The organism is Pseudomonas sp. TMW22091 (genome assembly GCF_022496705.1).
GTDB classification, from domain to species: domain Bacteria; phylum Pseudomonadota; class Gammaproteobacteria; order Pseudomonadales; family Pseudomonadaceae; genus Aquipseudomonas; species Aquipseudomonas saxonica.
The window spans coordinates 403,349-459,868 of sequence record NZ_SCFI01000001.1; the positions used below are offsets into that span (position 1 = coordinate 403,349).

General features: G+C 57.0%; 54 protein-coding genes, 1 other RNA gene and 1 riboswitch (2 of these 56 only partly in view). Of the genes, 16 read left to right on the plus strand and 39 right to left on the minus strand.

Going from position 1 to position 56,520, the window contains the following annotated elements:
- From murG to rsmI, 12 genes are all read right to left on the minus strand, one after another.
- On the minus strand, window positions 1-379 hold the 5' portion of the coding sequence (murG, locus tag EQV93_RS01835; protein WP_240890783.1) for an undecaprenyldiphospho-muramoylpentapeptide beta-N-acetylglucosaminyltransferase. 692 nt of this gene lie to the left of the window's left edge; only the first 379 of its 1,071 coding nucleotides appear in the window; the start codon lies at window positions 377-379; the stop codon falls past the left edge of the window.
- Window positions 369-1,583, minus strand: a complete 1,215-nt coding sequence (gene ftsW, locus EQV93_RS01840; protein WP_146384221.1) for a putative lipid II flippase FtsW — start codon at window positions 1,581-1,583, stop codon at window positions 369-371. The genes murG and ftsW overlap by 11 nt, the downstream gene beginning before the upstream one ends.
- Window positions 1,580-2,926, minus strand: a complete 1,347-nt coding sequence (gene murD / locus EQV93_RS01845; protein WP_122785724.1) for a UDP-N-acetylmuramoyl-L-alanine--D-glutamate ligase — start codon at window positions 2,924-2,926, stop codon at window positions 1,580-1,582. The genes ftsW and murD overlap by 4 nt, the downstream gene beginning before the upstream one ends.
- A 5-nt stretch (window positions 2,927-2,931) precedes the next feature.
- Window positions 2,932-4,014 carry a phospho-N-acetylmuramoyl-pentapeptide-transferase gene (gene mraY / locus EQV93_RS01850; RefSeq protein WP_122785725.1) on the minus strand — a complete coding sequence of 361 codons (1,083 nt, stop codon included), beginning with the start codon at window positions 4,012-4,014 and terminating at the stop codon, window positions 2,932-2,934.
- On the minus strand, window positions 4,014-5,381 hold the full coding sequence (locus EQV93_RS01855) for a UDP-N-acetylmuramoyl-tripeptide--D-alanyl-D-alanine ligase (protein WP_240890784.1): 1,368 nt from the start codon (window positions 5,379-5,381) through the stop codon (window positions 4,014-4,016). Before EQV93_RS01855 ends, mraY begins: the two co-directional genes overlap by 1 nt.
- Window positions 5,374-6,837, minus strand: a complete 1,464-nt coding sequence (locus EQV93_RS01860) for a UDP-N-acetylmuramoyl-L-alanyl-D-glutamate--2,6-diaminopimelate ligase (protein WP_240890785.1) — start codon at window positions 6,835-6,837, stop codon at window positions 5,374-5,376. Before EQV93_RS01860 ends, EQV93_RS01855 begins: the two co-directional genes overlap by 8 nt.
- Window positions 6,837-8,585: a peptidoglycan D,D-transpeptidase FtsI family protein gene (locus EQV93_RS01865; RefSeq protein ID WP_146384228.1), complete on the minus strand. Its 1,749-nt coding sequence runs from the start codon at window positions 8,583-8,585 to the stop codon at window positions 6,837-6,839. Before EQV93_RS01865 ends, EQV93_RS01860 begins: the two co-directional genes overlap by 1 nt.
- The gene (gene ftsL / locus EQV93_RS01870; RefSeq protein WP_122785729.1) at window positions 8,582-8,875 is read right to left on the minus strand and encodes a cell division protein FtsL; all 294 of its coding nucleotides are present in this window, start codon (window positions 8,873-8,875) and stop codon (window positions 8,582-8,584) included. Before ftsL ends, EQV93_RS01865 begins: the two co-directional genes overlap by 4 nt.
- A complete protein-coding gene (rsmH, locus tag EQV93_RS01875) occupies window positions 8,872-9,819 on the minus strand; it encodes a 16S rRNA (cytosine(1402)-N(4))-methyltransferase RsmH (protein WP_167654229.1) in 948 nt (315 codons plus the stop codon). The genes ftsL and rsmH overlap by 4 nt, the downstream gene beginning before the upstream one ends.
- Window positions 9,816-10,271 (minus strand): division/cell wall cluster transcriptional repressor MraZ, encoded by a 456-nt coding sequence (gene mraZ, locus EQV93_RS01880; protein WP_048359172.1) that lies wholly within the window; start codon window positions 10,269-10,271, stop codon window positions 9,816-9,818. The genes rsmH and mraZ overlap by 4 nt, the downstream gene beginning before the upstream one ends.
- A gap of 355 nt (window positions 10,272-10,626) precedes the next feature.
- An RNA gene (gene rnpB / locus EQV93_RS01885) (RNase P RNA component class A) lies at window positions 10,627-10,980 on the minus strand.
- A 137-nt stretch (window positions 10,981-11,117) separates the two neighbouring features.
- Window positions 11,118-11,972: a 16S rRNA (cytidine(1402)-2'-O)-methyltransferase gene (gene rsmI / locus EQV93_RS01890; protein WP_240890786.1), complete on the minus strand. Its 855-nt coding sequence runs from the start codon at window positions 11,970-11,972 to the stop codon at window positions 11,118-11,120.
- 235 nt (window positions 11,973-12,207) lie between these two features.
- On the opposite strand from rsmI, the gene EQV93_RS01895 reads away from it, so the two are divergent.
- The 4 genes from EQV93_RS01895 (at window position 12,208) to EQV93_RS01910 (ending at window position 15,630) form a co-directional block, all read left to right on the plus strand.
- Window positions 12,208-13,959 carry a penicillin-binding protein activator gene (locus tag EQV93_RS01895; protein WP_146384230.1) on the plus strand — a complete coding sequence of 584 codons (1,752 nt, stop codon included), beginning with the start codon at window positions 12,208-12,210 and terminating at the stop codon, window positions 13,957-13,959.
- On the plus strand, window positions 13,959-14,321 hold the full coding sequence (locus EQV93_RS01900; RefSeq protein WP_146425596.1) for a YraN family protein: 363 nt from the start codon (window positions 13,959-13,961) through the stop codon (window positions 14,319-14,321). The genes EQV93_RS01895 and EQV93_RS01900 overlap by 1 nt, the downstream gene beginning before the upstream one ends.
- A 137-nt stretch (window positions 14,322-14,458) precedes the next feature.
- Complete coding sequence (locus EQV93_RS01905; protein WP_122785733.1) at window positions 14,459-15,052, plus strand: phosphoheptose isomerase; 594 nt, start codon at window positions 14,459-14,461, stop codon at window positions 15,050-15,052.
- Window positions 15,049-15,630, plus strand: coding sequence for a BON domain-containing protein (locus EQV93_RS01910; protein WP_122785734.1), 582 nt, complete (start codon window positions 15,049-15,051; stop codon window positions 15,628-15,630). The genes EQV93_RS01905 and EQV93_RS01910 overlap by 4 nt, the downstream gene beginning before the upstream one ends.
- A 48-nt stretch (window positions 15,631-15,678) precedes the next feature.
- On the opposite strand, the gene EQV93_RS01915 is transcribed toward EQV93_RS01910, so the two are convergent.
- The 7 genes from EQV93_RS01915 to rplM all read right to left on the minus strand — a co-directional run bounded on the left by EQV93_RS01915 (window position 15,679) and on the right by rplM (window position 20,586).
- Window positions 15,679-16,092 (minus strand): ClpXP protease specificity-enhancing factor, encoded by a 414-nt coding sequence (locus tag EQV93_RS01915; protein WP_122785735.1) that lies wholly within the window; start codon window positions 16,090-16,092, stop codon window positions 15,679-15,681.
- A 16-nt stretch (window positions 16,093-16,108) separates the two neighbouring features.
- A complete protein-coding gene (locus EQV93_RS01920; RefSeq protein WP_146425592.1) occupies window positions 16,109-16,726 on the minus strand; it encodes a glutathione S-transferase N-terminal domain-containing protein in 618 nt (205 codons plus the stop codon).
- Between the two features lie 182 nt (window positions 16,727-16,908).
- Window positions 16,909-17,688, minus strand: a complete 780-nt coding sequence (locus EQV93_RS01925; protein ID WP_240890787.1) for a cytochrome c1 — start codon at window positions 17,686-17,688, stop codon at window positions 16,909-16,911.
- Window positions 17,688-18,899: a cytochrome b gene (locus EQV93_RS01930; RefSeq protein WP_122785738.1), complete on the minus strand. Its 1,212-nt coding sequence runs from the start codon at window positions 18,897-18,899 to the stop codon at window positions 17,688-17,690. The genes EQV93_RS01925 and EQV93_RS01930 overlap by 1 nt, the downstream gene beginning before the upstream one ends.
- A complete protein-coding gene (gene petA / locus EQV93_RS01935) occupies window positions 18,899-19,498 on the minus strand; it encodes a ubiquinol-cytochrome c reductase iron-sulfur subunit (RefSeq protein ID WP_122785739.1) in 600 nt (199 codons plus the stop codon). Before petA ends, EQV93_RS01930 begins: the two co-directional genes overlap by 1 nt.
- 252 nt (window positions 19,499-19,750) lie before the next feature.
- On the minus strand, window positions 19,751-20,143 hold the full coding sequence (gene rpsI, locus EQV93_RS01940; protein WP_003216038.1) for a 30S ribosomal protein S9: 393 nt from the start codon (window positions 20,141-20,143) through the stop codon (window positions 19,751-19,753).
- Window positions 20,144-20,157: 14 nt separating this feature from the next.
- Window positions 20,158-20,586: a 50S ribosomal protein L13 gene (rplM, locus tag EQV93_RS01945; RefSeq protein ID WP_007917032.1), complete on the minus strand. Its 429-nt coding sequence runs from the start codon at window positions 20,584-20,586 to the stop codon at window positions 20,158-20,160.
- 246 nt (window positions 20,587-20,832) lie between these two features.
- Here rplM and EQV93_RS01950 point away from each other — a divergent pair, with 246 nt between their 5' ends.
- Complete coding sequence (locus EQV93_RS01950) at window positions 20,833-21,873, plus strand: NADP(H)-dependent aldo-keto reductase (protein WP_122785740.1); 1,041 nt, start codon at window positions 20,833-20,835, stop codon at window positions 21,871-21,873.
- A gap of 341 nt (window positions 21,874-22,214) precedes the next feature.
- Window positions 22,215-23,111 carry a GlxA family transcriptional regulator gene (locus tag EQV93_RS01955; protein WP_199750919.1) on the plus strand — a complete coding sequence of 299 codons (897 nt, stop codon included), beginning with the start codon at window positions 22,215-22,217 and terminating at the stop codon, window positions 23,109-23,111.
- 58 nt (window positions 23,112-23,169) lie between these two features.
- Here the strand turns inward: EQV93_RS01955 and zapE are convergent, their stop codons facing one another.
- The 3 genes from zapE to EQV93_RS01970 form a co-directional block, all read right to left on the minus strand.
- Window positions 23,170-24,264: a cell division protein ZapE gene (gene zapE, locus EQV93_RS01960; RefSeq protein ID WP_122785741.1), complete on the minus strand. Its 1,095-nt coding sequence runs from the start codon at window positions 24,262-24,264 to the stop codon at window positions 23,170-23,172.
- Between the two features lie 91 nt (window positions 24,265-24,355).
- A complete protein-coding gene (locus EQV93_RS01965; protein ID WP_240890788.1) occupies window positions 24,356-25,711 on the minus strand; it encodes a tryptophan--tRNA ligase in 1,356 nt (451 codons plus the stop codon).
- 24 nt (window positions 25,712-25,735) lie between these two features.
- Window positions 25,736-26,365, minus strand: coding sequence for an alpha/beta hydrolase (locus EQV93_RS01970; RefSeq protein ID WP_240890893.1), 630 nt, complete (start codon window positions 26,363-26,365; stop codon window positions 25,736-25,738).
- Between the two features lie 145 nt (window positions 26,366-26,510).
- Between EQV93_RS01970 and EQV93_RS01975 the strand changes: the two genes are divergently transcribed.
- Window positions 26,511-26,945, plus strand: a complete 435-nt coding sequence (locus EQV93_RS01975) for a YhcB family protein (protein WP_122785744.1) — start codon at window positions 26,511-26,513, stop codon at window positions 26,943-26,945.
- Between the two features lie 216 nt (window positions 26,946-27,161).
- Here EQV93_RS01975 and EQV93_RS01980 read toward each other — a convergent pair whose 3' ends face one another.
- Both EQV93_RS01980 and deoC read right to left on the minus strand, forming a co-directional pair.
- Window positions 27,162-27,878: an OmpA family protein gene (locus tag EQV93_RS01980; protein ID WP_146384238.1), complete on the minus strand. Its 717-nt coding sequence runs from the start codon at window positions 27,876-27,878 to the stop codon at window positions 27,162-27,164.
- 182 nt (window positions 27,879-28,060) lie between these two features.
- Window positions 28,061-28,744 (minus strand): deoxyribose-phosphate aldolase, encoded by a 684-nt coding sequence (gene deoC / locus EQV93_RS01985; RefSeq protein WP_146425582.1) that lies wholly within the window; start codon window positions 28,742-28,744, stop codon window positions 28,061-28,063.
- A 119-nt stretch (window positions 28,745-28,863) separates the two neighbouring features.
- Here deoC and deoR point away from each other — a divergent pair, with 119 nt between their 5' ends.
- Complete coding sequence (deoR, locus tag EQV93_RS01990) at window positions 28,864-29,634, plus strand: DNA-binding transcriptional repressor DeoR (RefSeq protein WP_240890789.1); 771 nt, start codon at window positions 28,864-28,866, stop codon at window positions 29,632-29,634.
- Here the strand turns inward: deoR and EQV93_RS01995 are convergent.
- The 5 genes from EQV93_RS01995 to EQV93_RS02015 all read right to left on the minus strand — a co-directional run bounded on the left by EQV93_RS01995 (window position 29,631) and on the right by EQV93_RS02015 (window position 34,941).
- On the minus strand, window positions 29,631-30,719 hold the full coding sequence (locus EQV93_RS01995; RefSeq protein WP_240890790.1) for an aldose 1-epimerase family protein: 1,089 nt from the start codon (window positions 30,717-30,719) through the stop codon (window positions 29,631-29,633). The genes deoR and EQV93_RS01995 overlap by 4 nt on opposite strands.
- Window positions 30,716-32,047 carry an L-fucose:H+ symporter permease gene (gene fucP / locus EQV93_RS02000; protein WP_122785748.1) on the minus strand — a complete coding sequence of 444 codons (1,332 nt, stop codon included), beginning with the start codon at window positions 32,045-32,047 and terminating at the stop codon, window positions 30,716-30,718. The genes EQV93_RS01995 and fucP overlap by 4 nt, the downstream gene beginning before the upstream one ends.
- Window positions 32,048-32,113: 66 nt before the next feature.
- Complete coding sequence (gene rbsK, locus EQV93_RS02005) at window positions 32,114-33,034, minus strand: ribokinase (RefSeq protein WP_122785749.1); 921 nt, start codon at window positions 33,032-33,034, stop codon at window positions 32,114-32,116.
- A gap of 307 nt (window positions 33,035-33,341) precedes the next feature.
- Window positions 33,342-34,091: a PDC sensor domain-containing protein gene (locus EQV93_RS02010; RefSeq protein ID WP_122785750.1), complete on the minus strand. Its 750-nt coding sequence runs from the start codon at window positions 34,089-34,091 to the stop codon at window positions 33,342-33,344.
- Window positions 34,092-34,185: 94 nt separating this feature from the next.
- Complete coding sequence (locus EQV93_RS02015) at window positions 34,186-34,941, minus strand: FadR/GntR family transcriptional regulator (RefSeq protein ID WP_122785751.1); 756 nt, start codon at window positions 34,939-34,941, stop codon at window positions 34,186-34,188.
- 245 nt (window positions 34,942-35,186) lie between these two features.
- Between EQV93_RS02015 and EQV93_RS02020 the strand changes: the two genes are divergently transcribed.
- The 5 genes from EQV93_RS02020 to EQV93_RS02040 all read left to right on the plus strand — a co-directional run bounded on the left by EQV93_RS02020 (window position 35,187) and on the right by EQV93_RS02040 (window position 40,732).
- Window positions 35,187-36,611, plus strand: coding sequence for a gamma-aminobutyraldehyde dehydrogenase (locus tag EQV93_RS02020; protein ID WP_240890791.1), 1,425 nt, complete (start codon window positions 35,187-35,189; stop codon window positions 36,609-36,611).
- 223 nt (window positions 36,612-36,834) lie between these two features.
- Complete coding sequence (locus EQV93_RS02025) at window positions 36,835-37,440, plus strand: dimethylamine monooxygenase subunit DmmA family protein (RefSeq protein WP_122785753.1); 606 nt, start codon at window positions 36,835-36,837, stop codon at window positions 37,438-37,440.
- Entirely contained in the window at window positions 37,437-38,405 is a 969-nt protein-coding gene (locus tag EQV93_RS02030; RefSeq protein WP_122785754.1) for a PDR/VanB family oxidoreductase, read from the plus strand. The genes EQV93_RS02025 and EQV93_RS02030 overlap by 4 nt, the downstream gene beginning before the upstream one ends.
- A 15-nt stretch (window positions 38,406-38,420) precedes the next feature.
- Window positions 38,421-39,458 (plus strand): heme-dependent oxidative N-demethylase family protein, encoded by a 1,038-nt coding sequence (locus EQV93_RS02035; RefSeq protein ID WP_122785755.1) that lies wholly within the window; start codon window positions 38,421-38,423, stop codon window positions 39,456-39,458.
- Between the two features lie 59 nt (window positions 39,459-39,517).
- Window positions 39,518-40,732 (plus strand): MFS transporter, encoded by a 1,215-nt coding sequence (locus EQV93_RS02040; protein WP_240890792.1) that lies wholly within the window; start codon window positions 39,518-39,520, stop codon window positions 40,730-40,732.
- On the opposite strand, the gene EQV93_RS02045 is transcribed toward EQV93_RS02040, so the two are convergent.
- From EQV93_RS02045 to EQV93_RS02075, 7 genes are all read right to left on the minus strand, one after another.
- Entirely contained in the window at window positions 40,729-42,495 is a 1,767-nt protein-coding gene (locus EQV93_RS02045) for a DUF1302 domain-containing protein (protein ID WP_240890793.1), read from the minus strand. The genes EQV93_RS02040 and EQV93_RS02045 overlap by 4 nt on opposite strands.
- A gap of 104 nt (window positions 42,496-42,599) precedes the next feature.
- Window positions 42,600-43,559 carry a DUF6708 domain-containing protein gene (locus EQV93_RS02050; RefSeq protein ID WP_240890794.1) on the minus strand — a complete coding sequence of 320 codons (960 nt, stop codon included), beginning with the start codon at window positions 43,557-43,559 and terminating at the stop codon, window positions 42,600-42,602.
- The gene (locus EQV93_RS02055; RefSeq protein ID WP_240890795.1) at window positions 43,556-44,515 is read right to left on the minus strand and encodes a DUF6708 domain-containing protein; all 960 of its coding nucleotides are present in this window, start codon (window positions 44,513-44,515) and stop codon (window positions 43,556-43,558) included. Before EQV93_RS02055 ends, EQV93_RS02050 begins: the two co-directional genes overlap by 4 nt.
- Window positions 44,512-47,847, minus strand: coding sequence for a toxin VasX (locus EQV93_RS02060; protein ID WP_240890796.1), 3,336 nt, complete (start codon window positions 47,845-47,847; stop codon window positions 44,512-44,514). The genes EQV93_RS02055 and EQV93_RS02060 overlap by 4 nt, the downstream gene beginning before the upstream one ends.
- Entirely contained in the window at window positions 47,844-48,692 is an 849-nt protein-coding gene (locus tag EQV93_RS02065; RefSeq protein WP_240890797.1) for a DUF4123 domain-containing protein, read from the minus strand. Before EQV93_RS02065 ends, EQV93_RS02060 begins: the two co-directional genes overlap by 4 nt.
- Window positions 48,689-50,710, minus strand: a complete 2,022-nt coding sequence (gene tssI, locus EQV93_RS02070) for a type VI secretion system tip protein TssI/VgrG (protein WP_240890798.1) — start codon at window positions 50,708-50,710, stop codon at window positions 48,689-48,691. The genes EQV93_RS02065 and tssI overlap by 4 nt, the downstream gene beginning before the upstream one ends.
- Window positions 50,711-50,828: 118 nt before the next feature.
- A complete protein-coding gene (locus tag EQV93_RS02075) occupies window positions 50,829-51,458 on the minus strand; it encodes a LysE family translocator (protein ID WP_122785762.1) in 630 nt (209 codons plus the stop codon).
- Window positions 51,459-51,538: 80 nt separating this feature from the next.
- On the opposite strand from EQV93_RS02075, the gene EQV93_RS02080 reads away from it, so the two are divergent.
- The 3 genes from EQV93_RS02080 (at window position 51,539) to EQV93_RS02090 (ending at window position 54,381) form a co-directional block, all read left to right on the plus strand.
- Entirely contained in the window at window positions 51,539-52,504 is a 966-nt protein-coding gene (locus EQV93_RS02080) for a 2-hydroxyacid dehydrogenase (RefSeq protein ID WP_240890799.1), read from the plus strand.
- Window positions 52,505-52,535: 31 nt separating this feature from the next.
- Entirely contained in the window at window positions 52,536-53,534 is a 999-nt protein-coding gene (locus tag EQV93_RS02085) for a class I SAM-dependent methyltransferase (protein ID WP_122785764.1), read from the plus strand.
- 49 nt (window positions 53,535-53,583) lie between these two features.
- A riboswitch (yybP-ykoY riboswitch) is annotated at window positions 53,584-53,705 on the plus strand.
- Between the two features lie 91 nt (window positions 53,706-53,796).
- Entirely contained in the window at window positions 53,797-54,381 is a 585-nt protein-coding gene (locus EQV93_RS02090) for a TMEM165/GDT1 family protein (protein ID WP_122785876.1), read from the plus strand.
- A gap of 378 nt (window positions 54,382-54,759) precedes the next feature.
- Here EQV93_RS02090 and EQV93_RS02095 read toward each other — a convergent pair whose 3' ends face one another.
- The 3 genes from EQV93_RS02095 to EQV93_RS02105 all read right to left on the minus strand — a co-directional run.
- Complete coding sequence (locus EQV93_RS02095; protein ID WP_122785765.1) at window positions 54,760-55,581, minus strand: M48 family metallopeptidase; 822 nt, start codon at window positions 55,579-55,581, stop codon at window positions 54,760-54,762.
- A 136-nt stretch (window positions 55,582-55,717) separates the two neighbouring features.
- The gene (locus tag EQV93_RS02100; protein ID WP_146425555.1) at window positions 55,718-56,344 is read right to left on the minus strand and encodes an SOS response-associated peptidase; all 627 of its coding nucleotides are present in this window, start codon (window positions 56,342-56,344) and stop codon (window positions 55,718-55,720) included.
- Between the two features lie 46 nt (window positions 56,345-56,390).
- Window positions 56,391-56,520, minus strand: partial view of a putative signal transducing protein gene (locus EQV93_RS02105; RefSeq protein ID WP_122785877.1) — the final stretch only. 131 nt of this gene lie beyond the right edge of the window; the window shows 130 of its 261 coding nt (coding positions 132-261); its start codon lies beyond the right edge, outside the window — the gene reads right to left on this strand; the stop codon is at window positions 56,391-56,393.

A 56,520-nucleotide genomic window follows, 5' to 3' on the forward strand; every position in this document is an offset into this window, starting at 1 on the left:
CGACCGCGTTCTGCTCGTGAATGATCACGGGCACACCGCAGGTTTTCGCCGCCAGGCCGCCTGGGCCTGTGACGTAGCCCCCAAAGCCCAGCACGCAAACGGGCTGAAGTTCACGCATGATCTTGCGCGCCTGAAACAAGGCCTTGAGCAGCACAAACGGTGCTTTGAGCAGCGACAGTTTGCTTTTGCCCCGCAGGCCCGCCACGTTAATCAGGTGCAGTTTGAAGCCCGCGGGCTCAACCAGTTCGTTCTCGATACCACGCGGCGTGCCCAGCCAATGCACGGTATAGCCACGCGCCTGGAATTCACGTGCGCACGCCAGCGCCGGGAATACGTGCCCGCCAGTGCCGCCCGCCATGATCAGCACATTAGCGCCCATGGGTCGGCTCCTCTGCGAAATCGCTTTCTTTGAAATCGGCTTCTTCACTGCCTAAATGGGTACGACTTTCCCACTCAATACGCAGCAACAAGCCCATGCACACACAGCAAATCACCAACGAGCTGCCGCCATAACTGAGAAATGGCAAGGTCAGACCTTTGGTTGGCAGCAGGCCGACGTTCACCCCGATATTGATCAGGAACTGGCCGATCCACAGAAAGGACAGGCCATACGCCATATAGGCGGCGAAGTATTGCTTGGCACGTTCAGCCCACAGGCCGATGTACATGCCACGCACACACACAAATACAAAGAGCGCCACGGTCAGCAACGAACCGACCACACCCAGCTCTTCAGCCAGCACCGAAAATACAAAGTCGGTGTGCGCTTCAGGCAGGTAGAACTGCTTCTGTACGCTATTGCCCAGACCTACACCGAACCACTCGCCACGGCCAAATGCGATCAAGGCCTGAGTCAGCTGGTACCCGGAACCGAACTGGTCGGACCATGGGTCAGTAAAGGTAATCAAGCGCGCCATCCGGTAAGGCTGGGCCTGTACCAGTACGAATACCGCACCGACCGCGAGCGCCACCATCAGGGCAAAACGGAACAAACCGACGCCGCCCAAAAACAGCATGGCGGCCGCAGCGCCCATCATTACAACCGTTGCACCAAAGTCCGGCTCCATCAGCAACAGGCCAGCCATCGGCAGCAACACGATGAACGGCTTGAAGAACCCCATCCAGCTTTCGCGAACTTCTTTTTGCTGACGCACCAGATAACCGGCGAGGTAGATCACCACGAACACCTTGGCGATTTCCGAAGGTTGCACGTTGAAGAAGCTGAAACCGATCCAGCGCATTGAGCCGTTAACCTCACGGCCAATACCCGGCAGCAACACCATCACCAGCAAGCCAAACGCACCGAGCAGCAACATCCAGCCCATACGTTGCCAGGTCGCAATTGGCACCATCATGGTCAGCACACAAGCGCCCAGACCGAGCACGATATAAAACAGGTGGCGGATCATGTGGTACAGCGTGTTGCCTGACTGCAAAGCGGCCACTTCGGACGATGCCGAAGTAATCATCACCAAGCCCAGACCAAGCAACGCCAGGCAACCGGCGAGCAACGGGAAGTCGAGGTCGATGCCACGACCTGTGATCAAGGGTGATGGATAAGGTTTGATAATGCCGAAGATCATGCCAAGGCCTCCACTGCGCGAGCGAACAGCTGGCCGCGCTCTTCGTAGTTCTTGAACATGTCAAAGCTGGCACAGGCCGGAGACAGCAATACGGCGTCGCCCGGTTGTGCCAACTCGCGGCTTTGCGCAATGGCGTCATCCAGCGAAGCTGCCCGTACTTGCGGCACTTCCTCGCCCAAGGCTGCAGCGATCAAATCCGCATCACGGCCAATCAACACCACGGCGCGACAATGCTTGGCCACGGAGTCACGCAGGCCGCTGAAGTCAGCGCCCTTGCCATCACCGCCAGCGATCAGCACCAGCTTGCCGTCCATGTCGGCACCCAGACCGTCGATCGCGGCCAGTGCAGCGCCCACGTTGGTGGCTTTGGAATCGTTGTAGTAGCTCACGCCATCGAGTTCGCGCACCCATTGGCAGCGGTGCTCAAGCCCGGTGAAGCTGCGCAGGCTGCTCAACATGGCATCGAACGGCAAGCCTACGGCATGCCCCAGCGCCAGAGCGGCCAACGCATTGGCCTGATTATGAGCGCCACGCACTTTCAGCTCGCGCACCGGCATCAGGTTTTGAAATTCAAAGGCGAGGTATTTTTCGCCGTTTTCTTCACGCAGGCCAAACGCCTTGAAGTCAGGCGCGCTCAGACCAAAGGTCCAGCACGGAAGACCTTCACCCATCAGCGGACGGGTCAAGGCATCCTGGCGATTGACCACAACCTGTTTGGCACCGCGGAAAATCCGGTGCTTGGCCAGATGGTAAGCCGGCAGACCGCTGTAACGGTCCATGTGGTCTTCGCTGACATTCAGCACGGTAGCCACTTCGGCGCCCAGTTGGTTGGTGGTTTCCAGCTGAAAGCTCGACAGCTCCATCACGTACAGCTCGACGTCATCGTTGAGCAGATCAAGTGCCGGTGTACCGAGGTTGCCGCCGACCGCCACACGCTTACCGGCAGCCGCCGCCATTTCGCCAACCAGCGTGGTCACGGTGCTCTTGGCGTTGGAACCACTGATTGCCACGATGGGCGCTTTCGCGTTACGCGCGAACAGATCGATGTCACCCGACAGCTTTACCCCGCGGGCAGCAGCCGCTTGCAGCGCAGGTGTCGCCAAGGCCAGGCCGGGGCTCACGTAGAGCTCATCGGCACGGCACAGGAAATCGACATCCAGTTCGCCACAACGCACTTCCACTTGCGGGTAGTCACGGCGCAACGTGGCCAGCTCCGGTGGTGTTTCCCGCGTATCAGCCACAGCAAACGACACGCCCTGCTGCGCTAGAAAGCGCACCAGAGACATGCCGCTCTTGCCGAGGCCGACGACAATGCGGAAGTGGTCAGAAGCAATCAGAGACACAGGTTCTACCTCAGCTTCAGAGTGGCAAGGCCAATCAGCACAAGAATCACGGTGATAATCCAGAAACGGACAATCACTCGCGGCTCAGGCCAGCCCTTGAGTTCAAAGTGGTGATGAATCGGTGCCATGCGAAACACCCGCTTGCCGGTCAACTTGAAGGACGCGACTTGTATCACCACCGACAGGGTTTCCATCACGAACACTCCGCCCATGATGAACAGCACGATTTCCTGACGCACGATCACGGCAATGGTGCCCAGCGCAGCACCCAGTGCCAGCGCGCCAACGTCGCCCATGAAGACTTGTGCCGGGTAGGTGTTGAACCACAGAAAACCAAGGCCGGCACCAATCAGCGCACCACAGAAGACAATCAGTTCGCCTGCGCCCGGCACGTATGGAATGAGCAGATAATCAGCGAATTTCACGTTACCCGACAGGTAGCAGAAGATGCCCAAGGCACCGCCCACCATTACCGTTGGCATGATCGCCAGGCCGTCGAGGCCATCAGTCAGGTTGACGGCGTTGCTCGACCCCACGATCACGAAGTAGGTCAGCACCACAAAACCAATGCCCAGCGGAATGCTGGCATCTTTAAGGATCGGCAGAATAAGGGTGGTTTCAACAGCGCTAGGGGCTGTGGCGTATAGAAAGATCGCTGCACCCAGACCGAAAACCGACTGCCAGAAATACTTCCAGCGGCTCGGGAGGCCGCGGGAGTTTTTCTCGATCACTTTGCGATAATCGTCTACCCAACCAATGGCACCGAACAGCAGGGTCACAATCATCACGACCCAGACATAGCGGTTGCTCAGATCAGCCCACAACAAGGTGCTGACTGTGATCGCCGACAGGATAAGCGCACCCCCCATGGTGGGCGTGCCGGACTTGGACAAGTGCGACTGCGGGCCGTCATTACGAACCGACTGGCCAATCTGGCGGTTTTGCAGGGTGCGGATCATCCACGGCCCTAGGCACAACGACAAGGTCAACGCGGTCAACACTCCAAGAATCCCGCGCAAGGACAAGTACTGGAAGACCGCGAAGCCTTTATAGAACTGTTGCAGATACTCCGCTAGCAGCAGCAGCATTAGTGTTTCTCCCCGCTGGAACCGCACAAAGCCGCAACGACGTTTTCCATCGCTGCACTGCGCGAGCCCTTGATCAAAATAGTGGTGTTGGTTTGGTGCTCAGCGCGAAGCGCCATGATCAGGTCAGCCTGATTGGCGAAATGACGAGCCTGTGGTCCAAATTCAGAGACGGCATGAGCCATCATCGGTCCCACCGCATAGAGCGCTGAAACCTTGTCGGCGGCATAAGCGCCTACTTCACGATGTCCTTGCTCCGCCCACTCACCCAGCTCGCCAATATCTCCGAGCACCAGGACGGTGCGACCGGAAAAGGCGGCGAGTATATCAATGGCGGCGCACATTGAGGTGGGGTTTGCGTTGTAAGTGTCATCAATAATTCGCAAGCCAGCAGCGGTCAATTGTGCCACCGCACGTCCTTTGACCGGTTGTACCGCTTCAAGGCCGGTTCTGATGCCAAACAGCGATACGCCCAACGCATGGGCGGCAGCCGCAGCGGCCAATGCATTGGCCACGTTATGAGTGCCCAGCAGGTTAAGTTGAACCTGCTCGACACCCGTCGGGCTGTACAGCTTGAAACCTGGGCAGCCCCGTGCATCACGGGTCAAATCGCTCGCATGGAAATCGGCTTTAGAGTTGCTCAATGCAAAGGTGAGTACCGTGCGGCCTGCCGCCCGGTTCTTCCAGATATCAAAAGCCTTGTCATCCAGATTCAGAACGGCGACGCCAGCGGCGCCCAGCCCTTCAATGATCTCGCCTTTGGCTTCAACGATTTTATCCGGCCCGCCGAATTCGCCGACATGAGCTGTCCCCGCATTGTTAAGCACAGCAACATGTGGTCGGGTCATGGCGACGGTGTAGGCAATTTCCCCAAGACGCGACGCACCCAACTCAATCACGGCAGCAGTATGCTCGTGAGTCAGTTCAAGCAGCGTGAGCGGTACGCCCAGATCGTTATTCAAATTCCCTTTGGTCGCCAGCACCGGCCCGCGAGTACGCAGGATGCAGGCCAGCATTTCTTTGACCGTGGTTTTACCGCTGGAGCCAGTAATCGCTGCAACAGACTTGTCATAACCGGCGCGATTAAGCGCGCCCAGTTGACCCAGTGCTGCGCGGGTATCTTTGACCACCAGCTGCGGCAACGTCGACTCAGGCACTTCTCGCTCAACCAATGCCGCAACAGCGCCCTTGGCGGCGACTTCATTCAGATAGTTGTGGCCGTCGAAACGCGGGCCGGTCAGTGCGATAAACAGCTGGCCTTTGGTAATGGCCCGACTGTCGATGCTGACGCCGTTGAAGTAGCTATCCGCTGCGACTAAACGCCCGCCAAGGGCGTCGGCTACTTCGCTCAACAACAGAGGCTTAAGCATGCGCGGCCTCCCAAGCATCGAGCGCCTTTTGAGCTTCGACCAGATCAGAGAAGTCGTGGCGTACGCCGTTAATTTCCTGATAGTCCTCATGACCTTTGCCGGCCAACACAATCACATCTTCGGCGCGAGCGTTGCTAATAATGCGGGCAATGGCCTCGCCGCGACCGGCGACAAAAGTGACGTTACCGGGGGCAGCAAAGCCCGCTCGAATATCATCAAATATTTGAGCGGGTGCTTCTGTGCGCGGATTGTCATCGGTAACCAACACGCCGTCAGCCAAGCGTTCTACCACCTCGGCCATTAATGGGCGCTTGCCGCGATCACGATCGCCACCGCACCCGAACAGGCACAACAACTGACCTTTGGCGTGGGGACGCATGGCCAGCAGCACTTTTTCCAGTGCATCCGGGGTATGGGCGTAGTCGACCACCACCAGCGGTTTATTACCGCCACCCAATCGCTGCATACGCCCCACCGGGCCTTCGAGCTTGGGCAGTATTTTAAGAATATCGTCCAGCGGGTATTCGAGCCCCAGCAAGGCACCTACCGCTGCCAGTACGTTGCTCAGATTGAAGCGCCCCAACAAGGCGCTGCGCAGGTGATGCTCACCTTGCGGGGTCACCAGCGTGGCACGTACGCCCTCGTCATCGAAGGTCGCTTCGCGGCAATACAAGTAGGCACTGCTGTCTTCAAGGCTGTAGCTGATCAGGCGCGAGTCGTGCTTTTCAGCAGCCAGTTGGCGACCAAAGTCATCGTCCAGATTCAGTACGCGGCAACGCAGATCAGCCCACGCGAACAGTTTGGCCTTGGCGGCGGCGTAGGCCTCCATAGTGCCGTGGTAATCCAGATGATCGCGGGACAGGTTGGTCAACACCGCCACATCGAACGCCAGCGCACTGACGCGACCTTGGTCGAGCCCGTGGGAAGAGACTTCCATCGCAACCGCTTTGGCCCCGGCCTTTTTCAAATCGGCCAGCATGGCTTGCACGCTAATCGGATCGGGCGTGGTATGGCGACCACTGTGCAGCGCGCCATAAAAGCCGGTGCCCAGAGTCCCGACGATGCCGCAGTGCTGACCGAGCAAATCCAGGGCTTGCGCAACCAGTTGGGTCACGCTGGTTTTGCCGTTGGTGCCGGTCACACCGACCAGATCCAGATGATGGCTCGGCTCACCGTAGAAACGCCCGGCAATGTCCGACAACTGCGCGGCCAACCCCTTGACCGGAATCAACGGAACGGCGGTGATCGGCAATACATCGGCACCGTCCACTTCATAAGCCACAGCGGCCGCGCCACGTTTTAGCGCGTCGCCAATATGCTCGCGCCCATCAAGCTTGCCACCAGGCACCGCGAGAAATAAATCTCCGGCGCGCACGTTGCGGCTATCGAGTGTCAGCTCACGAATCAACAGATCGTGGCCAGCATGAGGGAAAATCTTGTTCAGGCTCAGGGACATTAGCCGCGCCCTCCTTTGGCTGTGGCAGCAGCGGCTGCAGCTTGTTGCTCGGCGGCTGTAGGCAGGTTGTCGGGGGTCACGTTCATCAGGCGCAGTGTCCCCGACATGACTTTGCTGAAGACCGGGGCCGAGACCAGGCCACCGAAGTAACCGGCCTTGCTCGGTTCATCAATCACGACAACGATCGCGTAACGCGGATCGCTCATCGGACCAAACCCGGCAAACAGGGAACGATAAGAGTTCACCGCGTAGCCTTTAACGCCGCCCGAGGACGTTTTACGTGCAGTACCCGACTTGCCGCCGACATGGTAAGCCGGCACCTTGGCACGCCAGACACCCCGTGGGTTTTCAATCACTTCCTGCAACATGCCCTGAAGGGTTTTGGCCACTTTTTCAGGCATGACTTGCGCGGCCTCTGCAGGCTTGTCCTTGTCTGCTTTAAGCAAGGTCAGTGGCGCCAGCTTGCCGTTGTTGGCCAATGCCGAGAAAGCGTGCACCAACTGGATAGCCGTTACCGAAACGCCATAGCCATAAGACAGGGTCGCGGTTTCAGCCTTGCGCCACTCGCGGTAGTTCGGCAGATTGCCAACGCGCTCACCGGGGAAACCCAAGCCGGTGTCTTGACCCAGACCCATTTTTGCCATCTGCCTGAAGATCGCTTCACCACCAATATCGAAGGCGACTTTACTCATGCCGACGTTACTGGAGTTGATCAGGATGCCGGTCAGGTCGAGAACCGGCCCTTCGGTGCGCGATACGTCACGAATGGTGTACTTGCCCAATTGCAACGTCCCTGGATACACCTCGACTTTATCCGTCGGTTTCCAGCGGCCGGTTTCCAGCGCAGCACTCATCGAAATAGGTTTAACGGTCGAACCGGGCTCAAACACGTCGATCATGGCGCGGTTGCGCATCATCGCCGGCTGCAGGTTACGGCGGTTGTTCGGGTTGTAAGTCGGCTGATTGACCATGGCCAGAATCTCGCCGGTCTTCACATCCATGATGACCAGGCTGCCCGCCTTAGCACCGTTCTCGACCAGCGCATTGCGCAGTTCGCGGTTAGCCAGATATTGCAGGCGCAGGTCAATGGACAACGCCAAGGTCTTCCCTGCCTTGGCGTTTTTGGTCACCTGAACGTCTTTGATCAAGCGCCCTCGTCGGTCCTTGATCACTTGTCGTTTACCCGGAACACCGGCCAGCCACTCGTCATAAGCCAGCTCGACGCCCTCACGACCTTTATCGTCGATATCGGTAAAGCCAACCATATGCGCGGTGACTTCACCGGCCGGATAGAAACGCCGAAACTCCTCGATGCCATAAACGCCCGGCACTTTGAGGTCGAGCACAACTTGGCCCTGCTCCGGCGTCAGCCCCCGCACCAGATAGATGAACTCTTTGTTGGCTTGTTGCTCAAGACGCGCCGTCAAAACTTTGGGGTCTTGCCCCAACGCGTGCGCCAATGCTGGCCAGCGGTCTTTGGCCGCTTGCATTTCTTTGGCGTTGGCCCACAACGTGGTCACGGGCGTGCTCACCGCCAAAGGCTCGCCATTGCGGTCAGTAATCAGACCACGATGCGCGGGAATCGGGATGTGACGCATGCTGCGAGCATCGCCCTGTCCTTTAAGGAAGTCATGGTCGATGACCTGCAAGTAGACAATTTGGCAGGCAATAGCCCCTACCAGCAGTGCCAGCAATGCCAGCACTACGCGAAAACGCCACGGGTAGAGTGCGCCTTCGAGTTTAATCATGGCGCCACCATCCGCACTTCCGCTGCGCCCGGAATGTGCATTTTCAGTTGTTCGCTGGCCAATGTTTCGATGCGGCTATGGGCTGTCCAGGTACTTTGTTCAAGGATCAGGCGTCCCCACTCGGCTTGCGCTTTGTCGCGCACGCTCAGTTCTCCGTACAGGGTGTTGAGCAACTGCCGGTTCCAGTGAGCACTGTAAGAAACGCCTACGGCCGAGACGAGCACGCCAATAAATAGCAGCAACATGAAAAAGCTTCCGCCGGGAAGTGGCTTGGCGAAGAGCTTGTTCAACGAAGCTTCTCCGCGACGCGCATAACAGCGCTGCGCGAACGCGGATTGGCCTTGAGCTCTGCTTCAGAAGCCGTTTGTGCCTTGCCGTGGATCTTGATTTTGGGAACAAAGGCAACGTGCTGTACGGGCAAGCCGCGCGGCAAATTATCGGGCTCGCCTTTGACCAGTTTGCGCATGAACAGCTTAACGATGCGGTCTTCAAGAGAATGGAAGCTGATCACAACCAGACGGCCGCCAACTTCGAGCGCCTCCAGCGCTGCTTCGAGGCCAGCCTCCAGATCGCCCAGTTCGTTGTTGACGTGAATACGCAGCCCTTGAAAAGTTCGGGTTGCCGGGTGTTTGCCCTTCTCCCAGGCCGGATTGGCCACTTTTAGCACTTCAGCAAGATCACCCGTGCGCTCGAACGGTTTGATTTCGCGGCGCTCAACGACTGCGCGAGCCATGCGGCCCGAGAAACGCTCTTCGCCATACTCTTTGAATACGCGAGTGATTTCTTCATGGGAAGCCGTGTTCACAAACTCGGCGGCGCTGATCCCTTGACTCGGGTCCATACGCATATCCAAAGGGCCGTCATTCATAAAGCTGAAGCCGCGCTCAGGATCGTCAAGCTGCGGCGAAGACACGCCAAGATCAAGCAGTACACCGCTCACCTTACCCGCCAAACCGCGCGCAGCGACCTCGGAGCCCATCTCGGCAAAACTGCGTTGCACAATGACAAAGCGGCCGTCTTCGGCCGCTAGCGCTTGCCCGGTGGCAATCGCTTGTGGATCTTTATCAAACCCGAGGAGACGCCCCTGCGGGCCAAGCTTCTGGAGTATCAAGCGGCTATGTCCGCCGCGACCGAAGGTGCCATCCAGATAGCATCCATCAGGACGTACGGCGAGAGCCTCTACGGCTTCGTCGAGCAGTACGGTGATGTGGTTGAAGTCGCTATCTATAGTCACAGAATTAAATCACGCAGTTCTTCAGGCATGGCGCCCGGTTGTTGAATGGCTGCAAGGTCAGCGGCAGAAACAGCTTCCCAGGCATCCTCGTCCCACAGTTGAAACTTGTTCAGCTGGCCCACCAACATCGCGCGTTTATCCAACTTGGCATATTCACGCAACCGCGGTGGCACCAAAAAACGACCGCTGCCATCGAGCTCTAGGTCGACGGCGTTACCAATCAAAAGGCGCTGCAAACGACGGTTTTCTTCACGTAACGAAGGCAACGCACGAAGCTTGGTTTCAATCAATTCCCACTCATCGAGCGGGTAAACGCACAAGCAAGGATCGACCGCATCGATGGTCACGATCAGTTGCCCGGAACTTCTCGAAATCAGCTCGTCACGGTACCGGCTCGGCATTGCGAGACGACCCTTGGCATCGAGACTGATTGCGTTAGCTCCACGAAACACGAGCGTCACTCCAATTCTTATCGTTTTACGTCTGAAAAACCCACTTTATGCCACTTTTCGCCACTTGCGCACACTATAGGAATGCGCCCACCACACCGTCAAGGAGATGCCCATAGGAAAATCCTTACAGAACGGAGTTTTAACGGGGTAAATAGACGTACAGCATTTAGCGAAGGGATTTTTTGACAACCGATACACAGCAAACTCGGGGCTCTAACCTTCAAACTTAAAGCAGTTTGTTAAGAGTAAGAACTTTTTGGCATTACATAGCCGAGTTTGCTTGCGAATGTTTCGAAGGGATATGACTCGATATTACAATCAGCGATCTGCTTGCGATGCAAACAGAGAGAAAAAGGTGGAGAGTCGATCTGTAAGCCGGGTTCTGTCGTGAACAGTCATTCGTCTACGATGGCCATCACTGGACATCTTTAGCAACCTACCCGGTCCCAGCGCGGGCCACGCCTTGGGACCCTATTTGGTCTTGCTCCAAGTGGGGTTTACCTAGCCACGAACTGTTGCCAGTCGTGCGGTGCGCTCTTACCGCACCTTTTCACCCTTACCGGCACCGAAGTGCTTAGGCGGTTATTTTCTGTGGCACTTTCCGTAGGCTCACGCCTCCCAGGCATTACCTGGCACTTCGCCCTATGGAGCCCGGACTTTCCTCCCCCCCCTAATTTTCATAGAGGGCAGCGACTGTCCAATCGACTCTCCGGCGCAAAGGTTAACTGTACAGAGCGTATAGAACAAGCGCTAAAGCCACTTAGCCACTACATTCATATGTCGCAAAACCTTTTGCCGGCAGAATAAGAAGCCAAAAAATATCAAAGCGCCACTACTCAGCCGCACTTAATCGGCTTTTTGTTTTTCCAGCGCCACTTGATACAACACGTTTTTGCGTTCGCCCGTGATTTCCGCGGCTAGGGCTGCTGCACGCTTGAGTGGCATTTCCTTGAGAAGCAGATCAAGAATTCGCATCGCTTCACTGCTGACCACTTCACCTGTTTCAGGTGCAGTCCAGCCCGCCACCAGCACTACGCACTCCCCGCGCTGCTGATTGCTGTCGCCTTCTACGAAAGCACGCAGCTCAGCCAACGGCAAACCTTTAAGCGTCTCGAACGTTTTGGTCAGCTCGCGGGCCAGCAACGCTGGGCGCTCAGAGCCGAAGACCAGTTCAAGATCTTGCAGGCACTCCAGAATACGGTGAGGCGCTTCATAGAAAATCAGCGTGCGCGGCTCTTCTTTCAACAATTCCAGCCGCGAACGACGCCCTACGGCCTTGGCCGGCAAAAAGCCCTCGAAGATAAAACGGTCTGAAGGCAGACCTGCCGCAGACAACGCTGCAATCAGGGCACACGCGCCCGGCACCGGCACCACCTTGACGCCTGCCGCCCGTGCCTGACGCACCAAGTGGTAACCGGGATCAGAAATCAGTGGCGTTCCCGCATCGGAGATCAGGGCTACGTCTTCCCCGGCCAGCAACCGCTGAATGAACCGACTGCCTTCTTCACGCTCGTTATGTTCGTGGCAAGCGCCCAACGGCGTGGAAATACCGAAATGCTGCATTAAACGCAGGGAGTGACGCGTGTCTTCGGCCGCAATCAACGACACCTCGCGCAACACTTTGAGCGCACGCGCACTGATGTCGTCCAGGTTACCGATGGGCGTGGCCACCACATAAAGCGAGCCGACAACGGAATTCATTGCACCTGGAGCAGTCAAAACGCACACCTCATGAGAGTTAAAGGCGCCATTGTAACGCGTAGACCCCTCTTGAAAGCACCCTTCAGAATGGCCGTTAACCGCTGAACCCGAAAACTTCAGCGGCCACAGGTCGTATATGTGATCTAAATTTAAGCTTTAACGAACCTAACATCGCGCCCCGGCCAGCGCTTGGGTACACTTCCCCCCTCATTTGATCGAGTATCAGGAACACTACATGACCGTCTGCCTGCGGCTGTTCACTGCCCTCTGCCTTGCTGCCTTGTTGGCGGCTTGCGCCAGCTCGCCCTCGTCCAGCCTTGGCGAACTCCCACGGACCCCGGATGCCAGCCTTGAACAGCTGCTGCAACAGGCGTCTGCCAGCAAGGATCCGCAAAAGGCTGCGCTGCTGCGCCTGTCTGCGGCCGACCTCGCCATGCGCCAGCAAAACAATGAGCGCGCCGCCCAGATCCTGGCTCAAGTACCAGTGGATCAACTAAAACCCGCCCAGCAGGTTTTTGCCAGCACGCTGGCCGCTGAGCTGGCCATGAACCGCAACGACCCTAAAGCTGCGCTGACCGCTCTGAGCCACCCGAGCATCGCGCGAATTGACGAGATGCCAGCTGATCTGCAAGTGCGCACACACACGGTTCATGCCCGCGCACTCGAAGCCGATGACCAAACGCTCGCTGCTGCGCGTGAACGCGTGGCCATGAGCGCAAATCTGACGGGCGATGCTGCCAACAGCAACAATGACGCTATCTGGGCGCTGGTTGCCGCGTTGCCGGTTGAGCAATTACAGGCTCAAGGCAATGACGTGCTAGGCGGCTGGGCATCATTGGCGCTGGCCGTGAAGCGTGCCGGCACCGTGCAGGAGCAACAAACTGCCATTGACCAATGGCGTGCTCAGAACCCTGCTCACCCTGCTGCTATCCAACTGCCGACCCCCTTGGTCAAACTCAAGGAGCTGGCCAGCCAGCCACTGACCAAAATTGGGCTGCTGCTGCCACAAGAAGGCCAATTGGCTTCGGTCAGCAAAGCGCTACGTGACGGCTTCGTGGCCGCTCATTACCAGGCTCAACAGGCCGGTCAAAACCCGCCGAGCATCCAGTTTTATGACAGCTCACGCCTGACTTCGCTGGACGATTTTTATCGCCAGGCCCAAGCCGACGGCGTGCAACTGGTCGTCGGCCCACTGGAAAAAACACTGGTCAAGCAACTCAATGCTCGCTCGCAATTGCCCATTACCACACTGGCTCTGAACTACAGCGAAGGTACCCAAGGCCCGGCTCAGCTGTTTCAGTTCGGCCTGGCCGCTGAAGACGAAGCCCGCGAAGTGGCTCGTCGCGCACGTGCCGATGGCTTGACCCGCGCTGGCGCCATGGTGCCTAAAGGCGAATGGGGCGAGCGCGTGCTTAACGCCTTCCGTCAGGAATGGATTGCCCACGGCGGCAGCGTTGTAGGTATTGAATACATCGATCAACCCGTTGCATTGGCACAGCAAGTCGGCGATTTAGTTCAGCAACGCAAAAACTCGAACGAGCCCATGCAGTTCCTGTTTTTGGCGGCCACTCCTCAGCAAGCCCAGCAGATCAAGCCGACCCTGAACTATCAATATGCCAGCGACCTGCCTGTGTATGCCACGTCCCACGTTTTCAGCGCGAGTGGCAATCAGGACCAGTACAACGACATGAACGGCGTACGTTTTTGTGAAACGCCTTGGCTGCTTGAACCTGGCAATCCACTGCGCCAGCAAGTCGCCGCGCAGTGGCCTCAAGCATCTGGCAGCCTGGGACGCCTTTATGCAATGGGCGTTGACGCTTACATACTGACCTCGCGCCTGGGCCAACTCAAGGCACTGCCTGATAGCCGGATTGACGGCTTGTCCGGCAGCCTCGGCATGAGCCCGACCCAGCACGTTGAGCGCCAGTTGCCATGGGCCGAGTTCGTTAATGGCCAAGTCCAACGCCTGCCCGACACCCCGAACTGATGCCTGAGCGCTCCAGCCAAAACACAGGCAAAGATGCCGAGCGCCTGGCGCTGCGGCATCTTGAGCAACATGGCTTGCGGTTGCTGGCGCAAAACTGGCTGTGCAAACGCGGCGAGCTGGATCTGGTCATGCTTGACGGCGATACAGTAGTATTCGTCGAAGTTCGTTACCGGCAACACGCACAATGGGGTGGCGCACTGGCCAGTATTGACACACGCAAGCGCCAAAAACTGATTCTTGCCGCCCAGTACTTCTTGCAACGCGAGGCACGCTGGGCCAATCACCCATGTCGATTCGATGTAGTCGCCATGGACAGCGCCACACCTCACTTGAACTGGCTACGGAACGCCTTTGACAGCTAATGCGCTATCAGGCCTATCCAGCACCCTTTTTAAAACGATTATTGCTTTGCTTTGCGGGCTGCACATTCTTGTGCCGGGAAGTCACTCAGGAACACCTGAATCACGCCCGACCAGCCGCCCTACTTAAGGTCACATAGATGGACATGCAATCCCGGATCCGCCAGCTTTTTCAAGCCAGCATCGACACCAAGCAGCAAGCGATGGAAGTGCTTGCCCCCCACATTGAGCTCGCCAGCCAAGTGATGGTCAACGCACTGCTCAATGAAGGCAAAATGTTGTCGTGCGGCAATGGCGGGTCCGCCGGCGACGCCCAACACTTCTCATCCGAGCTGCTCAACCGTTTCGAACGCGAGCGCCCGAGCCTGCCGGCCATTGCCCTGACCACTGACAGCTCGACGATCACCTCGATCGCCAATGACTACAGCTTTAACGAGGTGTTCTCCAAACAGATTCGCGCCCTCGGCCAGCCTGGCGACGTCCTGCTGGCCATTTCCACCAGCGGTAACTCGGCCAATATCATTCAGGCAATCCAGGCGGCCCATGACCGAGAAATGATCGTGGTTGCCATGACCGGCCGAGACGGCGGCGGCATGGCCTCACTACTGCTACCCGAGGACGTGGAAATTCGCGTCCCGTCCCTGGTCACTGCACGCATCCAAGAAGTCCATCTGCTGGCGATCCACTGTTTGTGTGATCTGATCGACAGCCAATTGTTCGGGAGTGAAGAATGACTTTCAATCGCCTTGGCCTCGTCGCCCTGACCCTGTGTCTGGGCCTGACCGCAGGCTGCAGCTCGGTACTGACCGCCACCCGCGACACACCGATCGAAGATGATCGTGGTACGCGTACTTTCGGCAGCAAAATCGACGATTCCCTGATCGAAACCAAAGTGGCCGTGAATGTGGCCAAAGCCAACCCTGATCTGGACACCGCGTCCCATATCGTTGTTACCAGCTACAACGGCATCGTATTGCTGGCTGGACAAACACCGCGCGCAGAACTCAAAGCCCAGGCTGAACAGGCCGCTGCTGCCGTTCAACGCGTAAAGAAGGTCAACAACGAACTGCAAGTGATGGCACCGTCATCCCTTCTGGCACGTAACAATGACGCGTGGCTGACCACCAAAATCAAAACCCAGATGCTGACCGACAGTGAAATCCCGGGCTCGCGGATCAAAATTGTCACCGAGAACGGCATCGTCTACATGCTGGGCCTTGTCACCAAACAAGAAGCCACTCGCGCCACCAATCTGGTGCAAGGCGTGTCTGGCGTGCAAAAAATCGTAAAGCTGTTTGAGTACATCGACTGACCTGAACGTCAGGCATAAAAAAGGCGACCCTCAAGGTCGCCTTTTTTATTACTTGACCACTTTCAGGCTTGGCCGACCCGAAGGTCTCGGCGGCTCAGTACCTGGTGGCGGCCCATCATCATGCGGCTCAACCTCATCATCACCACTCAGGTGCTCTTCAAGGTCAAACACCATCCCCTCGCCGTTCTCACGAGCGTAAATGCCCATGATGGCCGGGATAGGAACGTACAGCGTATGCGGCACACCACCGAAACGCCCTTCAAAGCTTACTGCTTCGTTGTCCATGTGCAAATCGCGCACGGCGGTTGGCGAAACATTCAGGACAATCTGCCCGTCACTGGCGAAACCCGCAGGCACTTGCACCTCCGGGTAGTCAGAGTTAACCAGCATGTGCGGCGTGCAATCGTTATCAACGATCCACTCATAGAGCGCACGCACCAGGTAAGGTCTGCTTGAATTCATCGAGGGCTCCTAAGCCTTAGCGCATGTCGCGTTCGACACCAGACAAACTAGCCTGGAAAGCCTCACGCGCAAACTGGCGCTCCATATAGTCGAGCAGCGGCTTGGCTGGCCGCGGCAATTCAATACCCAAAACAGGCAGGCGCCAGAGTATCGGCAATAGACAGCAGTCGACCAGACTTTGCTCATCACTGAGGAAAAAAGGTTTGTCGGCAAATAATGCAGAAACGCCTGTCAGGCTTTCGCGCAACTCTTTACGGGCCTGCACCCGTGCCGGCTCTTTGGTCTTGGCGTCGAGAATCAGGTCCACCAGTACACACCAGTCACGCTGGATACGGTGGATCAGCAGACGACTGTTGGCACGCGCTACCGGATACACCGGCAACAACGGCGGATGCGGATAACGCTCATCCAGATATTCCATGACTACAGTCGACTCCCACAACGCCAGGTCACGATCGACCAACGTTGGCAGGCTGCCGTAAGGGTTCACTTCGATCAGCTTCGGCGGTTGACGACCCGCCTCCACACTGATGATCTCGGCGCTGACGCCTTTCTCTGCGAGCACAATGCGCACCCGGTGAGAATAGTGGTCTGCTGGGTCGGAGTAACAGGCCAACCGATTGGTCACGCCCATGGCGGTCCTCCTCGCTTGTAGAAATTATCAGGAGCGGAAAAACGAACACGCCCAAGGAACGTCTCCGATAACTGCAAAATCCGGAGGGGCAAGGTATTCACCTTGCCCCTCACACATCTTGCCGGGTTACCTTTAAGAGACACCTCGGGCGCACACGATTAACAGCATTGCGTGTAAATCTTTTAGTGCACATCTTTCCAGTATTCGCGCTTGAGCAGGTAAGCGAATACGAACAGGAAGGCCAGATAGAGCAGAACGTAGGTCCCGATGCGCTGATGCTCCAGCTTTACCGGGTTGGCCGAGTAGGCCAGGAAGGTCACAAGGTTCTTGATCTTCTCATCGAACTGCTCTTCAGTCAGCGCGCCGGTTTTAGGCAACACTGTCAGCTGGTCGCACGCTTCATGTGTCAAAGGCGTGCCAGTGAGCGGATCATACTGCTTCTTGCCATCTTCTACGATCTGTACTTGCTTGCAGCCGATAACCTGACGACCTTGCAACGGCGCCAGAACGTTAGGCATGCCCACATTTGGGAAGACTTTGTTGTTCACTCCCCATGGGCGTGACGGATCTTCATAGAACGCACGCAGGTAGCTGTACAACCAATCCGTGCCGCGCACACGCGCCACCAGCGTGAGGTCGGGAGGGGCGGCACCAAACCAGGCCTTGGCATCCTCAGGCTGCATACCAATGTTCATATGGTCACCAATCTTGGCTCCCGTAAACACCAGATTGTCGAGCATGACGTCATGGGGGATTCCCAAGTCATCGGCCACCCGCTCATAGCGCTGGAACTTGGCACTGTGACAACCCATGCAGTAGTTGGCGAACGTACGCGCGCCATCCTGCAAGGCTGCCTTGTCAGACACATCAATGTCGACCTTGTCGAGTTGCACACCTTGTTCAGAGGCAAAGGAGACTACCGGCAAGGCCACGAGCATCAATACAGCCAATAGCTTTTTCATCAGCCAGTCACCCTTTGCGGAACAGGTTTGGTCTTCTCAAGCCGGGTGTAGAACGGCATCAGAATGAAGTAGGCGAAGTACAGGAACGTACACACCTGCGACAGCAGCGTGCGGCCCGGAGTCGGAGCCATGACACCCAGCACACCGAGAATCACGAACGAGATGCAAAATACCCACAACCAGATTTTGCTCAGCCAGCCTTTGTAGCGCATCGATTTAACCGGGCTACGGTCAAGCCAGGGCAACACGAACAACAGCGCAATTGCAGCGCCCATGGCGATCACGCCAAACAGCTTGTCCGGGATTGCCCGCAAGATCGCGTAGAACGGTGTGAAGTACCAGACAGGGGCAATATGCTCAGGTGTCTTGAAGGCATTAGCCTGTTCAAAGTTTGGTTTTTCAAGGAAATAGCCACCCATTTCCGGGAAGAAGAACACGATCGAGCAAAAGATAAACAGGAATACCACCACGCCGACAATGTCTTTGACGGTGTAATAGGGATGGAAAGGAATGCCATCCAGCGGGATACCGTTTTCGTCTTTGAGCTTTTTGATGTCCACGCCATCCGGGTTGTTGGACCCGACTTCGTGCAAGGCCAGGATATGCAGCACCACCAATCCCAAAATCACGATCGGCAAGGCCACCACGTGCAAGGCAAAGAAACGGTTCAGAGTGATACCGGAGATCAGGTAATCGCCACGAATCCACTGCGTAAGATCGTTGCCGATGACCGGAATGGCGCCGAACAGCGAGATGATCACCTGCGCGCCCCAGTAGGACATTTGCCCCCAAGGCAGCAAATAGCCCATAAAAGCTTCCGCCATCAGGGCCAGGTAAATCATCATGCCGAATAACCACACCAGCTCTCGCGGCTTCTGATAGGAGCCATAGAGCAAGCCCCGAAACATATGCAGATACACCACGATAAAGAACGCTGACGCGCCTGTGGAGTGCAGGTAGCGCAGGATGGAGCCGTACTCAACATCACGCATGATGTATTCGACAGAAGCAAAAGCCTCTTCTGCTGACGGCGTATAACTCATCGTCAGCCACACACCCGTTACCAGCTGGTTTACCAGAACCAGTAAAGCGAGGGAGCCGAAGAAGTAGAGGAAATTGAAGTTTTTGGGGGCGTAATATTTACTGAGATGGTCTTCCCACATTTTCGTTGCGGGGAAGCGAGCGTCAATCCAATCCATGAATTTGCTCATTACGCGTTCTCCCCTTCAAGACCAACGACAATGACGTTATCGCTGCCATCTACATAGTAGTAAGGCGGAACTGGCAGGTTCAATGGAGCAGGCTGCGACTTGTAAACACGACCGGCCAGATCATAGTGGGAACCATGACAGGGGCAAAAATACCCTCCGACCCAATCTTTACCTAAGTCAGCAGGCGCAACTTCTGGACGAAACGTCGGCGAACAGCCCAGATGCGTACAAATTCCGATCACCACCAGCACTTGCGGCTTAATGGATCGCCATTCATTCGTTGAGTTTTCAGGCTGATCAGACTGCTTGGACTCAGGATCAGCAAGCTGGCCCTCAATCTTTTTCAGATTTGCCAGAATCTCCTCTGTGCGGCGAACAATAAATACCGGCTGACCCCGCCACTCAGCAATCATCTGCTGGCCCGGCTCAATCTTTGCGATATTCACTCTCACCGGTGCGCCTGCGGCTTTCGCCTTGGCACTGGGAAACCATGACCCTACGAACGGAACCGCCGCCCCCACCGCTCCAGCAGCACCCACCACGGATGTGGCTGCCACGAGGAAGCGACGCCGGCCGACATTGACGCCGTCATTGCTCATCAGTCCTCTCCCATCAGCTTTTTAGCCTGTAAAACCAGGCTTCTTTTAAGTAACAATCTGTGCTTATTAAAATTTTGCAGAATGGTAATGAAAAGACCCTACTCTTACAAGGTCTTTACCGCTCTGAGTCGGCTACAGCCCTTGCAGTATAGGGTCTCTGCTGATGTGGCACGTTGACACAGCACATAATTAACGCCCATAAAAAAAGCCCAGCTCCGAAGAGGCTGGGCTTTTTTTGAACGAAGCTGCGAATTAACGCTTCGAGTACTGCGGACGCTTACGCGCTTTACGCAGACCGACTTTCTTACGTTCAACTTCACGAGCATCGCGAGTTACGAAGCCTGCTTTGCGCAGAGCGCCACGCAGAGTTTCGTCGTACTGCATCAGTGCGCGAGTGATACCGTGGCGGATTGCGCCAGCTTGACCACTTACACCACCACCGATCACGGTGACGTAGATATCGAATTTCTCGACAGTCTCAGTCAGTTCCAACGGTTGACGAACTACCATGCGGGCAGTTTCGCGACCGAAGAAATTCTCCAGAGTGCGGTTGTTGATCGAGATGTTACCGGTACCTGGACGCAGGAAAACGCGTGCGGTTGCGGTTTTACGACGGCCAGTGCCGTAGTTTTGAGTCGCCGACATAATGAACTATTCCGTTAAAACTTCAGTTCTTGGGGCTGCTGAGCAGTATGAGGGTGAGCAGCGCCCGCATAGACTTTCAGCTTACGGTACATGTCGCGACCCAGTGGGTTTTTAGGCAGCATGCCTTTAACCGCGGTCTCGATCACGCGCTCAGGAGCTTTGGCGATCAGCTTTTCGAAGTTGATCGACTTAATCCCGCCCGGGAAACCGGAGTGAGAGTAGTACATTTTGTCAGTGGTTTTAGCACCAGTGACACGGATCTGCTCAGCGTTGATAACAACGATGTAATCACCGGTGTCAACGTGCGGAGTGTATTCCGGCTTGTGCTTGCCACGCAGACGGCTGGCGATCTCGGTGGCCAGACGACCCAGGGTCTGACCAGCAGCGTCGACGACAAACCAGTCGCGCTTTACTGTTTCTGGTTTAGCAGTAAAAGTTTTCATTCTTTATAGCCTCAGGGGCCGCCCTGTAAATTAGACGGCGGATCTTACTGAATAGTGCGTACTTTGACAAGTCAAAGGCAGCCGGATACAGACGCTATCGGGGGCTCGGGTCAGCGCGTCCGTTCAACGGCAAGATTCTTCGGCAGGCGGCGCATCACTTCCACTGCAGAAAGAGGTCGGCAATTATGCAGATTGCGAAAAAAAATACAACCTGCTTTTATGTTTGTTTACCCGAAGGAGCATCCGATGGACTATCGAAAGCTGGGCAGAACCGAAGTGAACGTCAGCGAAATTGCTCTCGGCACCATGACCTGGGGCGAGCAAAACACCCAGGCTGAAGCCTTCGAGCAGATTGCCTACGCCAAAAATGCCGGCATCAATTTCATCGACACCGCCGAGATGTATCCGGTCCCCCCAAAAGCCGAAACTTACGCCACAACCGAGCGCTATATCGGCAACTGGTTCAAGGAACACGGTGACCGCGCCGACTGGATTCTGGCCAGCAAGATCGCCGGCCCAGGCAATGGCATCGACTACATCCGTGACGGCCAGCTCAAACATAATCGGACCCACATTGTGCAAGCGCTGGATGCCAGCCTCAAGCGCCTGCAAACGGACTGGATCGACCTTTACCAACTGCATTGGCCTGAACGCAGCACCAACTTTTTCGGACAACTGGGCTACACGCACAACGCCGACGAGCAGTTCACACCACTGGAGGAAACCCTCGAGGCGCTGGACGAACAAGTCAAAGCCGGCAAAATCCGCCACATCGGCCTGTCCAACGAAACACCGTGGGCCACCATGAAGTTTCTGCAACTGGCCGAAAGCCGTGGCTGGCCACGTGCCGTTTCGATCCAGAACCCCTACAGCCTGCTCAACCGCAGCTTCGAAGTGGGCCTGGCTGAAATCGCCATTCGCGAACAATGCGGGCTTCTCGCCTACTCACCCCTGGCGTTCGGCATGCTCTCAGGCAAGTACAGTGGTGGCGCACAGCCGCCAAAAGGCCGCCTGAGCCTGTACAGCCGCTTCTCACGCTACTCCAACCCGCAAGCTGTTGCTGCCTGCGAGCGTTACGTGGCCCTGGCCCGTGAGCACGGTCTTGATCCGGCGCAAATGGCGTTGGCGTATGTCACCCAGCAACCCTTCGTGACCAGCAACATCATTGGCGCAACCACGATGGAGCAACTCAAAAGCAACATCGCCAGCGTTGATGTGAAGCTCTCGGATGAGGTTCTGGCGGGGATAGAAGCCATCCACAAGGATCAGCCAAACCCCGCGCCATAACCACGGTTATCAATCGTCCCGTAGCAGCTGGCACAGGCTGCGTTCGATTGCGTAGCGATCGTAAACCCAGGCACCGCGATTTTATTCAAAGATCGCTCCCCCCAGGTTTACGACGGCTTCGCCGCCGGACGCAGCCTGCGGCAGCTGCTACGGATTTAGCATGCAGCCCTAGACACACAGGATAAAAAATAAGACGATCCAGCCGTAAGTTGACCAATTTCACCTATAAGAATAATCAAATCATGTCTAATCAACTCTCTACGCCCCTGCGGCGCGTCAGCATATTGGCCATTGATCGGGTATTTGCTTCAACCCTGATGCAAGCCAAGGATTTTTTTCATCTGGCCAGCCTGCGGCATGGCAAACAATTGGGCCAAGGTCTGACCGCCAGTTTTGAAACCCGACTGGTCAGCCCTGACGGCTTGCCTGTGAGCAGCTTCAGCGATGTCGCCATTCCCGTCGATGGCGCACTGGAAGACACCGACATCATCATCCTCCCGGCCTTCTGGGACGACTTCGACACCCTCCTCCAACGCTACCCGCAAATCCTGCCGTGGCTGTGTGCCCAGCATGCGCGCGGTGCGGTGTTGTGTGCCGAAGCCACCGGCGCCTTCTGGCTGGCAGAAGCCGGCTTGCTGGACGGCAAGGAGGCGACCACTTACTGGCGCTTTTTCACGACCTTTGCCACTCGCTATCCGCAGGTGCAGCTTAATCAGGACAAGCACCTGACCGACGCCGACAACCTCTACTGCGCAGGTGGTCCGACCTCAGCCTGTGACCTCTATATCTACCTGATCGAGCGTTTTTGCGGCGCCAACATCGCCCAGGCCGTTGCCCGCGACATCCTCTACGAAGTGCAGCGCAACTACACCACGGGGCCTATCGGTTTTGGCGGGCAAAAACTGCATCAGGACGTGATCATCCTGCAGATCCAGCACTGGCTCGAAGAGCATTTTGCCGACAAATTCCGCTTTGAAGACGTGGCCCGCGAACACGGCATGAGCATTCGCAACTTTATGCGCCGCTTTCAGACCGCCACCGGCGACAAGCCCTTGCACTACCTGCAACGACTGCGCATCGAAACCGCTAAAGGGCTGCTCTCGGCCACCCGCAAAAGCATCAAGACCATCAGTTACGATGTGGGCTACGACGACGCGAGCTTCTTTGCGCGACTGTTTCGCCAACACACCGAACGCTCTCCCCATCAATACCGCCAGCAGTTTCAGCAAGCGGCTTGAGTCAGCGCCCTGAATGCAAAAGGCCTGCAATCGCAGGCCTTTTTTGTACAGCGTTTGACTAAGGCTTGTGCGCCCGCGTCAGGTACTCGTGGGACTGCATTTCAAGCAGACGACTCAGCGTGCGCTGGAATTCGAAATTCAATCGCCCGCCGGTGTAGAGGTCTTTGAGCTCAACCTCGGCCGAGATGATCAACTTGACGTTACGGTCGTAGAACTCGTCGACCATGTTGATAAACCGACGGGCAATATCGTCAGTTTTGACGTCCATTTGCTCGACCCCGCTGAGTATCACGGCATTGAAGATTTTGCCGAGCTCGATGTAGTCGTTCTGGCTACGCGGGCCATCGCACAGCTCACGGAAATCAAACCAGGCCACGTCATCGCACGTACGCAATGCACGGATGGTGCGGTTTTCGATGATCAGCTCATCGTTTTCGATTGCCCGGGTGGAGTTGTGCGTCAGCGCCTTGAAGCTTTCGCGCAGGGACTTTTCCGACTCCTCGTTCAACGGGAAGTGGAACAACTCTGCCTGCTCAAGGTGACGCAAACGGTAGTCGACGCCACTGTCGACGTTGACGATGTCAGTGTTCTGCTTGATCAAGGCAATCGCCGGCAAGAAGCGTGCACGCTGCAAACCGTCTTTGTACAAGCCGTCCGGCACGATGTTCGAGGTCGCGACCAGTGTCACGCCATTTTTGAACAACTCTTCCATCAGCGTGCCGAGAATCATGGCATCGGTAATGTCCGAGACAAAAAACTCGTCAAAACAGATCACCCGCGCCTCATCGGCAAAGCGCTTGGCAATGATGGTCAGCGGGTTCTTTTCGCCAGGAAGCGTGCGCATTTCTTCATGCACGCGCTTCATGAAGCGGTGAAAGTGCGTACGCACTTTCTCCTTGAATGGCAACGCGTCGAAAAAGGTATCAACCAGATAGGTTTTGCCCCGTCCAACACCGCCCCAGAAATACAGGCCCTTGACCGGCGTGCGTTCTTTTTTGCCGAACAGCTTGCCGAACATGCCCGGCTTGCTTTGCGAAGCGGCCACCAGGTCGTCGTACAGACGCTGCAAATGGCGCACAGCGTTTTCCTGCGCAGCATCGTGGAAGAAGTCCGGGCGTTTCAGATCTGCTTGGTATCGTTCTAGAGGCGTCATAATTCGTTAGCAAGGCAACAAAAACGGGCCGTCACTGTAGCGACGGCCCTGAGGAATGGCAATCAAACCTGTGTCGAAACGTCGCACTTTCTCAGTCTTGCGCAGGCACCAGCGCCACACGCAGAGCTTCGATAGCCGCATCACGGGCATCCGCGCCGGTAAACACCGGGCTGTCAGCCACACAGCTGTCGTTGAGCCACAGGCTAAAGCTCAGATCGTCGGTGCGAATATCAAGGGCTTCGCCACTCTGCAACTGCTTGGTCACCTGACCCGCGGCTTTGCCGTCGGCAAAACTGCGCGACAACAGCAACTGCTCACCATCGGCTGCCAGTAAACGGAAGCGGAAACTGCCATCTTCATCACGGAAGCTGACAAACCGCGGGCCTTTCGCCGCTTTCTTTTTGCTGGCAGCGCTGGTTTGCGCCGCGCCGACAAACGAACGCAGGCCAACTGCCTCACGCAGTTCAGCGAGAAAGGGCGTCGCTGTCTTGCGCGCCTTTTGCGCACCGGCCAACAGAATGTCTTCCATGTCGGCAGGACGCGACATCAGTTCGTGGTAACGCTCGCGTGACTCACCCAGCTCGCTGTCCAGCAGCTTGAACAGCCGCTCTTTGGCTTCTCCCCAGCCCATGCCCTGCAACAGCTCGCTACGGAACTCTGCCGCTTGCTCAGGCGTCGAGAACGCTTGATACAAGGTGAACAGGTGCGAATTGTCAGGGTCTTTCGGCTCACCCGGTGCACGGGAGTCGGTGACAATGCGCGAGATAGCGCTTTTCATGTCCTTGGCGCTGCTGAACAACGGAATGGTGTTGTCGTAGCTTTTGGACATCTTGCGGCCATCAAGACCCGGCAGCGTGGCTACGCTTTCTTCGATCAACGCCTGGGGCATGGCGAAAAACTCTTTGCCGTTGCCAAACAGGTGATTGAAACGCTGCCCAATATCACGGGCCATTTCCACGTGCTGGATCTGGTCGCGGCCGACCGGCACTTTGTGGGCGTTGAACATCAGGATGTCCGCCGCCATCAACACCGGGTAGCTGTACAGCCCCATGGTGATCCCCGCATCCGGGTCTTCGCCGTTTTCCAGGTTTTTGTCGACCGAGGCTTTGTAAGCGTGGGCGCGGTTGAGCAAGCCCTTGGCTGCCACACAGGTCAACAACCAGGTCAGCTCAGGGATTTCCGGAATGTCTGACTGGCGATAGAACGTAACGCGATCAACGTCCAGCCCGGCTGCCAGCCAGGTCGCGGCGATTTCCTGACGCGAACGCTGAATGCGCTGCGGGTCATCGCACTTGATGAGGGCGTGGTAGTCGGCCAGAAAGTAGAACGAGTCGGCATTGCTGTCACGGCTGGCCACGATCGCAGGGCGAATAGCCCCGGCGTAGTTGCCCAGGTGCGGCGTGCCGGTGGTGGTGATACCGGTAAGAATTCGGGTACGAGTGGTCATGGGTAATCGCTTATCAGGCTGCAATCATTTCGAAAGGCGTGGCGCTACCAACTCTTTGAGGTCAGTCAGCTTGCCGTGAAAAAAGTGCCCGCATTCTGCCACTTTCAGCAGCTCATGGGGACGTGACAGGTGTTCAGACCAGTCATACACCAGCTGGGGTTCAATCACTTCGTCGGTTTCAGGCTGGATCACAGTCAGCGCGCACTGCGCGGGCAGCGAGTCAGCATCACTTAAACGCATCACGGCAGGCGCGACCATAAACACGCGTTCAAGCGTGACGCCTGCTTTCTCAAGACGCCCGCCGAGGCTGGCCGCAACAAAACCGCCAAATGAAAAACCCAACAGGGTGATCGGTAAGCCCGGGTGCTTTTCGAGCAACCAGTTGGCCGCCGCGTACGCATCATCAACTTCACCGGCGCCCATGTCGTGGCTACCGGCGCTGGCTCCAGTGCCACGGTAATTGAATCGCAAGGTTACAAAATCGGCATCACGGGCCGTACGTTGCAGGGTTGAAACCACTTTATTCAACATCGTCCCACCCTGTACCGGGTTGGGATGACACAGCAACGCAAGGCCGCGAGGCTCAACGTGATCAAGGTATAAAGCTTCCAACTGGCCGACCGGGCCATCAATGAATAACGCTGTTTCACGCATAAGCAAAAAGGAACTCCGTGACCTAAAAGTGGGTCGACTCGTCTAGCTGATAGATTCTGTCTGAGATATTTGCGAGTGGATCGCGGTATACAGCGCAGGTCCGAGCCGTTAACGTAAAGCAAAGCCGTTTATAGAGGAAGGACTCGTGGAACACTCGCTCTTAATTTGGTTGTTGCCGACTCTAGCCTTGGTTGCCGGTGTCGCCATTGGTTTTCTGCTTGCTCGTCTGCTGCCCAATGCCGCGCCTAACCGCACGCAGCGTCAGCTAGACGACATCCAGGAACGTTTTGACAGTTATCAAAGTGAGGTGGTAACCCACTTCAACAGCACCGCCAATTTGATGAAGAAACTCAATCAGAGTCATCAGGACGTGCAAGAACATCTCGCCGAGGGTGCCAATCGTCTGGCCCTGGACGAGCTGACTCGCCAACGCCTGCTGGCCGCCCTGAATTCTGACGTGGCGCAACCCCATCGCGAGCGCATCACTCCGCCGCACAGCACCGAGCCGCCACTGGATTACGCGCCAAAAAGCGCAAACGGCCCTGGCATGCTGGATGAGCACTACGGCTTGAAGAAGTAATTTTTCCGGTTAAACGCTCACTAAAAAGCCCCGTGATCTGCAAGGATCACGGGGCTTTTTATTGGGTCTGTAGCCGCTGCCGAAGGCTGCGTCCGGCGGCAAAGCCGTCGCAACCTATGACAACCCGATTTATCTGTTTGACCGCAATCTCAACGTTTACGATTGCTTCGCAACCGGACGCCGCCTGCGGCAGCTGCTACGAAGCTTGCGTATACGTTAAGGGTATTGCTGAACAGTTCCTGCTTGCTGATAGTTCATACCCGGAATCGGCGCCAGGGTGATTTGCACGCGGCGGTTCATGGCACGACCATCAGGCGTTGCGTTGCTGGCAATCGGGTCCGCAGGCCCCATACCTTTGACCGTCAGGTACTGGCCGCTCACGCCCTGAGAGGTCAAATAGGTGGCCACGCTCTGCGCACGCTGCTGGGAAAGCTGCATGTTGTAGGCATAAGATCCGGTGTTGTCGGTGTAACCCACCACCTGAATTTGCTGTTGATTGTTCAATTGCTTCAAGGAGTTCGCCAAGGTGTTCAGCGGCTGATAGAAACTTGGGGCTATGTTCGCCGAGTTGGTGGCAAAGGTAATATTGCCCGGCATTACCAGCGTGATGTTGTCGCCCTGACGCTGAACTTCTACCCCGGTATTGGCCATGCTGGCACGCAATGCAGCTTCTTGTTTATCTGCGTAGTAACCATAGCCGGCAGCCCCAAGACCTGCCACCGCGGCACCAATCAGAGCGCCCTTGCCACGGTTATTGTGGTCGATGGCCGCACCTGCAACAGCACCGGCCAACGCTCCCAAACCACCGTAGGTAGCCGTTTTGCTCAGGCCAGTAGACCCTTGACCTTGATTGTCATAAGGGTTGGGGGAAGCGCAACCAGCCAGCAAGGCCATTGCACTGGCCGCAATAATCAAACGACGCGAGTTGAACATGGTGAAGCTCCTGTCAATCTTTCTGGGGGCAAAAACATGGGCGTTAGACTTCTGTGGAGCGTTGGAACACGACCAACGGTAAAAATTCCACCCACCCTTTGGGCGATTACGATAGCTGCCGGATCGCCAGCCCACAAATCAAGCCGCCTTAAAACACCCTCCCACAGATTGATTAACTCACCTCAGTAGCCCGAACCTGTCGCTTGAGCGCCCGTCACAATGGCGATACCCGAACTGGTGCCCAACCGCGTAGCACCCGCTTCAATCATCGCCACGGCTGTCGCGTAGTCGCGTACACCGCCCGATGCCTTGACGCCGATATCAGCACCCACCACCCGACGCATCAGCGCCACGTCTTCAACCGTAGCTCCGCTGCGGCTGAAGCCTGTGGAGGTTTTGACGAAAGCCACGTTCAACTCGCGGCAGATTTCACAGGCGCGGATTTTCTGCTCGTCATCCAGCAAGCACGTTTCAAGAATGACTTTCAGCGGCACGATGCCACACGCCTGCTTCACGGCGTCAATGTCATCACGTACAACCTCCAGCAACCCTTCTTTCAATGCGCCGATATTGAGCACCATATCGATTTCACCCGCACCAGCGGCAATCGCCTGCGCGGCTTCAAAGGCTTTACTGGCGGTTAAACCGGCACCCAGCGGGAAGCCCACCACAGCACAGACCTTCACCTTCTGACCCGCCAGCAATTGCGCTGCATGAGGCACTTGGCCAGAATTGACGCACACGGAATAAAACCCATGCTCCTGCGCTTCACGGCACAATGTGGCGATCTGCTCACGCGAGGCATCAGCGGCCAACAGCGTGTGATCGATATACTGGGCCAGTGCTGCGGGTTCAATCTTGATCATGCTTTAGATCCTTTTATGAGCCATGACCTGTGAGCGCATCAACGCCCCAAGCCAAACCTGTTGTGTTGCTAATTTAACAATTAGTGTTACTTTTTTACCACAATTAATCGACTGTCGGAATGCCTGTGGACCGTAAAAAATCAGATCGCATCAAACTGATCCAGCAAGCCCTGCAGGATCAGAAGGCCATTCATTTACGGGAAATGGCCGCCTTGCTGGACGTCTCGGAAATGACTCTGCGCCGCGATCTGGGCCGCTACCCGGACAAATTTCATCTGCTGGGAGGGCATATCACGCTGGCGTTCGACCCTTGCGACACGGCGGAATACAAGCTCGCCGAGCAAGGCACACGGCACGTCGAAGAGAAGCGCCGAATCGGTAAACTCGCTGCAGGGTTTATTCAGCCCGGCGACACCGTGTTCTTCGATTGCGGCACAACCGTTCCTTTTGTCGTGGACTTCATCCCCGACGATCTGGAGTTCACCGCGGTATGCAATTCACTCAACGTCCTGCTCAAACTTCAGCAGAAACCCAATTGCAGCATCGTGTTGTGTGGCGGCACCTTTCACCGAAAAAACCAGGTATTCGAACATCGCGATGAAAGCAGCATTCTGGACAGCGTTCGCCTGACCTGGGCCTTTGTATCGGCCGCAGGCGTCAGCCAGACCTTGGGCGTGACCTGTTTTAACTTCAACGAGGTCGAAGTCAAACAGAAGGTCTTGCGCCAAGCCCAGCACTGCATGTTGTTGGCCGACCACACCAAATTCGATGCCGTCAAAACAGCGCACTTCGCGACGCTTGAACAATTTCACGTGGTGGTCTCGGACAAAAAAATGCCCAAGACCTACCGCGATCTGATTCATGCAAACGGTGCCAAGGTGGTGATTTAACCCACCAACCCATCAGCTTCCAGTCGGCGCATTTCATCCGCCGACAAATAGCCTGTAGTCACGCTGAAAACCGCTCGCTCCCCGGCGTTCAGCGTGCGCACATGGCCCTTGGCCTTTTCTGCCAAATACCCTTCTGGCTCACACGTGGCGGGCAGCACGAAAGCCGCGACCTTTTGATCGGGGTTATGCAGAACCCAGCGCGCCGCATGCTCAAACTGCTCGGGCTTGTAGCGCGTGTAAAAAGCCGCCCCCTGTGGATGCTTAAGCAAAAAATGCGCGTCACCGTTGACGTCAGCCTTCACACCCTCGAAAAAGCATACGATTTCCGGGTCGTACAAGCCGGGGCTGTCCAGCGTCGACAAGCGTTCAGGCGCTTCGGTCAAGTCAGCCATATAGGCCGACCACGCAGGCGTGGGCTTAACATGCGCCGGAACACTGCTGCGCATGCGTGCACGCGCAACACCTAACGGCTGGACGAATTGCCCCTGCGCCACATAGGCGTAATTCATATGCGCCATGTACATCAGGTCCATCGGCTTGCCGGCAAGATTGCTCACGTCCATGCCGATATCGAACAACGCCGTTCCCGCCCGCAACGTGACGCTGGGGCACGCGCGATAATGATCGCCAAAACCCTGAACGTACTCGTACTCCCCGCCCACGCTGAGGAACACACCGTCTGCATCCTCCCCCACTTCGAGCCAGGCCCTATCCATCGGCGCGCAGGGCATTTCGCCGTGTATCGGATGGTCGTCCTGGGGTGAAGGGCAGCCGTTGCGCAGCAAGCCGCTGTGAAACATAAAGCAGCCGTACGTACCCAGCACGGTGGGGCTGGGGCGCGGCTGGCTGAACATGTTGCCCATGGTCAGGTTGCAACCGTCGAACACGGCAGACCACACCATCTGCCCCTGATACGGCAGCACCACCACGCGTCCCCGGTTGTTTTCCAGCGCCAGCGCTTTCACCCCCGAAGGATAGGTCCAGGCCAGCACGCGAAAATCAGAGGATTCGAGCAGTGTCTTTTCTGCACTGCCAAATAATTCCGGATACAACGCCAACGTGACCGTCTTCGCAGGCGTGCTCATGAAGCCACCACTGCACACACCGGCAACGGCTCTGTGCGGGTATCACGCAGGCATTTGAGCGCATAGGCAACGATCACCACAAAGCACACCAATGGCACGCTGTAGGCCAGCTGCATATTGCCGTGGGTCGCGTCAGACAACAGCCCTTGAAAGATCGGAATCACACCGCCGCCGACAATGCTCATCACCAACAGTGAACCACCCACACCCGTGTCTTCGCCCAGACCATCAATGGTCAGGCCGTAGATGGTCGGCCAGCATGGTCCCAGGAAAATACTCACGCCCACCGCGGCGTACACCGCTGTGATATTGGGCACCAGAATGGTGTAGGCCAGCAGCACAATGGCCAGCACACCATAAATGGCCAGCACTTTGGCCGGGTGCATTTTGCGCATCATAAAGTTGGCAATCAGCTTGCCCACAAAATACGCAGCAAACGTGGTGATCAAAAACCACGACGCACTGCGCTCGTTCATTCCGCCCATTTGCATGGCCAGCCGAATAGTGAAGCTCCACACACCCACCTGCGCCCCGACGTACAAAAACTGCGCCAGCACACCGAAGGTAAAGCGCGGGTTACGCCACAACCGCGACAGGCTTTGGCCCACGCTGCTGGTTTTCACACGGTCTTTGACAATGCCTTTGCACGCAGGAAACTTAGTGATGGCGATCAAGATAAACATCAGCACCAGCACAGCGATCATCCACTTGTAGGGCAGCAAGGTGGACTGAATCATCTGCAACTGCTCAACCGCCGCTTCTGACGCGCTCATTTGCGTCAACTGCTCGCGGGTGGCGTCCGTGTCCTTGAACATCACAAAGCTGCCGACATACACCCCGGCCATCGCGCCGAACGGGTGGAAGGTCTGCGAAATATTCAAACGGCGCGTGCCGGTTTCACGCGGCCCCATGAGTGTGGAGTAGGTGTTGCAGGCAGTTTCAAGAAACGACAGGCCTGCTGCAATTACAAACAGCGCCAGCAGGAACATGCCGTATTTAGCCGTGGCAGCCGCCGGGAAAAACAGCAGGCAGCCACCCATGTACAGCAGTAGTCCGATCAAAATGGTGGTCTTGTAGCTAAATCGCTTGACCACCATCGCTGCCGGAATCGCCAGAAAGAAGTACCCCAGATAAAACGCCGACTGCACGAAAGCGGTTTCAAAATCGCTGAGCAAGAAGGCTTTTTTGAAGTGCGCGATCAGCACATCGTTCATGCCCGCGGCCGCCGCCCACATGGCAAAAATGCTGCACAACAGCAGGAACGCGAACCACGGCGTACGGTTGAGGTAGAAACCATCAGGGGATTGTTGGAGCGCGGATTTTGTCATTATTGTTCTCCGTGATCTGCGGGATGCCGCGTGCGCCCTAGTCTGTGAAGGGCTTCACGCAGCGGCTTAAAGTGACGCTAAAAACTGCGCGAACGGGGCCGCGTCCGGGTAGGAGGTTTGCGTGCCGAGGCCGGTGACCGAAAACGCGGAATAGGCCACGGCCAAGGTCATGGCGTGGCGGATGTCACCGTCCTGGCTCCAGTGATGGGCAAAGCAACCGATAAACGCATCGCCCGCACCCGTGGTGTCACGCGCGGCGACGTTGAGGCCTTCGACCCGAAACTCACCCTCCTCGCCCACGTACAGCGCGCCGTTGGCACCCAGGGTGACAATCACATGACGTATGCCGTCTTCAACCAATTGGCGTGCAGCGATAAGGGCAGATTCAGGCCCGTCTACCGTAAGGCCGGTGATCAGTGCCAGCTCGGTTTCGTTGGGGATAAAAAAATCCAGCTGCGACAAGTGCGCGTGGCTCAAGCCTGCCACCGCAGGTGCAGGGTTGAGCAACACCTGAATGCCGTTACGCTTGGCAAAGTCGATGGCGTAGTAAACGGTGTCGAGCTCTATTTCGAGTTGCAGGACGATCAGCTTGCAGTCGCGCAAATCGCTTTGCGCGGCATCAATATCCGCAGGTTTGAGGTGAGCGTTGGCACCTTTGATGATCAGAATGCTGTTGTGCGAATCGCACTTCACAAATATCGGAGCCACACCGCTGGACACACCCGGTACACGCTCGACATAACGGGTATCAATGCCAAAGCGTTTGAAATTGGCCAGGGTGTTATCGGCAAACATGTCGTCGCCAACCTTGCTCAACATCAGCACGTCAGCCCCCAGTTTGGCAGCGGCAACGGCCTGATTGGCCCCCTTGCCGCCACAGCCCATGGCAAAATCGGGAGCTTCTAGGGTTTCGCCCTGCGCAGGCATCCGGTCGATATAGGTGATCAAATCCACCATGTTGCTGCCAATGACCGCGATCTTGTTCATCAATAATTACCTTGTGAACGCCACGACTCAGTGCTCGCTGGCGCTATTATTTTTGTTATTTAAATAACATTTACTGTGACTATTCAATCTTTTTGTTTGCCCTCTGATGAAGGGCACAATAAAAAATGGGCCAGACATTACTGTCTGGCCCATTAGAGGCGGCACCAATTGCGTAGCAGTTGCCGAAGGCTACGTCCGATTGCGAAGCGATCGTAAAACTGGAACTTGTGATCTGCCTGCTAAATCGCAAGGGCTGATTTGCGACGACTTCGTCGCCGAACGTCGCCTTCGGCAACTGCTACGGGATTCAGGCGGCGTTGCGCAAGGTTGGTAAACGCACCAGCGACCAGCCTGCCTCCGGCTCGGCCAAGGCCAGGCGCTGGCCTTGATCAGGCAGGGGCTGCAAGAGTTTTGAGGCCAGATCACCGACCATCCAGTTGGGACTATTGGACGCGATCACGCGGCCATCCACTGCGATCAATACCGCTTCGTGTTCAAGTCGCATCAAACTGCGAATCAACAGACGCTCAACGTTGTGCAGCGACAGATCCAGCCCCGCCACCCCGATAAAACGACCGTCGACCACAATCGGCATGGTGAAGGTCAGCACATACATATTGGTGCCGTAGAGGTCGACGTAAGGGCCTTCTACACAGCTCGATCCTGTACTGCGCGGGCGACTGAACCAAGGCATGGCGGTGTAGTCGTAAAAGTTCTCGCGACGCAGGTCGAAATTCGGTCGCAAGGGCATGGTTTTTCCGCCATCTGCCAAATACCACCATTCCAGATGCATCTCGCGATCCGCCAGACAACCCGGCTCCAGAATCACCCCACCCCCACAGCCAAATGCGCCGGTGGCCAGCAGCTGCCGGTCTATGCCAGGGCGCAGGGTGGTCAGGTCTTTTGCTGTGGGTTGACGGCCTTCCGCCAGTACTCGCACCCAGAGGCCGAGGGTCTCATCCACTAGCTGACGGACCTGACCGAAGATCGTCTCCAGTGTGCTGTTGAGCTGCTGAATACAGGCACCAAGGGGAGCATTCTCACTCGCGGCGAACATGGCATTACCTCACGCAGTTTGGGGCTTTCTTTTTATGGGTTACGGCTGTGCTTCTGACATTACCTTGAACATTCACGCAATAACCACGCCAGACTCACGCGGTTTCATCGCCTGCGGCCAGCAGCTCCAGACGCAGGCCGATCAGGCGTTTAATGCCGCGCACGACATGAGCCTCTGCCAGCGCACCGGCCAATACCACATCGTTATTGACCAACGCTTGCAGGATCGCCCGGTGCTCCTGCTCGACCAGCGTCACGTCATTGCCGCCAATCGCGTCCAGCCACAGCAGCTCGCCCACTTCTGATTGCAAACGCATTTCGGCGTTGGTCAGCCTCAGCGATTGCGCGGCGGCGGCCACTTCAATGTGAAAGCGTGCGTCTGCACGGTGCCGTGCCTGCCGCGTCTTGGCATGGTGCAAGGCATCAATGTGCTGAGCGATACGGGCATGGTGCTCGGGTGAACTGCGTTGCGCGGCCAAGCGTGCCGCAGTCCCGGAAATGGCCATGTGTTCATCGCCCAAATCGCGCAAGTCCGGGCCGCTGATGTCTTTAAGACGTTGCAACAACAGGGCTTCGGGCAACTCCACCGGCGCACAGACAAAACTGCCGCCATTGCGCCCGCGCCGGGTCTCGATCAATCCGCGCTGGCGCAGCACCACTAGAGCTTCACGCAAGGTGACCGTCGCGACACCCAGTTGCAGTGCAAGCTCACTCTCGCTGGGCAGTTGCTGCCCTTCGGCGAACAATCCCAGTTCAATCGCTTCCACCAGCCGCCTCGCGACCTCATCGGTACGGCCTTCCTGGCGCAACCGTATAAAGGCGGTACTGCGGGCTGTATTCAGGGCACTCATCGGTTCTCCACATTCCTCGACTTGCAGGTAACTGCCGCCCTTGTGGGGCAAAGAGGCATTTAAAGGTTCGGATTCGTATCTTATAGCGATTAAAGCCCCCCTGATAGGCGAAATATCAGCACGGCTTGCACACGCGACAAACTTTAAGATATGTTTCCATATGTTTAAGATGCCTACGATGTAACGTCACGGGCATCTTCTGCTCTTTGCGACTTTCCACCCGCACGCTGACCAAGGGATACGCCATGCAAACCAAACTTCTGATCAACGGCCAGCTGGTCGACGGCGAAGGCACTTGCCAACCTGTTTACAACCCGTCGCTGGGCACTGTGCTGGTGGACATTGCCGAAGCCAGCACGCGCCAGGTCGAAGCTGCCGTCCTCGCCGCCGACCAAGCATTTGAAGGCTGGGCACAAACGGCCCCCAAAGACCGCGCGCAGTTACTGCTCAAGCTGGCTGATCGAATCGAGGAGCAGGCAGAAACCCTGGCCCGCCTGGAGTCACTCAACTGCGGCAAGCCTTTTCAGGCCGCGCTGAATGACGAAATCCCCGCCATTGCTGATGTATTTCGCTTCTTCGCCGGCGCCAGCCGCTGCATGTCCGGCTCGGCTGGCGGTGAATACCTGCCAGGGCACACGTCAATGATTCGCCGCGATCCGCTGGGCGTTGTGGCCTCTATCGCACCCTGGAATTACCCGCTCATGATGGTCGCCTGGAAACTCGCGCCTGCACTGGCCGCCGGTAACTGCGTTGTGCTTAAACCCTCGGAACAGACTCCGCTCAGCGCTTTGAAACTGGCTGAAATCATCGCCGAGCTGTTCCCTGCAGGCGTGGTCAACATTTTGTTCGGTCGCGGGCCGAGCGTTGGCGAGCCGCTGGTCACTCACCCCAAGGTGCGATTGGTCTCCCTGACCGGCTCAGTGGCCACCGGCGCGCGCATCATCGGCGCCACCGCCAGCAGCGTAAAACGCACCCATATGGAATTGGGCGGCAAAGCGCCCGTACTGATTTTCAACGATGCCGACATCGACGCCGCCGTTGAAGGCATCCGCGCCTTCGGTTTTTACAACGCGGGCCAGGACTGCACCGCCGCATGCCGCCTCTATGTGCAAGAAGGCGTTTACGAGCAATTCGTTGCAAAACTGGGTGCTGCTGTAGGCACCATTCGCCATGGCTTACAGGACGATCCCGACACCGAACTCGGCCCTTTGATTACCCGCGACCACTTGGAGCGGGTCGCAGGCTTTGTGGAGCGGGCCAAGGCTCAGCCGCACATCCGCGTCATCACCGGCGGCAACCGCGTCGAAGGGCCGGGCTTTTTCTTTGAGCCCACGGTGCTGGCCGACGCCCGCCAGGACGATGAAATCGTCCAGCGCGAAGTCTTTGGCCCAGTGGTGACGATCACCCCGTTTACGGACGAAGCCCAAGCCCTGGCGTTCGCCAACGACTCGGATTACGGCCTGGCGTCTTCGGTCTGGACACAAGATGTGGGGCGCGCCAATCGCCTCGCCTCGCGCCTGCAATATGGCTGCACTTGGGTAAACACGCACTTCATGCTCGTCAGCGAAATGCCCCACGGCGGCATGAAACAATCTGGCTATGGCAAGGACATGTCCATGTACGGACTGGAAGACTACACCTGCGTCCGCCATGTGATGTTCAAGCACTGATTCGCACCCTGTTCGAGCACGCAGCCACTTAGCGCACCTTTACAGAGCAATAAGTGGCCGCAGCAAGCGAGCAAAAGGGCCAGATTTTGGCCTTGATACTAAAACATATAAAACAAGATGAAATATGGCATAGGTTCTGCTTTGTATTTGGCATGAACTTGAAGCCGCCATCCTTTGTTACCGAACGGCACCGTGGCGGTAACGTATTAAGAGGTGTGTAACCATGCTTATCACCGGCATTAAAAGCCGCCCCGTCTATGACGTGCTGCGCCCCATGGAGGGAGGCCTGCGCCACCTGATCGCAGGTCAGGGCAGCGGCGGTACGGCCATGCTGCGGCTGATTGAGGAAATGACCCCGAGCCAGCGCCAGAACAGCACGTTGCTCTACTCCACCGAATCGTTTTCCGGGCACAACCACCTCAGCGCGCTGAAACACAGCGCCGCCGACGATTTGCACGTTTTTGCCAGCAATCAACAGCTGCTTAAAGCCTTGCATACGTGGCTGGGCAACGCCCACATGGGCACCCGCCTGTACCTCAGCGGCTCAGAGAGCTTTATCGGCACAGCGATGCAAGCCGCCAACGCGGTGGACCTGAACCGTGACGAAGTGCTGCGCGAACACAGCGGCACTCTGGTACGCCGCGTCTGGTGCGTGCACTGCGACACCTACACCGAAAACGTAACCCAACGCCTGTTCACCTGCCCCGGTTGCCAGCTCAATCTGGTCGTACGCGATCATTACTCACGCCGCCTGGCGGCGTTTCAAGGCATCAAGGCCGATGGCGAAGTACCGGGCGAACTGCCCCCTGCCGAGGAGCTGGACACATGAGTACGCATAACGGAACACTCAGCGTGCGGGTTGCCCGCATTGAGGCCATGACCCCGGAAATTACCCGCTTCACCCTGGTCGACCCGGACGGCAAACACTTGCCGGCGTTTTCCGGCGGCAGCCATGTGGTGGTGCTGGTGCCTAATGGCGAGAAAACCCTGCGCAACGCCTACTCGCTGATGAACTCACCGTATGACTCCAGCGCCTACCAGATCGCCGTACGCCGAGTCAGTGAAGGTCGGGGTGGCTCGCGCTACCTGCATGACCAGTTGAACGAAGGCGACCTGATTCAAATACTGCAACCTGCCAACCTATTCCCGCTGGCCAAACATGCGCGCCAGCATGTGTTTATCGCGGGCGGTGTGGGCATCACACCGGTCTATTCGCAGCTCGAAGAACTGCTGCTCAAACAGGCCGATTTCGAACTGCACCTGGCGGTTCGCGGCCCGGAGCACACCGCACTGGGCCACGAATTAAAAGCGCGCTACGGCGAGAAGGTCACACTGTACGTGCCGGGTGAAGGCCCGCGCATGAACATTCGCCAGATCCTCACCGACCGCCCGCTGGGCAGCCACGTATATGCGTGCGGCCCCGACAGCATGATCGACGACACCCTGGCCAGCGCCCGCGCACTGGGCTGGACTGACAGCCATGTGCACTTCGAGCGCTTCGTCGAACAAGGCTCCAACGGCCAGCCGTTCACCGTCACCCTGGCGCGTCAAGGCGTGACGCTGGAAGTGCCGCCCGATCAATCGTTGCTGGAAGCAGCCGAACAGGCCGGTTATCAGGTGCCGTACCTGTGCCGTGGCGGTGCCTGCGGTTACTGCGAAACCGAAGTGCTGGAGCTTGAAGGCGAACTGGATCATCGCGACGACTGGCTCAGCGAAGAAGACAAACTCAGCCAGCGCAAATTTATGCCGTGCGTGTCCCGCGCCACGTGTAGCCGCCTGGTCGTAGACCTCTAATTCAGGAACTCAAAGATGACTGCTTTCAAGCCAATCGAAACCTATTCCGGCGACTACACCTACAGCAACAGCCGCGAAGCGGTCACGCGCCTGCCCTTCCCGTACCCGGAAGACCAGTACATGTACTCGATGAACGTCGAACCGCATGTGCCATTCGGCCAAGGAGCCCTGCGCGCCCAATTCGACATCGACGAACATTACATCTCCGAGTGCCATCATCGCGCCCAGACGCTGGAGAACGAGCCCGGTGTTCACTACGCCGCGCTGCCGCACATGATGGAAGCCCAATGGGACTTGCTGGAGTTGCTGATGGAGTCCTACTCCCGTGACTTCCCAGAGCACTTCACCCTGGAGAAAAACGGCAGCCAGTGGCACTGGATCAACCGCCCGCTGCAAATTAATCAGACCTTTACCTTCGGTGACACCAGCACCTTGCCGATGGAACCGATGGAATACATCACCCGTCAGGCCCAGGGCGAATTCATCCTGCTCGAAGAGCGCGACGAAACCCTGATCATGGGCGCAGGCATGGCCACTCAGCGAGCGGACTACTCGTTGCGTTTCAACCTGGGCATGAGCTTTATGGAGTTTCATGGCCCGGTGCCAAAGCTGCATGAGATGGGCATCCTGCAACGCGCCCTGAAGTTCCTGCTGCGCCTGCAACCCGGTCACCCGGTGCGCCGCACCAACTGGTCGATCACGGTTAACCCGCGCCTTGAAACATCGGCTGAAACCTTGCCGGACTGGGCGCCGGATCGCACCATCGTCACCGCCGAAAACGCCGGCGAGCTGGTCAACCTGCGCGTCGAACTGCAACCGCTGCACCGCCTGCCGCGCAGCAACGCCGTGTTGTTTCCGGTGCGTACCTATCTGGTGAGCCTCGCGCAACTGGCAGAATTCGCCCCGCAATGGGCCAAACGCATGCACCGGGTGATCCGCGATCTGGATCAGGAACTGGTGGACTACAAAGGCTTTACCCGTTACCGCGATGCCATGGTGACGTGGCTGTCGCAGTACGACGACGGCACGCCGGTTGACGAAAGCCAGCAATAACGTTTGTACCTGTAGCGCGCCTGTTCAGGCGCGCTTTTTTTAAACCTAGGGATCACCCCATGAAAACAATACGAAACGTCCTGCCCGAGAGCTGGAGTCTGGTGTTCTCCGCCGCAGGTTCTGCCTACGGCGTCGGTCTGCTTGGCCTTTGGGCGCTGCCCTTTTTGATCAGTGCGATCATTAATGACCTCCATTTGAATGAGGCTCACGCCGGCATCCTGATGTCGGCCGAATTTATCTTCACCATGCTGGCGTCTTTGCTGGTCGCCCCATTTATGGGCCGTGCGCCGCGCCGCACGCTGGCCATCGCGGGCACCCTATTGGCGATCGCCGCCAACCTGATCAGCGCCAGCATGACTGACATTTACGCCCTGGCGGCCGTGCGTTGCATTGCCGGTATCGGTGCCGGTTTGGCCTTGGCCTGCGGTAACGCCTGCGTGGCCAGCGCCAAACAACCTGACCGGATTGCCGGGCACATGAACGTGCTGTCAGTACTGCTGATGATTGTGGTGATGCTCGGCTACGCCAAAGTCATGGCCGCCTACGGCTTGCCGGGTCTGTACTACGCAATGGCGGGCACCATGGCGATCATGTTGGTGGCCATTCCGTTTATGCCCCAGTACGCGCCGAAGGATGTAATCGAGCCACGCCTGCACAGCATCAAACCTGCGGGCAATGTGCTGCTGAGCCTGCCGGCCATTTGCATGATGCTCGCCATGTTTGTGTTTCAGGCCCGCGACACCATGGGCTGGGCCTTTGTCGAGCGCATCGGCACGATGGTCGGCTACAGCGGCGATGAAGTCGGCATTTTGCTGTCCTTCCAGTCCTTCGTCGGCCTGATCGGCCCATTACTGGCCGCCCTGATCGGCAAGCGTTTCGGTCTCAGCACCCCAGTGATTCTGGCCATCCTGCTGACCGGCGGCACCAGCCTGAGCTATGTCTTGGGTGAGCACTCGAAAATGCTCTACACCGTCGGCGTGATGACCATCTGCATCACTTACTTCTACGCCTTGAGCTACCTCACCGCACTCGCCGCCGCGCTGGACCGCGAAGGCCGTGTAGTGGCTGCCGCCAGCAGCTTCCTGAGCCTGGGTCTGGCCGTCGGCCCGGCCATTTCCGGCGGGTTGATTTCCATCGGTGGCCTGACCCTGGCCGCGTGGGGCATTGCGGTCACCGTACTGCTGACCTTGCTGCTGGTGATTGTGCCGCTGAACAGTGTTCGTCGTGAGCAAGCGTCTCCTGACCTCGGTCTGGCGCCTCAACCGGCGGTTTAAAACTTGATGCCCACACTCAGCGCCATAAAGTCGCGGTCGCTGAGTGTGCTGTAACGCCCACCAAAGAAATTGGTGTACGACAGACTGCTGGTGTAAGTGTTCTGGTACTCGGCATCAACGCCCACGCTGACCGCCTTGCGGCCTTCCTCAAATGTGTTTTCCGGGCCGGGTGAATAACCGCTGACATCGTGGGACCACGCCAGATTGGGCTTGAGGCGCAGGCTGGGATACACATGGTTGTATTCCCACACGGCACGGGCGCGATACCCCCAGGAATTGGCCGTGGTAAAACCGTCATTGCCCGCCGAACCAAACACCGGGTCACGCCCGTAACGCCGCTCGGAATTACCTTCCAGCCCGGCCACATGGGTCATACCCACCTCGCCAATCAGGGTCATACGGTCAGCGCCCATGCCATTGTCGAAGGTATGCGCCAGCGAGGTCTGAAACTGACTGACCTCCTTGCGCCGATACCCTTGTATGTCCGCACCGGGCGTCACGCTCAAGGGTGAGGCATCCGCCAGCCCCGGCAGCAACGTGACATTGGCATAGAGCAGATCATTACTGTTGAGCTGCACGGGCGCATTGGGACGGTAACTCAGCTCGCCTTTCCAGCGCGTGCCTGTGGATAAGGTCGTGGCGAAACTCAGACCGTATAACCGAATGTCTTCGGGGTACTCGACGTAATAGCTGGAATTACCCGCCACAATCATCGGCGCCTGCGCACCTGCCCCAATAGCCGCGTTATACGCCGACTGTGACGCTGCCTGCCCGCTTAGAATAGGATCACGGCTGTGATAGTTCATGAAAAAAGCGCCAAACTCGGTGTCCAAAGGCTCGAACACGTAGTGCATGGCCACACCGAACTGACCGCCGTTGCGCGCATCACGATCAGCGCCACGGCGCACCAACACGCCCTCCTCGTTAACCTCGACACCTGCCGAGGTCAGGGTCGACAACTGCGCCACTTCCAGTGCCGAGCGTTTGCTCATCACCCGATAATTGCCGCTACAGCCGTCAGCCATCACGTCTGACTGCGAGAAAAACGTGCCGCAGTTATCAGCCTCGGACTGCTCCCAATCCAGTTGATAAAACGCTTCGGCAGACAGGTTGTCAGTGAGGTTTTGCGACAGATAGAACAGGTTGACCGGCACCAGCCCGTCTTTGTATTCCGTACCGGTGCGACGATAGGCTGACACATCGGTGGGGTTGATCGCATTGATCCCGCCGCCGATAAACGCGGCCTCGCCCCAATTGACCACTTGCTTGCCCAAACGCACGGCACCGGGCTGATCGGCGATGGCGTAATTGTGATACACAAAAGCGTCGAGCCACTGAGCGCCCGCCGATTGTGCGGAGGCTTTGCGGCCACGGTCACTGATCTGCTTGAAAGGTCGACTGTCGTCTTGCAGCTCAAAATCGTACCAATACTTGCCGCGTACATACACACCGCTGTCGCCGTACTTCAACTCCAGCGCGTGCATGCCGGCGAACAGCTTGGAGAAAGTTTCGCCGCGCTTGAAGTTCAACCGCCCGTCATCGGAGATTTGCGACTGACCCTTGCCGCCATTATTGGCACCAATCAGGTTGTGATCCGCCTTGGCAGTGGACCAACTGGCACCGATGGACAGCTCAGAATCGAGCTGAGCTTCGACCTCACCGATATTGAAACTCAACGCCCAGGCAGGCCCGGCAAAGGTCGAAACGAGGCTGACTGCCAGTGGCAGCTTGGCTCGGCGCCAAAACCGATTGACTGAGGACATCGACACTTCTCCGTGGGCACGCACAATTAGCCCGCAAGGATGAAGCAAACTCAGAAATAGACAAGATCACAGCCTGCCTGCTCGTCCGTGACTGACGGGTTTATTCAAGAAGCGGGACGGGCTGCCAATTCTGCTTCGCGCTGAATAATCGCGGCTTCCAAAGCGTTTGAACGCTTGGCCCATTGCTCAGGGGGCAGAGGTTTGGACCATTCGATGATCTCGGGGTAATCCAATGTGGGTGGCGGTGAGAGTTTCCAGGTTTGCAGCATGAAGATGAGGGGGCCGCCGAACAGGAATATGCACAGTATCAAATACGTTGCCTCCCATAATTCACCTTTGCGTAAGTGCAGCCAAAAATCCTCGACATAGGCACAGCACGTTCCCCATAACAGGCCTCGCCCTTTAAGGCTGGCGCGACTTTTTTCGAAGTCATTACTTTGCGGTAAAACATGCGGCCCAATTTCCATATAACTGCGAATGCATTCCCACGTCGCCATCGAGGCTTCATTTCCGCCGCAGTTAAACCCCAACATCCAGTGCTTGTTGTCTTCGGGCGCAAGCGGGTCGGGGTTGTCAAAGCTTATAAACAGCATCCCCGAAGTCGTTTTGCCTGCCTGACTGACTGAAGAGTGCTGGGAAGCTGCGGCGGTGACTGTTTCCCAAGGCACGATCCAATACTCACCATCTTCTCGGGGGACGCAGACTTCGCGGCGCTGGCGATTAAAGCGAATTGGTAATGGGGTTGGGCGGATCAGGTTGTAGATAAATATGAGTGTCGGCAGTCCAAGAAAGAGAACTAATCCTGAAAGAATGTAAATACCATCATGCGGAGAAATTCTTGCCATATAGGTGCCAAGGCTTATGAAAACCAAAGACAAAAACCAAATCGACGCAACGCCTCCAGCAATATTGAAATTCCCTATATCCAAATAAATATTGTTCTTGCGCCATATCATGTTGACCATATCAACCGGTTTCTCGCCGGTCGGAATGGGCAACGGAGCTAAATAGTCCTGCTGCGAAAATAAATTATTTTTTGTAGTGCCCGCGGCTTCTGTAGTCATGACTGTGCTCTCGCAAGCAATTCCGCGTCGCGCTGAATAATTGCGGCTTCCAAAGCGTCTGAACGCTTGGCCCATTGCTCAGGGGGCAGGGGTTTGGACCATTCGATGATCTCGGGGTAATCCAAGGTGGGTGGGGGTGAGAGTTTCCGGGTTTGCAGCATAAAAATTAGAGGGGCGCCGAACAGGAAAATGCATATTATTAAATAAATTGCTTCCCATAATTCACCTTTGCGTATGTGCAGCCAAATACCCTCGGCAGAAGCACAGCAAGTTCCCCATAACAGCCCACGCCCTTTAAGGGTGGCACGATATTTTTCGAAGTCATTACTTTTCGGTAAAGCATGCGGCCCAACTTCCATATAACTGCGAATGCATTCCCACGTCGCCATCGAGGCTTCATTTCCGCCGCAGTTAAAACCCCACATCCAGTGCTTGTTATCTTCGGATGCAAGAGGATCAGGGTTATCAAAGCTAATGAATAGCATCCCCGAAGTGGTTTTGCCTGCCTGACTAACTGAAGAATGCTGCGAAGCTGCGGCGGTGACTGTTTCCCAAGGCACAAGCCAATACTCACCCTCTTCTCGAGGCACACAAACTTCACGGCGTTGGCGGTTGAAGCGAATAGGTAATGGAGTTGGGCGGATCATACTGTATATAAATAGGAGTGCAGGGATACCGACAATAATTAGACCACTCCACAGGATGAAACTACTGACCTTCGGGTCAATTGTTTTAAAAACCATATAAAACCCAATATAAAACATTGACATAAACCACATAACCGCTACAGCGCCACCTATATTGACATTCCCCACATCCAAATAAATATCATTCTTACGCCATATCATGTTGACCATATCAACTGGTTTCTGCCCAGTCGGAATTGGCAAGGGAGCCAAGTAATCTTGTTGAGAAAGAGCAACTTTCTTAATCGTTCCGGCCGCAGGAGAACTCATTTTTTCAACCCCTGCTGCCAGAGGACCGAAAACTCTTGATTGCCTAGAACATAGTTTGGCGCTCTATCCAGTTCTGGAGTTGGATCGTTACGAAGTTCAACAACGCCTGATGAACTGCTCACTGTAAAGGCTACACCTCGTTCGCCACCGACATAGCTGAGTGCCCCCAGCAGGGAAGTCAACGGCGTGCGATAGCGCAACCGCAAGGACACTTTTGAAGGCTGAGAGACAAAGACACCCGGCACAACCTTTAAGAAATTACCTGTCAAACGTAAACCCTGGCCTTGGGTATACGGGATCCACTCACATCGGCTGTGCTTTATCCACAGATCACCCAGGGTTTGCATAGGTTCTTCCGCGCGCAGGCGACCTTCACCATTTTTGATACGCGACCACATCGCCGGCGAATCCACTGGATTACCAATCATGGCGATTTCGAGGTGCGCATTACCGAGTTCCGCTCCCGGTAAATCAATGGTCAGAGAGTCGATAAAGGTAGTGAACTTTACTCCCACATAGCTATTTGCACCAACGGGTTCATCACGCCCTTTAAAGCTGACTCTCGGGGTATAGAGAATACCGTAGAGCCTATTTAATTCATCTTGCTGCTTCTCAACAGATATAGGACTTAGATCACTCGCCCGAGCCTTTGACCAACAACAAGAGTTGAGAAATTTTTGCATGGGTGTTTGCTGGAAGTACCATGCAATCAAATACAACACACCCAATACAGCGATCAATAGATTTAGTGGCCCCATCCACAATGCATAAGCGGTAATGGCAGCTTGAGTTGCCATCGCTCCAGCAACTGCGCGTGCTGTATAGTAGATCCCTAATAATGCCTGTGCACCATAAGTCGCTATTTGACCTCCAACTATGTGATATCGCAGGTCTAGCCAAACATCTATACTGCCATGTGCATTTTCTAATTGCTGCTGGAGAGAATAAAATTCATTAAGTGCAGCAATTGATGATATTCCTCCAATCAATGCACCGAAAAGAGTGAGAGAAGGAAAACTAGATAATTTATTACTCGAAAATTTAACTGTAAACACCCTATCCGCAACCTTACTCCTTATCTGATTATCAATAACCGCCACCAACGCAGCCCCTGCATACAACGTCGCAGATGCCGTGTCATTAATCCGCTGCCGATCCATCCCCTCCAGTGCCTCTGCCTGCGACAGGTATTTCTGGGCATTCCAGCTATTGAGCAATAACGCCGCCAAGGCCACCAACCCTCCGCTGCCCTTCACCGCCTGGGAGTTAAGGATTTTGGACACTTGCCCTGACCCCATGGCATTGCCGGTTTTTTTGGCCCATTGGGTAATGTCTTCCCCGGCTTTGCCAAACAGCTCCCACGTGCGCAGGGCACCTTCCTCGACTGCACGCAACCCCACGCCACTCCCCAACCGAGCCGCCACCAGTATTGCCAGCCATGAGCCACCGGGCGCATTGCCGTGTTCACCTTTAAGCAGCAGCAACGCGGCCCCCAACCGCTTGACCAGAGTGGCCCAACTGCCTTGATTGTCCTGCGCACGAACGCCAAGGCGGGTGACGCTTGGCTCGCTCAACACCCCCAGGACCTTAATAATGGCTTGCTTGGCATTGGCCTGATTTTCCATTCCCAAGGCAGCGATCAGTTCGGTTGCGCGGGTATTGCTGTTAACAGCCGCTTCGAGAGTCGGGCTCCAGCTATAGAACAACTGGCGCAACGCCCCTTCATCGGCAGTGCGCAGATAGTCAGCGTATTGCTCGGCACCCTGGGTGCGGATGCATTGACCACTGAGGCAGGCCACGGCCAGTGTATCCAGCCATTGGGTGTGATCGGGGTCGCTGTAATCAACTTGCCATGTCGCACTGTGATGGCGTTGCAAGTAAAGGCCACGGTCAGAAAACAGGCTTTCGTGACGCTCCTGAACCTTCGCAAAGTGCGCTGGAGCTGTGGTGTCGAGCCAGGTGTTCATCGCCGGCAAGTTGATGTATTCCTCAACCTTGTCGCTGGCATGGCGATTTTCGAGGTTGGCGATTTTATCATCGCGATAATCACGCACCACCGCTTCGATTTCGGTGTGCAATTGAGGCGGGATAAAACTGCGCAACGGGGCCACTGTCGCCTTCACTTCGGCATGCACTTTGTGTAGCAAAGCATTGGCTTGTTTATGGCTGTAGTAGCCTCCCCGCGCTTGATTTATGTTGCTTTCTTCCTTGAACAGTTCGTCGAGTCGGTGATGGGCAGCCAGCATGGCCTTGCCCTGATCGTCGGTGAGGACGAGGTTATGCTCCCGGTAGCGGTAGTTGACCTGTCCTGATAGTTCTGCACCGTCCTCAGTGATCAAACTCCTCACAAACCCGCCAATGCTCAAGCGCAGGTTGTTATCGGTTTGCCACTGTTCATGGCGGGACTCGACCAGTTCCTGCTCATGATTGATGTCGCGCAGCACACCCAGGTCATCATCGAGGCAGGCCAGTACGCTGTGTAAACCGCTCGATTGTTCGTGAGCAATTTCCATAAGCGTTTTGCTGGCGGTGGGTGCCCATGTTTGGGCACTCCACTCTCCCGGTGGCGGGACGTCTTCGGAAAGCTGCGGATAGTTCGCTGCTATTTGCTCTCGTTCATTCAGCCAACGCACGGCATCGGTGTAGGACTTGATCGTGGCAGAGGTGTGCTTTTTGGATAGCTGATCACCCAACTCATCCACGCTTCTACGGTAAGCCTGTTGGTCGCGCTGAAAATCCATCGCCAAGGTCAGGTCGTAGGTCTTGGGTATCAACTCGCCGATGACCTGTGCCGCGTCTTGCAAGGGCACACAATGAGGCGCTTGCAGGGTGTTGGCGACGGTTCTCAAGTCGAGGCAGCGCATGCGCCGGGCGCGAACCTCTGGATCGTTCAGGTGTTCGCAATGCTGGGGCTTAAGCGGGATTTCGCTGTACAGCATCCACGCCGACTGGTGCTTGGCCAGTGCAATACCGCTCAAATCACCCACGACCACGACGGTGTCATCGTCGTCCAGCGCCTGTTTGCGCAACCGATTGTTCTCCGCCACGGCATACCGCTGTAGCGGCCCCTTGCCCTGCCACACGTAGATAAAACCGACGCGCAGCAACCGCGCCGCCATGGGATGACTTTGAGTGTCAACGCCCGGCTGGAAGGCAGCATGGGTCACAGGTTCTTCGCTGAGGGCATAGCGTACTGGCACGACAAACAGTTGCACTTGGCTGGCCGGGCATTGCTGGACGGTGCTGTTGATGTCGACATGACCGCACGCAGCGGCAGCGCGTCTGGCCTCTGCCAGTTGGGTAACGGTTTGCAGAGGTTTAATTTCGCTCATTGGGCGGGCTCTCTTGGGATGGCGCGCAGGGTCAATTCGTCCAGCACACGATCAAGACGTTGTCGTGGGGTGACGCCTCGCTCTGCCAGCAGGGTGCGATAAATCTCCTGCCCCTCACCCTGCGGGAAGTCTTGGCCATAAGTGGCGAACAGACTCGCCCAGAGCATCACTTCGTCTTCTGCGCTGTAGCCATGTCGCGCGGCGCTGGCCTGACACGCCAAGGCCCACGCCTGCTGCTGTCGGGGGTGGAGGTCGTGCAGGCAGTGAGGGAAATAGCGCTGTACATGGTCCACAAGGCGTTGCAAAAACTGACTGCGCTGTGCCTGACAGAGGCGCTCCAGGGTGTGTGTGCTCAGCCTCAACCAAGGCGTTGGTGCATAGCGACTCGTCGGCTGATCCGGGTTTTGCTGACTGATCAGGAGCGTGCTGCCATCAGCCTCCGGCAACCGAATCACTCGCACCGGCCCCATCAACCGGTCACGTTCAACCACAGGTAAATCGTGCAGCCAGAGGCGTGTGATCACGGGATCGTAAAAGCGGAAAAACGCGCTGACGTCACCGTCCAGCTGCACATGAATCAGGCTGCGTAAATGCGCAATGAGGTCCGCTTCAGCCGCATCGGACTCCAGCCAGATGCCTGCCTTTTCCTGCCAGTTCGCGTAGAAGGTGTTAGCCAGTTGACTATCGCGTTCAACGCCTACCACTACCGGGCCAATGGCAGCCATGGCCGCGTATTGCGTCATCAGATACAGCGAGTGAGGGGTGGCGGTGGGCGCCAGCGCATACAACTGCGCATGCAGACCCTCAATTTGATGGCTGTCGAGCAACAGGTAGGCGTGCATCATGGCTGGCGCTCCTCAAGGGTCTGGCAGACCATGCACACCGGCGAACGGTTGGCGATGGCTTGGGTGAAGGCCTGTTGTTGGTTTTTTAATGCCAGCGCCGTCATCACCCCAACCGACCCGGCCAGCGCCGACACCACTGGCACGCCAGGGATGGGCACCCCGCCCGGCAAAATCGGCGTGCTGCTGTGTATCCCGGCAGGCGTCAGCAACAAGTGTTGGCCACCCGCCTTGAGGCTCAAGCTGGAGCCGCCGTCGAGTGTCATCATGGCCCCCGCATTGAGATGGATATGCTCACCCGCCTCGACCGTCCATACCGCACCCACGCGGGTATGACTGTTGAGGGCGGTGTCCAGATAATCACTGGCGTTGATCATTGTTTTGCGGTCGCCGGTGACCGTTTGCTGATCCTCGGCATCGAGCACCACCCGGCTGTTGCCTTCGATGGTTTCGTCGCGCTTGCCTTCGACGTGCAGGTGGCTGTCGTGTTCGATGTGTTGCCGCAGGTCTCGCTGGGCGTGCAGATAGATCAACTCCTGACCTTTGCGGTCTTGCAGGCGCAGCTCGTTGTGGCCGCTGCCGCCCGGCGTACTGCGGCTGCGCAACACGCTTTGGGTGTTTTCTGCTGGCAGTGTGAGCGGCGTCGGGGTGATGCTCGACGCCAGGCAGCCGGTGACGACGGGCCGGTCAACATCCCCTTCCAGATAGCTGATCATCACTTCCATGCCCACCCGCGGGGTGATCACGACGCCATAGGAATCGCCCGCCCAACTGGAGGCGACGCGCACCCAGCAGCTGCTGTGCTCATTGTTTACCTCGCTGCGGTCCCAGTGAAACTTGACCCGCACCCGGCCGAACGCATCGGTGTGAATATCTTCGCCGGTCGGCCCGGTGACGCGGGCCGTCTGATAACCCGCAACCACGGGTTTGGCGAAAACGGTGGACGACCGGTAGGTAACGGTCTCGGGAATGCCCCGAAAACGGTTGCGGTAGCCTTGGGTAAAATCGATTAAATGCTCAATGTCTGAACCGCCGCCCTGCTCTTTCAACACCTGCGGTTGTTTGCCTTCATGGCGAACATGGGTCAGCAGCCAAGGCGCGTTGAAGGTCGGATTGGGGTGCTCGGTCAGGGTCAGAAACTGGCCGCTGCACAGGGTCGGTTGATCGCTGTCACCACGCCCTTCGCAACGATCGGCTTGATGACGCTCCAGAGCGAGCTGACTCTGCCGCTCACCGTCAGCATGATCCGTAAAACCACCGGGATAGGTGTAATCCTCAAGGGGCCGTTCGTGGAGGTTGGCGCGACTGTCGGCCTCTAACGTACGACTGGCGACCTTGAAGTTGTAGTCGCGAGATACGGCGCTGTTGAACCGCCGGCTCAGTTTTACGCGAAAACTATGAACAGAAGGTTCGCCGGCTACCATTGCGTTATCAGGCTTGAAGGGGGTTGCTCCCCGCGAAGGGGTGAACGCAGCCTCACCATCGCCGAATTGTAAAAAATGACCGTCGGGGGAATACCTGAAGAGATAGTGGATACCCTCTTCAAAACACAGGCGCTGGATAAAGTGCAGGTCCGATTCACCGTACTGCACGCAGTATTCACGCGGCGCGTAAGCGGCTTGCAGGGTGAAACCATAATCAATGCTGAAGATGCCGTGCTCTTCGAGGAGTGTCTCGATGATGCGCTGCACGGTCTGGTTCTGAAAAATACGATGATTGGTACGGTGGAGCAGATAGGCCAACTGCGGTCGAAGCGACAGACGATAGTGGGTCAGCCGTGGGCCGGAACTGCTTTTGACAATGCTATAAATCTGCCCATGGACGCCATGCCCTTGCGTGTCAAAGGCCAGAAATGCAGGGGTGTACAGCAGCGCTTCAAGGTCCAGATCAGGGCGTTCACACACCACTTCAACGGCAAACGAAAAGGGTGTGCTGATGGCTTCGTCACCGCTGAAGGCCAGCACCTCCAACGGGTGCGGGCTGGCCTGTGCGGTCAGGCTGAAACGGTGATGGGCGTTCATCCGTCGATCCTCTGAAATGAGGGATAAACGCTAACGGATGAACGCTTTCTGGGATGTAGGAGGCTTCTTTAACTCGCGACTGAAATACCTTTTTGCAAACAGCGATCGACGTGTTCGATCAATGCATTTCGGTAAAGGCGAGCTTGATGCCCAGTGCCACCAGTACCGCGCCCATGCTGCGATCGAACCAGTGGCCCATGCGGGCAAAACCGTTGCGCACGCGTTGATGGCTGAACAACGTAGCCACCATGCAAAACCACAGCCCCGTCGCCACCGCCAGGTACACGCCATAACCGGCCTGAATCGACAGCGGCGTATGCGGGTTGATCACCACGGTAAACAGCGAGAGGAAAAATAACGTCGCCTTGGGGTTCAGGCCATTGGTCACAAACCCTGCCGTGAAAGCACCGCGCGCCGTGCGTTCGCCCACCGGCAAGCTCTGCGCCATGGCCGCCGGGTCGGCCGGTTTGGCCCGCAGTGCTTTGATGCCGATGTACAGCAGGTAAGCCGCCGCCAGCCATTTGAGCGCGTTAAACAGCACAATCGACTGCGACACGATGATGCCGATACCCAGCAACGAATAGCCCACGTGGACAAAAATGGCCGTGCCCACACCGAACGCGGTAAACAGACCAGCACGTCGCCCGTGGGTCACGCTTTCACGCACCACAACGGCGAAATCCGGCCCGGGGCTGGCCACCGCCAACAAGTGAATCAGGGCAACGGTCAAAAATTCTGTCCAGTACATGCAGGGCTCCATTACAAAATGTTTCTTCTGTTAGGCTCGCCACATTACGCCTTCACTCGACAGCACAAAAGGTACAGTTGATGACAAACACTCAGCGCGCCGTCTTTCTTGACCACCCTTCTCTGGATCTCGGCGACCTCAACCTCAGCCCTCTGCGTCAGTGCTTCAGCGAGTTGCAGTTGTGGACCGACACCACCCCCGACAACGTGATCGAGCGTCTGCAAGGGGCCAGCGTGGCCATCAGCAATAAAATCCAGCTGGACGCCCGCACCCTCGCCGCCTGCCCGGAGCTTAAGCTGATTCTGGTCGCCGCCACCGGCACCAATAACGTCGACCTTGCAGCAGCCCGCGCCCAAGGGATAACCGTCGCCAATTGCCAAGGCTACGGCACACCTTCCGTGGCGCAACACACTCTGGGCTTGCTGCTGGCGCTGGCCACACGCCTGGTCGACTACAACCACGCCGTACGCGACGGTCAATGGCAGCAGGCCAAGCAGTTCTGCCTGCTGGATTTTCCGATTGTCGAGCTGGAAGGCAAAACGTTGGGCCTGTTCGGTCATGGCGAGCTCGGCAGCGCCGTGGCCAAATTGGCCGAAGCCTTTGGCATGCGCGTGTTGATCGGGCAAATCCCCGGTCGCCCGGCACGTGCCGATCGCCTGACACTGGACGAACTGCTGCCTCAGGTCGATGCGCTAACCTTTCACTGCCCACTCACCGAGCACACCCGAAACTTTATCGGTGCCCGCGAGCTGGCCTTGCTCAAACCCGGAGCGTTTGTGGTCAACACCGCCCGTGGCGGCATGATCAATGAACAGGCACTGGCCGACGCATTGCGCAGTGGTCATCTGGGCGGCGCGGCCACCGATGTGCTGAGCGTAGAGCCACCGCGTGACGGCAACCCGCTACTGGCGCCAGACATCCCACGCTTGATCATCACCCCGCACAGCGCCTGGGGCAGCCGTGAGGCGCGGCAACGAATCGTTGCTCAATTGACTGAAAACGCCGAAGCCTTCTTCAACGGTACAGCGCTGCGGGTCGTCAGTTGATAAACTGCGCCCCTTTTTTGAGGAGCAGATTATGGATCCGCGCAGTGAAGTACTGCTTCGTCAGCCTGAATACTTTCAAGGCTCGCTGCTGTTAGTCGGCTTACCGGCCGATGATTTACTCGGCCAACTGCCCAATGCCCATGGCTGGTGCTGGCATGCGGGTGATCAGGCCGCGCTCGACGCCCGCTTTGCCGGGCGCGTGCACTTTGGCGTTGAGGTACCAGAGCGCGGTTTCGACACGGCGGTGGTGTTTTTGCCCAAATCCAAGGAATTGGCCGATTACGTGCTCAAGGCGGTCGCCGCTCGCCTGCCGGGCGCCGATGTGTTCTTGGTCGGTGAGAAAAAGGGCGGTATCGAAGGCGCTTCCAAGCAACTGCTGGCGCTGGGCAAACCGCGCAAACTCGACAGCGCGCGGCATTGCCAACTGTGGCAAGTGACAGTCGAGACTGCACCGCAAGCCCCGGTATTGGCCGACCTCGCTCAGCACTACGAACTGCCACTGGCAGAAGGTCCGCTTAAAGTCGTCAGCCTGCCGGGTGTATTCAGCCACGGTCGACTGGACCGCGGCAGCGCGCTGCTGCTGGAACACCTGGATAAACTGCCGAGCGGCCACGTGCTGGATTTCGGCTGCGGCGCGGGAGTTTTGGGCGCCGCAGTCAAGCGTCGCTACCCGCATAACACCGTCACCTTGCTCGATGTCGATGCATTTGCCACCGCCAGCAGTCGTCTGACCCTGGCCGCGAATGGTCTGGAAGCAGAGGTGATCACCGGTGATGGCATCGACGCTGCACCGATGGGTTTGAACACTATTCTGAGCAATCCGCCGTTCCATGTCGGCGTGCATACCGATTATCACGCCACCGAGAACTTGCTGACAAAAGCGGTAAAACATCTGAAAACAGGTGGCGAACTTCGCTTGGTTGCCAATAGCTTTCTGCGCTACCAACCGCTCATCGAAGCACAATTTGGCCACTGTACAGTCAAGGCTGAAGGATCGGGTTTTCGCATCTACAGCGCCAAACGTCGTTGACGCTATTTGAAAATAAGGGCTTGCCGGATCGGATTTGCCTAGGCAGAATCCGCTCCGTCCTAGGGGAGTAGTCTCCCACGAGCCTCACGCTCGTCCGGCATGCGTCAACATACTTGGTCAACAGACCATGGTGCATGCGACCCAGGTGTCCACAGAGATGGACCAGGGTTTGACAAGACCTATGACACGAACACCTTACCCGGGGCGGGAAGGCTGTACGTGTCATAGCCGTGTCGACCCGCCCCTGGAAAACTACCTGATGATGCTCGACTCCTTACTTGTTCCTACTGCAATCGTTGCCTTGGCCGAAATCGGCGACAAGACGCAACTCCTCGCGCTTATTCTTGCCGCACGCTTTCGCAAACCCTGGCCGATTATTGCCGGTATCGTGGTCGCAACCCTCGCCAACCACGCCGCAGCCGGTGCCGTGGGAGCATGGGTGGGCGGGTTCTTCACCGATGCAATGCTGCACTGGATTCTGGCTGCCAGCTTTACCGCCACGGCCTTGTGGACGCTGGTGCCAGACAAAATGGACGATGACGAAGCCAGTACTGCGCGCAAGTACGGCCCTTTCGTGACCACTCTGATTACGTTTTTCATTGCCGAGATCGGCGACAAGACCCAAGTGGCGACGGTGATGCTGGCCGCGCAGTATCCAGACTTGTGGCTGGTGATTATCGGCACCACCGTGGGTATGTTGATTGCTAACGTACCGGTGGTGATTGCCGGTAATTTTGCGGCGGATAAACTGCCGCTGACCTTGATCCGCCGCTTGGCTGCGACAGCGTTCTTTGTATTGGCAGTAGTGGCGGTGTACAAGGCGATGGTGATCAGCGGCTGGGTTTAAAAGCGACCCTCACCCTAGCCCTCTCCCAGAGGGAGAGGGGACTAAAAGCAAAAGCAGACTTGCGCAACGCCCCGTCTGGCCCCCTCTCCCTTTGGGAGAGGGGACTAAAAGCAAAAGAAGGTTTGCGCAACGACACCGTCTAGCCCCCTCTCCCTTTGGGAGAGGGGACTAAAAGCAAAAGCAGATTTGCACAACGCCACCGTCTGGCCCCCTCTCCCGTTGGGAGAGGGGGCTAAAAGCTAAAGCAGATTTGCGCAACGCCACCGTCTGGCCCCCTCTCCCGTTGGGAGAGGGGGCTAAAAGCTAAAGCAGATTTGCGCAACGCCACCGTCTGGCCCCCTCTCCCTCTGGGAGAGGGTTGGGGTGAGGGCCCAGCCGTTACTGGGTCTTGGCCGCTTGCTGATAAAGCGGCATCACCTTGGGAATCGCCGCTTCCAGCGCCGCAATCCGGCTGGTAGAGGCCGGGTGAGTGCTCATGAATTCAGGCGGTGCACTTTGCGAAGCCTGACCCATCTTCTGCCACAGCGTAATCGCAGCATTCGGGTTGTAACCCGCCCGCGCCGCCAACTCCAGACCAATCAAATCCGCTTCGTTCTCATTGCTGCGACTATTGGGCAACGTCAGGCTGTAGTTCACCACGGTATCGGCCAGCTGCAGGCTGTCTTGCCCCAAGCCCAACAACGCGCCCGCGCCTTGTTTGGCAATCTCGATGCCGTACGCCTTGGACATCGACTCACGCCCGTGCTCTCGCAAGGCGTGGGCGATTTCATGGCCCATCACCGCGGCAATCTCATCGTCACTTAACTTGAGCTGATCGATGATGCCGCTGTAGAAGATGATCTTGCCGCCCGGCCCGCAGTTGGCGTTGAGTTCGTCGCTCTTGATCAAATTGACTTCCCAATTCCACTGCGCCGCATCGGGACGGAAAGCCGGTGCCTGGGCAATCAGTCGATTGGCAATGGCCTGCAAGCGCTGGGCGTTGGCGCTGGTTTTATCCAGCTCGCCCTTGGTGCTGGCTTCACTGACCGTCTGCTGATACGACTGCGCATACATTTGGTCAACCTGCTCACTCGACAGCATGCTGAACATGTACTGCTTGCGCTCGACGCCGACCGCTCCGCCACTGGTGGTGTTCACCGCCTGGCAACCGCCCAGCAACAGGCCAGCACCCACTGCACACACTACCGCTAATTTACCCATCATCAGCCTCCATAAACGTGGCGGCCATGGTAGGCGCGCGCTGGCAACTGCGCTAGGGCCATGACTCGGCAACCTGCGGGTTATGCGCGTCCAGACATTAGCAAATGTGTCTAGCCCGTGGGCCTTGAATGGCGGTTTAGCCCGGCGTGAGGCACTCGGGGGCATTGAGTTTGGGGTCATTGACCAGGTTAGCCAGCGGCCGCTCGCGCAAAGGCGATTGCGGCGCCGCTAACAGCGCTTGCAGGGTGTGCAGCGGGGTTTCAGGGTCGAGCCAGGCCTGTTGGCCCGCCTCATCAAGAATCAACGGGCGACGCTGACTCGCCGCCGCCTGCGTGATCACCGCGGTGCTCAGCCACACGTGCCCGTCCACCGGATAGGCCTCCCAAATACCCGCAAAAAACAGCGAAGCGCCCTCGCCCGGCGTCAGCCAATAAGGGCGTTTTCGCGTCGTACCGCGCCACTCGTAAAAACCATTGGCCGGGATCAGGCAACGGCGCTGGCTAAAGGCATCGCGAAACATGGGCTGCTCGACGACCGTTTCGGCGCGGGCATGCGCCGGGGTGCGCGACAGGTCGGTCAGCCACGGCGGGGTAAGCCCCCAACGGGCCCGTGCCAGATTACGCTGGCCGGTTTCAGCCTCGGCACGCAGGATCAATACCGAGTCATTGGGCGAAATATTCCACTGAGCCTGCTGATCTGCCGGAAAACCGGGCAAGGCTGCAAACGCAGGGTTCCAACGAAACAGGGCAAAACGTCCACACATGGGGCTGTACAACTCTTCTATATAAAGGTGGCAAGAAACACGGGGCTCAGCAATCGAGCACATCCGGGAAGCTTTGAGGCTCATCGTCCGCCACGGGAGACGCCGCATTGTACGCATCGATCAGCTCGCGCGCGTGCCGCGCCTGATCATCGGCCACCGTCAGTCCCAGTAAACCC

Coding starts and splice junctions, on each gene's coding strand:
- EQV93_RS01855 (WP_240890784.1), bottom strand. CDS start 5,381: ATGCTTAAGCCTCTGTTGTTGAGCGAAGTAGCCGACGCCCTTGGCGGG.
- EQV93_RS01900 (WP_146425596.1), top strand. CDS start 13,959: ATGCCTGAGCGCTCCAGCCAAAACACAGGCAAAGATGCCGAGCGCCTG.
- deoR (WP_240890789.1), top strand. CDS start 28,864: ATGCCTGTGGACCGTAAAAAATCAGATCGCATCAAACTGATCCAGCAA.
- EQV93_RS02065 (WP_240890797.1), bottom strand. CDS start 48,692: ATGATGCACGCCTACCTGTTGCTCGACAGCCATCAAATTGAGGGTCTG.
- EQV93_RS02010 (WP_122785750.1), bottom strand. CDS start 34,091: ATGTTCGCCGCGAGTGAGAATGCTCCCCTTGGTGCCTGTATTCAGCAG.
- EQV93_RS01950 (WP_122785740.1), top strand. CDS start 20,833: ATGGACTATCGAAAGCTGGGCAGAACCGAAGTGAACGTCAGCGAAATT.
- EQV93_RS02055 (WP_240890795.1), bottom strand. CDS start 44,515: ATGAGTTCTCCTGCGGCCGGAACGATTAAGAAAGTTGCTCTTTCTCAA.
- EQV93_RS02035 (WP_122785755.1), top strand. CDS start 38,421: ATGACTGCTTTCAAGCCAATCGAAACCTATTCCGGCGACTACACCTAC.
- EQV93_RS02030 (WP_122785754.1), top strand. CDS start 37,437: ATGAGTACGCATAACGGAACACTCAGCGTGCGGGTTGCCCGCATTGAG.
- EQV93_RS01970 (WP_240890893.1), bottom strand. CDS start 26,365: ATGCGTGAAACAGCGTTATTCATTGATGGCCCGGTCGGCCAGTTGGAA.
- EQV93_RS02095 (WP_122785765.1), bottom strand. CDS start 55,581: ATGGGTAAATTAGCGGTAGTGTGTGCAGTGGGTGCTGGCCTGTTGCTG.
- EQV93_RS01910 (WP_122785734.1), top strand. CDS start 15,049: ATGACTTTCAATCGCCTTGGCCTCGTCGCCCTGACCCTGTGTCTGGGC.
- EQV93_RS02045 (WP_240890793.1), bottom strand. CDS start 42,495: ATGTCCTCAGTCAATCGGTTTTGGCGCCGAGCCAAGCTGCCACTGGCA.
- EQV93_RS01895 (WP_146384230.1), top strand. CDS start 12,208: ATGACCGTCTGCCTGCGGCTGTTCACTGCCCTCTGCCTTGCTGCCTTG.
- EQV93_RS01965 (WP_240890788.1), bottom strand. CDS start 25,711: ATGACCACTCGTACCCGAATTCTTACCGGTATCACCACCACCGGCACG.
- EQV93_RS02050 (WP_240890794.1), bottom strand. CDS start 43,559: ATGACTACAGAAGCCGCGGGCACTACAAAAAATAATTTATTTTCGCAG.
- ftsW (WP_146384221.1), bottom strand. CDS start 1,583: ATGATCTTCGGCATTATCAAACCTTATCCATCACCCTTGATCACAGGT.
- EQV93_RS01925 (WP_240890787.1), bottom strand. CDS start 17,688: ATGAAAAAGCTATTGGCTGTATTGATGCTCGTGGCCTTGCCGGTAGTC.
- EQV93_RS01915 (WP_122785735.1), bottom strand. CDS start 16,092: ATGAATTCAAGCAGACCTTACCTGGTGCGTGCGCTCTATGAGTGGATC.
- EQV93_RS02025 (WP_122785753.1), top strand. CDS start 36,835: ATGCTTATCACCGGCATTAAAAGCCGCCCCGTCTATGACGTGCTGCGC.
- EQV93_RS02100 (WP_146425555.1), bottom strand. CDS start 56,344: ATGTGTGGACGTTTTGCCCTGTTTCGTTGGAACCCTGCGTTTGCAGCC.
- EQV93_RS02015 (WP_122785751.1), bottom strand. CDS start 34,941: ATGAGTGCCCTGAATACAGCCCGCAGTACCGCCTTTATACGGTTGCGC.
- rbsK (WP_122785749.1), bottom strand. CDS start 33,034: ATGAACAAGATCGCGGTCATTGGCAGCAACATGGTGGATTTGATCACC.
- tssI (WP_240890798.1), bottom strand. CDS start 50,710: ATGAACGCCCATCACCGTTTCAGCCTGACCGCACAGGCCAGCCCGCAC.
- EQV93_RS01980 (WP_146384238.1), bottom strand. CDS start 27,878: ATGTTCAACTCGCGTCGTTTGATTATTGCGGCCAGTGCAATGGCCTTG.
- EQV93_RS02060 (WP_240890796.1), bottom strand. CDS start 47,847: ATGAGCGAAATTAAACCTCTGCAAACCGTTACCCAACTGGCAGAGGCC.
- mraY (WP_122785725.1), bottom strand. CDS start 4,014: ATGCTGCTGCTGCTAGCGGAGTATCTGCAACAGTTCTATAAAGGCTTC.
- fucP (WP_122785748.1), bottom strand. CDS start 32,047: ATGACAAAATCCGCGCTCCAACAATCCCCTGATGGTTTCTACCTCAAC.
- EQV93_RS01920 (WP_146425592.1), bottom strand. CDS start 16,726: ATGGGCGTGACCAATCGGTTGGCCTGTTACTCCGACCCAGCAGACCAC.
- EQV93_RS01860 (WP_240890785.1), bottom strand. CDS start 6,837: ATGTCCCTGAGCCTGAACAAGATTTTCCCTCATGCTGGCCACGATCTG.
- EQV93_RS02020 (WP_240890791.1), top strand. CDS start 35,187: ATGCAAACCAAACTTCTGATCAACGGCCAGCTGGTCGACGGCGAAGGC.
- rsmI (WP_240890786.1), bottom strand. CDS start 11,972: ATGAATTCCGTTGTCGGCTCGCTTTATGTGGTGGCCACGCCCATCGGT.
- zapE (WP_122785741.1), bottom strand. CDS start 24,264: ATGACGCCTCTAGAACGATACCAAGCAGATCTGAAACGCCCGGACTTC.
- petA (WP_122785739.1), bottom strand. CDS start 19,498: ATGAGCAATGACGGCGTCAATGTCGGCCGGCGTCGCTTCCTCGTGGCA.
- EQV93_RS01995 (WP_240890790.1), bottom strand. CDS start 30,719: ATGAGCACGCCTGCGAAGACGGTCACGTTGGCGTTGTATCCGGAATTA.
- EQV93_RS02085 (WP_122785764.1), top strand. CDS start 52,536: ATGGATCCGCGCAGTGAAGTACTGCTTCGTCAGCCTGAATACTTTCAA.
- deoC (WP_146425582.1), bottom strand. CDS start 28,744: ATGATCAAGATTGAACCCGCAGCACTGGCCCAGTATATCGATCACACG.
- EQV93_RS02080 (WP_240890799.1), top strand. CDS start 51,539: ATGACAAACACTCAGCGCGCCGTCTTTCTTGACCACCCTTCTCTGGAT.
- EQV93_RS02075 (WP_122785762.1), bottom strand. CDS start 51,458: ATGTACTGGACAGAATTTTTGACCGTTGCCCTGATTCACTTGTTGGCG.
- EQV93_RS01930 (WP_122785738.1), bottom strand. CDS start 18,899: ATGAGCAAATTCATGGATTGGATTGACGCTCGCTTCCCCGCAACGAAA.
- EQV93_RS01865 (WP_146384228.1), bottom strand. CDS start 8,585: ATGATTAAACTCGAAGGCGCACTCTACCCGTGGCGTTTTCGCGTAGTG.
- EQV93_RS02090 (WP_122785876.1), top strand. CDS start 53,797: ATGCTCGACTCCTTACTTGTTCCTACTGCAATCGTTGCCTTGGCCGAA.
- rpsI (WP_003216038.1), bottom strand. CDS start 20,143: ATGTCGGCGACTCAAAACTACGGCACTGGCCGTCGTAAAACCGCAACC.
- rplM (WP_007917032.1), bottom strand. CDS start 20,586: ATGAAAACTTTTACTGCTAAACCAGAAACAGTAAAGCGCGACTGGTTT.
- EQV93_RS02040 (WP_240890792.1), top strand. CDS start 39,518: ATGAAAACAATACGAAACGTCCTGCCCGAGAGCTGGAGTCTGGTGTTC.
- EQV93_RS01905 (WP_122785733.1), top strand. CDS start 14,459: ATGGACATGCAATCCCGGATCCGCCAGCTTTTTCAAGCCAGCATCGAC.